The sequence below is a fragment of the Pedobacter sp. MC2016-15 genome (assembly GCF_026239695.1).
In the GTDB taxonomy this organism is placed as follows: domain Bacteria; phylum Bacteroidota; class Bacteroidia; order Sphingobacteriales; family Sphingobacteriaceae; genus Pedobacter.
The window spans coordinates 1-57,671 of the sequence record NZ_JAPIVS010000002.1 but is presented as its reverse complement, the minus strand read 5'-3'; the positions used below and the strand labels follow the sequence as shown (position 1 = coordinate 57,671).

Genomic DNA, 57,671 nt, shown 5'->3' with positions numbered 1-57,671 from the left:
GAAATATGCCATCGCCCTGCATTCGCTTTACAATTTATTCTTCGTGATTGTTGTATTCATGAAGCAGTAAAGATCCCTGCTGATTAGGTTTCGTAAATTGCAGGTGTTAACTTTGAGGGGCAATCATTAAAATAAACAATCAATGAAGAAACTTTTCCTGCTTGATGGTATGGCGCTAATTTACAGGGCGCATTTTGCATTAAGTAAAACTCCGAGATTTACGTCTACCGGTATAAATACCTCGGCCGTAATGGGTTTTGCCAATACCTTAATGGAAGTCCTGAGAAAGGAAAAACCAAGTCATATTGCTGTAGTTTTCGATACGGAAGCACCTACAGAAAGACATACAGATTTTGTGGCCTACAAAGCTCATCGCCAGGCCATGCCGGAAGACCTGGCATCGGCGCTGCCTTACATTTTTAAACTCATCGAAGGATTTAATATTCCGGTGATCACTAAGGATGGTTATGAGGCTGATGATATCATTGGTACGCTGGCTAAAGAAGCGGAGAAAGATGGCTTCAAGGTTTTCTGCATGACACCTGATAAAGATTTTGCACAGCTGGTTTCGGAGAATATCTTCATCTATAAACCTGCCCGCATGGGTAATGAAATGGAGATCATGGGTGTTCCGCAGGTACTGGCGAAATGGGAGATTGAGAATGTTCTGCAGGTGATTGATATCCTGGGTCTCTGGGGGGATGCGGTAGATAATATACCAGGTATTCCCGGCATTGGGGAGAAAACGGCAAAATCACTGATCAAACAGTACGGTTCTATGGAGAATATCATTGCAAATTCTCATGAGCTGAAAGGCAAGCAGCGTGAAAACGTGGAGAACTTTGCTGAGCAGGGACTGATTTCCAAAAAGCTGGCTACGATTATACTGGATGTTCCTGTTGATTTTGATGAGCTTTCTCTAAGACTGGAAGAGCCAAGCAAGGAGTTGCTGGAGCCTCTGTTTGCGGAACTGGAATTCAGAACATTGGGTCGCCGGGTATTTGGCGATGGCTTCAATATCGGGGATGCAAAAGGGACTGGCTCGCAGCAGACAGACTTGTTTGGAAATACCGCAGAGCAGCCGCAGATAAAGAAGTTTGAGCAGCTTCCCAATTTATTTGAACAACCTGCAGCAGGACGCACGATCGCGGATACCAATCCCGATTACCAGCTGATCGATACGCCTGAGAAACGGAAGGAGCTGATTACGCTCTTACTGCAGCAGGCAGATATATCATTTGATACTGAAACCACGGGCACCGATGCCAATACGGCTGAGCTGGTGGGTTTATCCTTTTGTATAGAAGTGGGAAAAGGCTGGTATATTCCGGTTCCTGCAGATCAGCAGGAAGCACAGGCAATAGTAGACGAATTTAGAGCGGTATTGGAAAATGAGAACATCGCCAAGACCGGGCAGAATATTAAATATGATATCCTGGTACTGAAATGGTATAATGTGGAGATCAAAGGCAGGTTGTTTGATACAATGCTGGCACATTACCTGATTGATCCTGATACGCGCCATAATATGGATGTGTTATCCGAGAATTATCTGGGGTATACACCGATTTCCATCACTTCTCTGATTGGTCCTAAGGGTAAAAATCAGGGTACAATGAGAGATGTTCCGGTGGAAAAAGTGGTGGATTATGCAGCAGAAGATGCTGATGTAACGCTGCAGCTGGCAAATGTCTTTAAACCGATTCTTAAAGATCTCAATGCAGAAGAGCTGCTGGCCAACATAGAAAATCCGCTGGTGTATGTGCTGGCAGATATGGAAAAAGAGGGAGTGAGGATTGATATGCCAACGCTGATCAGTTACTCTGCTGAGCTGGAAACTGATATCCGCCGTTTTGAACAAAGTGTTTACGACAAAGCAGGTGTGGTATTTAATCTGGCATCGCCGAAGCAACTGGGAGAGGTCCTTTTTGATAAGCTACAGCTTGATCCCAAGGCCAAGAAAACAAAAACGGGTCAGTATCAGACGGGCGAAGATGTCTTGTCTGCCCTGGCACATAAGAGTGATATTGTGAAAGATATCCTTGATTTCCGCCAGTTGCAGAAGCTGAAGTCTACATATGTCGACGCTCTGCCTCAGCTGGTGAACCCAAAAACAGGACGTGTCCACACCAGTTATAACCAGGCTGTAGCAGCAACCGGCAGGCTGAGTTCCAACAACCCGAACCTGCAGAATATTCCTATCCGCACAGAACGCGGGAGAGAAGTGCGCAAGGCATTTATCCCTAGGGATGAAAATCACGTGCTGCTCTCGGCAGATTACTCGCAGATAGAGCTGCGGATTATAGCCGATATCAGTAAGGAAGAGAATATGTTATTTGCTTTTAATAACGGAATAGACATTCATACGGCTACAGCTGCGAAGGTCTATGGTGTCGGTATTGAAGAGGTGAGTTCAACACAGCGGAGAAATGCCAAGGCAGTGAACTTTGGGATTATCTACGGACAGTCGGCATTTGGTTTGTCGCAGAACCTGGGGATTCCGAGAAAAGAAGCCGCAGAAATGATCGAGCAGTACTTTGCACAGTATCCGGGTATCAAAAGATACATGACGGATACCATGAACTTTGCGCGAGAGAACGGATTTGTGAAGACCATGATGGGTAGAAGAAGATACCTTAGGGATATCAATTCAGCCAACCAGACGGTTCGTGGCTTTGCGGAACGAAATGCGATTAATGCACCTATACAGGGTTCCGCTGCGGATATGATTAAAATTGCGATGATTAATATCCACCAGGATATCAAAGATCAGAAGCTACAGTCTAAGATGACGATGCAGGTGCATGATGAGCTGGTGTTTGATGTGTTGAAAACAGAGGTGGAAGCGATGAAGAAAATCATCAGTCACCGGATGAAGACAGCTATTGAAACAACAGTGCCGATTGAGATTGAGATCGGTGAGGGCGATACCTGGCTGGCAGCGCATTAGGTTGGTTTATTCTTTAAAAAAAGAAAGCTTGTTTTTCAATACTGTATGCTGCTGAAACGCACCATAAGGCATCGAAAGACAAGCTTTCTTTTTTTTACGAGAGTTCTATGGTTTCTCCGATAGCCGGTAAAAACAACTGTTTATTCTCTCTGGCGAACTTTGCCACAGCAGCTTCAGTATCGATAGTGATCTCAGCCATAGTATTATAATGGACGCCAACTATACGGTCCACATTTACAAATTTTGCAGCTATTAGCGCATCATCCGGGTCCATGGTGTAATTACCGCCGATTGGGAGGATGGCATAGTCCAGCTTGTATAATTCAGCCAGCAATTTCATATCCATATTGAGTGATGTATCACCGGCGAAATAGATAGATTTTCCTTCTAATTCCAGTACATAACCTGCGGGATTGCCACCATAGGTGCCGTCGCCCAGGGCGCTGGAGTGGGTAGCCCATACCATGCGTACTTTTCCGAAATCAAATTTATAGGAGCCATAATTCATGGCATGGAGATTTGTTAATCCCTGTTTTCCTGCCCATTGTGCAACTTCAGCCTGAGCGATAACTTTTGCACCTGTTTGGTTTGCCAAAAGCACAAGGTCTCCGGTGTGATCAAAGTGACCGTGACTGATAAAAATATAATCTGCTTCAATTGCCTTTACATCAATTGCCGAAGCCAAAGGGTTCTGCGTGATGAAAGGATCAAAAAGAAACTTTTTGCCATCTGCTTCCAGCAGAAAACTGGAATGTCCGTAATAGGTGAATTTCATTGTTTTATCTGTTTTTAGTTTCCAAACATCCCGCCTAAGCCACCAAGCATATCCTGGGTGGCAGCCTGCATTTCCTGAGCGCTCACGCTCTCTGCCTGCTGTAATACTTTGTTGATTGCAGTCAGAAGAAGCTCTTCAACTTCTTCTTTGTCAGCATCTTTAAAGAATTCTTCGTTGATCTCAATTGCAGTTATCGCTTTGTTTGCTGTTGCAGTAACCTTGATGGCACCACCTTCAACTTCTGCGAACACAGAAACAGTATCCAAACGTTTTTTTATTTCTTCAGCTTTTTGCTGAGCAGCCATTAATTTATCGAACATAATGAGTTAGTTTTAATTGAAAACGAAAGTAAGGGATTTTTGGTTTAAAGAATTATCCTTTTTTTCTTGGTTTAGCCCTTTCATATTGTACAGGCCATGGTGTTTCCTCATCCAGTTCATAGGCGGCATGGAGAGGGAAGTATGGGTCTCTGAGGAGTTCCCTGGCTAAAAAGATGAGGTCAGCTTTGCCCTCCTGCAGAATCTCCTCTGCCTGTCTGGCTTCAGTGATCAGTCCTACAGCACCCGTCAGGACGCCGGTTTCTTTTTTGATCTGCTCCGCAAAAGGCACCTGATAACCTGGGGACAGCGGGATCTTCTGGTACGATACATTGCCACCTGAAGACACGTCGATCAGGTCTACACCTTTATCCCGGAGGATGGCAGAGAGTTTTACCGATTCTTCGGGCGACCATCCACCTTCAGCCCAGTCGGTCGCGGAAATCCTTACAAACAATGGGTTTTCGGCAGGCCATTCTTCCTGTACGGCAGCCACAACTTCCAGCACAAACCGAATCCTGTTTTCGAAACTGCCGCCATACTGATCGCTACGCTCATTGCTGAGGGGAGAGAGGAACTGGTGGAGCAGGTAACCATGAGCGGCATGGATCTCCAGCACTTCATAACCGGCTTCGACAGATCTTCTGGTGGCCGACCTGAAATCTGCCAGGATCTTTTCTATGCCTTCAGCGCTGAGTGCTTCAGGGGCTATGGTACCTTCCTGATGCGGAATCGCACTTGGAGCCACCGTTATCCATCCACCTTCTTCTTCGGTGATTTGCTTACTGCCCTTCCATGGGGTGTCAAAGCTGGCTTTCCTTCCGGCATGTGCCAGCTGAATACCTGCTACAGCGCCGTTTTCTTTAATAAAAGAGGTAATGCGTTTTAAAAAGGAGATATGTTCGTCAGACCAGATTCCGAGATCATACGGAGAGATCCTGCCTTCAGGAGAAACAGAAGTAGCTTCCTGAATGATGAGCGCTGCACCACCTACGGCACGGCTTCCCAGATGCACTAAATGCCAGTCGCTGGCAAAACCGTCTGTCGCAGAATACTGGCACATTGGAGATACGATAATCCTATTTTTCAAATGGACATTTTTGATGTCCAGGGGAGATAATAACTTAGACATGATATTTTTTTAGGTGTACAAATTAAATCATACTAACACAAAAAATTCCCATATGTGTTTTAACTAATAAGTTATGACAGAAATCAGATACTGGGTGCAGAATCTTGCAAAAAATAACATAGAATTAATATTATTTTATGGCATTTTTTTGAAATAAAGCCTACTTTTGTACTGCTGATCAGAAGATAGGCAGGAGTTGACAAAATGTAAAAAAATAAAAAACGCATTGCACAACTCAATATTTATTTAAACCTTTACACCTTCAGTAATTTAAAGCGGGATTTATACAGAAAATGATAAAGCAAACGACACATAAACTTTCGATAGTAACAGCAAAAAATATTGCTGCGAGAAGTTTATATATTGAGCGTTTGCAGCCTGTCATCTATGTAACAACCAGCCGGCAAAATTATACACCCCGTATTTGAGTTAAATCTATACTCAATCGAAGAGGTTTGTCCTCTCCATCCAAAACCAATTAATCAGAATATTTATTTTTTTTCGTTAACTATTAATGAATATAAACGATTTTATAGTGCAGGTTGCACTTCCTGAACATCGTGTTTTTGCAGAAGAGATCTGTGAAGAAATGGCTGAATCTGCAAAAGCAAGAGGTACAGGTATCGCTAAACGTTCCCCGGACTATGTTGCTGGTAAGATGTCTGAGGGGAAATCTGTAATTGCTTTTCATAAAGATGGCTCATGGGCCGGGTTCTGTTATATCGAAACATGGAGTCATGGTCAGTTTGTTGCCAACTCTGGTTTGGTGGTAAGTCCGAAATACAGGAAAGTAGGGCTTGCACACACGATAAAAGAGAAAATATTTGAGTTATCGAGACAGAAGTATCCCAAAGCCAAGATATTTGGTTTAACTACCGGTCTTGCGGTAATGAAGATCAACTCTGACCTGGGCTATGAACCTGTAACTTATTCTGAATTGACACAGGATGAAGATTTCTGGAAAGGCTGCCAGAGTTGTGTGAACTTTGAAATCCTTAAAATGAAGGACCGCAAAAATTGTATGTGTACAGCAATGTTGTATGACCCTGCTACACAGAAACATGATGTGGCCAAGAAATTTGCCGAGGAGCTGCAGCGTAAGCCTAAGTTGTATGAACGCTTTATGCGTATCAAACAAAGGCTGGTGCTTAAGCCTAAATCAGATGATAAAGGAGGAATGAAATCTATTCTCCAGTTATCATCGCTATTTTTTAAATAATTTTACCAGTGATGCTTTGCATCACGTTACCATAATTGATCAATAAAAATATAATCTAATGAAGAAGAAAGTAGTTTTAGCTTTTAGCGGAGGTTTAGATACTTCATTTTGCTGTATTCATCTTGCTCAGGACCGCGGTCTTGAAGTCCATTCAGTAATTGTAAATACAGGTGGTTTTTCTGAAGAAGAATTACAGGAAATCGAAAAAAGAGCTTACGCTTTAGGTGTGGCTTCTCATGCTGTAGTAGACGAAACTGCCAACTATTACGATGGATGTATTAAATATCTGGTGTTTGGTAACGTGCTGAAAAATGCTACCTATCCACTTTCTGTAAGTGCTGAGCGTGTAAGCCAGGCTACTGCCATCGCAAATTATGTGAAAAAAATTGGTGCCGACTATGTGGCACATGGTAGTACCGGTGCAGGAAATGACCAGGTAAGGTTTGATATGATCTTCAACATCATTATCCCTAACGTGGAGATCATTACGCCAATCAGAGATCTGAAATTATCCCGCGAAGCGGAAATAGAATACTTAAATAAACATGGTGTAGAATATACTGCTGAAAAAGCAAGATACTCTATCAATAAAGGTCTGTGGGGAACATCTGTAGGTGGAAAAGAAACGCTTACTTCCAATGAAACTCTTCCCGAAGAAGCATGGCCTACACAGGTTTCGGAAACTGAAAGCCGCAAAATTGAGCTTACATTCGAAAAAGGTGAACTGACAGGTATTGACGGTGAAACGTTAGATCCTGTAAAGGCGATCCAGAAGTTGCAGGCCATGGCGCAGCCTTACGGTATCGGACGTGATATCCATGTAGGTGATACAATCATTGGTATCAAAGGACGTGTAGGCTTTGAAGCTGCTGCCCCAATGGTGATCATCAAGGCACACCATACACTTGAGAAGCATACGTTGACCAAATGGCAGTTGTCATGGAAGGAGCAACTGGCTTCATTCTACGGAAACTGGTTGCATGAAGGTCAGTTCCATGATCCGATCATGCGTAACATCGAAGCCTTCCTAGCAGATACACAACAGACTGTTAGCGGTAAGGTATTCGTAGAACTGCTTCCGTACAGGTTCCAGATCATTGGAATTGAGTCTGATCACGACCTGATGAGCAACAAATTTGGCAGCTACGGTGAGATGAACAATGCATGGAGTGGTGAAGACGTAAAAGGATTCTCTAAAATATTTGGTAACCAGGTAATGATCTGGCATAAAGTGAACAGCAATGAAGATTAGAGCAGGTATAATTGGCAGTGCCGGATATACAGGCGGCGAAATGCTGCGCCTGCTGATCAACCACCCTGATGTGGAGATTGCTTTTGTGCACAGCAACAGTAACGGCGGAAACCTGATTTCTGACGTACATACAGACCTGCTGGGAGATACGGACCTGCGTTTTACGGAGGAGCTTTCACAGGATATCGATGTGTTGTTCCTGTGCGTGGGACATGGTACGGCTAAGAAGTTCCTGGCAGAAAACCCGGTAAAGAAAGGGATTAAAATCATCGATCTGAGCCAGGATTTCAGGTTGACAGAAGCTGCCGGCACAGACTGGGTATACGGTTTGCCGGAGCTGAACAGGGAGCGTATCAAAGGGGCCAGCTTTATTGCTAACCCGGGATGTTTCGCCACCTGCATTCAGCTGGGTTTATTGCCGCTGGCAGCAAAAGGGCTGATCAAAAAGGATGTACATATCAACGCGACTACGGGATCTACGGGTGCAGGACAGGGATTAAGTCCTACTTCGCATTTTAGCTGGCGTAATAACAATCTTTCTGTATATAAGGCATTTGAACACCAGCACCTGAACGAAATAGGGCAGAGCCTGGTTCAGCTGGATGCACAGTTTGATGTACCATTGAACTTTGTGCCTCAGCGCGGAGATTTTACAAGGGGTATCATGGCAGCAATGTACCTGGAAAGTGACCTTACAGCTGAAGAAGCACAGGTGATATTCGAGGAATATTATGCAGGTCATCCTTTTACCCATGTAAGCAAAAATAATATTGATCTTAAACAGGTGGTAAATACGAGTAAAGGCATTGTGCATGTAGAAAAACATGGCAACCAACTTTTAATTATCAGCATCATTGATAACTTGTTAAAAGGAGCCAGCGGACAGGCCGTGCAGAATATGAATTTAATGTTTGGGCTGGATGAGCGGCAGGGACTGCGCTTAAAGGCCAGTGCTTTCTAGTTAAAGCCAGACAGAAAATTCTTATTTTATTCATCATCCCGGAGATGATCCGGGATAAAACCTTTTAAAAATGAACTTATTCGATGTATACCCTCTAAATGATATAGAAATTACTAAAGCCTCAGGCAGCACTGTCTGGGATGCCAATGGCCAGGAATACCTGGATCTTTATGGCGGACATGCGGTGATTTCTATCGGTCATACCCATCCGCATTATGTAAAACGTTTAACAGAGCAGCTGGCTAAAGTAGGCTTCTACTCCAACTCTGTGAAAATTCCCCTGCAGGTTGAACTTGCAGAGAAACTGGGAAAAGTATCAGGAAAGACTGACTATCAGCTCTTCTTATGTAATTCTGGTGCTGAAGCCAATGAAAATGCATTGAAACTTGCTTCTTTCTATAACGGCAGAAAAAAAATCATTGCTTTTAAAGGTGCCTTTCATGGCAGGACTTCCCTGGCCGTAGCTGTTACTGACAACCCTAAAATTATCGCTCCGGTAAATGAAACGGACAATGTTGTATTTCTCCCTCACAATGATGAGCAGGCGCTGAAAGATGCATTTGCGAGCTATGGCAATGAGATCAGTGCTGTAATTATTGAAGGTATCCAGGGTGTAGGCGGTATTAAGGAGGCCTCAAAAAGTTTCCTGCAGCTGATACGTGCCCTGTGTGATGAGCACAATGCGGTATATATCGCGGACAGTGTACAATGCGGATATGGCAGAACGGGTACATTTTATTCTCATGATTATGCGGACGTAAATGCCGATGTATATACCATGGCCAAAGGTATGGGTAACGGCTTCCCTGTGGCAGGGATCTCTATCGCGCCGAAATTCAAACCATGGCACTATATGCTGGGAACTACCTTTGGTGGTAACCACCTTGCCTGCGCTGCTGCACTGGCAGTGCTGGAGGTAATGGAGCAGGACAACCTGATGAAAAATGCTGAGGAAACAGGTAACTATCTGATCACGGAACTGAGAAAGATTGAAGAAATAAAAGAGCTGAGAGGACGTGGTTTAATGATAGGTATAGAACTTCCTGAAGAATTATCGCAGGTTAAAAAGAACTTGTTATTTAAACAACATATCTTTACAGGAGAGGCTAAACCTAATGTGATCAGGTTGCTGCCTGCACTAAACCTGACTAAAGAACAAGCCGATCATTTTTTAGAAAACTTTAAAATTGCCTTAAAAGGATGAACCAATTCACCTCTGTAAAAGATGTTGAAGACATTGACCAATTGGTAAAAGATGCCCTCGCATTGAAAGAAAACCCTTATGCACATCAGCATCTGGGAAAAAACAAAACATTAGGACTTGTTTTTCTAAACCCAAGTCTGCGTACGCGTCTGAGCACTCAAAAAGCTGCAATCAACTTAGGCATGAGTGTGATGGTGATGAACATGGATAAAGAGGGATGGGCGCTGGAAACTGAAGATGGTATTGTCATGAACGGTACCACCGTGGAACATATCCGCGAAGCTGCCGCCGTAATGGGGCAGTACTGCGATATCCTTGGACTGCGCTCTTTTCCAAAGCTGACCAACAGGGATGAGGATTATAATGAGGATTTCTTCAATAAGTTTATTAAATACTGTGGTGTACCGGTAGTAAGTTTAGAAAGTGCTACACGCCATCCGCTGCAAAGTCTGGCAGATCTGGTAACGATCAGGGAAACCTGGAAGGGCGAGGCTAAACCAAAAGTGGTACTGGCATGGGCGCCGCATGTGAAAGCATTGCCGCAGGCAGTACCAAACTCTTTTTCGGAATGGATGTGCGAAGCGCAGCGTCTGGATATGCTTGACTTTACGATCGTTCAGCCGGAAGGATATGAGCTGTCGGAAGACTTTACGCCGGGGGCAAACATCATGTATAACCTCGAAGAAGCACTGAAAGGTGCTGATTATATCTATGTTAAAAACTGGTCGAGCTTTAAAGAATATGGTAAGGTATTGACCTATCCTGACGGATGGATGATGAACAATGAGAAGTTGAAGGATACAAATAATGCGAAAGTAATGCATTGTTTGCCTGTGCGCAGGGACCTGGAGCTGTCATCAGAAATCCTGGACGGACCTAACTCTTTGGTTATTCATGAAGCCGGCAACCGTTTATGGGCCGCACAGGCGGTATTGAAAGACTTATTACAGCGATGAAGCAGCTAACGATCATAAAAATCGGTGGTAATGTAATAGACAGTTCGGAGAAACTGCACCAGTTTCTGCTCGATTTTACTGCATTGCCGGGAGATAAGATATTGGTTCATGGTGGTGGAAAGATCGCGACTGAACTAGGGCATTCGCTGGGTATCGAGCCCAGGATGGTTGAAGGAAGGCGGATAACTGATATTGAAACGCTTCGCATCGTGACGATGGTTTATGCCGGGCTAATCAACAAAAATATGGTTGCGCAACTACAGGCAAAAGGCTGTAATGCGATTGGCCTCAGTGGTGCCGACGGAAATGTGATTAAGGCGGCAAAACGCCCTGTAGTAACGATCGATTATGGCTTCGTGGGTGACCTGGATGAAAGCTCGGTAGCTGTGGATACGCTGGACAGCCTGCTGAAAAGTGGTCTGGTGCCGGTGCTTTGTGCGATTACGCATGACGGTGACAGCCAATTGCTGAATACCAATGCAGATACGATAGCATCAGCTGTTGCTGTTGCGATGTCCTCAGCTTATGACACGCGCTTAGTGTATTGCTTTGAGAAAAAAGGCGTGCTCCGCGATGTGGACGACGACCTTTCACTTGTTACAGAAATCAAACGAAATGAATTTGATCAGCTGAAAGCAGAGGGAGTAGTTTCTGGTGGTATGATCCCTAAGCTGCACAATGCTTTTGAGGCGATCAGGCAAGGGGTTAAGGCTGTCTATATCGGCAAGGCCGACGAGCTGCCACAAATTGATTTGAACGGATTCGGAACCAGATTAATAGATTAAATAATGGGACAATTTACAGGAAATATTGCCATTCTTGGCAGTGGAAACATCGGACTTTCGCTGGCTAAGGGCTTAGTGAAAGCAGATTACGTAAAAGCTGGCCAGATTAGCCTGACCAGAAGGAATATCAGTAAACTCCAGGACTTTGCAGACCAGGGTTTTGCGGTGAGCAAAGATAATGCTGCCGTAGTTGCTGCGGCGGATATTATTGTGCTGGCAGTTTTACCGCAACAGCTGAACCTCCTGATGGAAGAAATTGCACCGGTAATAGATATTAATAAACACGTAGTGATTTCTGTAGCGTCAGGTGTAAGCTGCGCTGATATACGCAGCAAGCTAAAAGATGGTCTTGAAGTAATCCGGGCAATGCCTAACACGGCTATCGCCATCGGACAATCCATGACCTGTGTAGCCTCTGACAATGCCTCTAAAGCGCATATCGATGAAGTAACGAAGATGTTCGAAACTGTCGGATCGGTAGTGAAGATCAATGAAGACCTGATGACATCGGCTACGGCGCTGTGTGCCTGTGGTATTGCTTTCTTTTTACGGGCCATCCGTGCGGCATCGCAGGGTGGGGTAGAAATAGGCTTCCATGCTGATGAGGCACTGAAAATGGCCGTGCAAACTGCTAAAGGGGCAGCAGACTTGCTGCTGCAGATGCAATCGCATCCTGAACAGGAAATCGATAAAGTAACATCGCCAAAGGGGTGTACCATTGCTGGTTTGAATGAAATGGAACACAATGGTTTTAGTTCATCCCTTATTAAAGGCATCAAGCTCTCTGCAGTTAAAGCGGGAGAATTATATACAAAGGGATAAATTATGATAGAAAAACTGCAAAAAGATAGTTTAGAGTTGCTAAAAGAATTGATCAGCATCCAGTCTTTCAGTAAGGAAGAGGATAAAACGGCTGATCTGATCGGGCAATTTTTGCAGGAACGAGGAATACAAATACACCGTAAGCTCAATAACATCTGGGCTTACAACAAATATTTTGATGAGCGCAAGCCTACTGTGCTGCTCAACTCACACCATGATACGGTAAAACCAAACTCCGGCTACACCAGAGATCCCTATGCGCCGGATATTGAAGATGGTAAACTTTTCGGATTGGGAAGTAATGATGCCGGTGGCTGTCTGGTATCCCTGATTGCTACCTTTCTTTATTTCTACGATCAGGAAGGATTATCCTATAATATCTGCCTTGCGGCTACGGCTGAGGAAGAGATCTCGGGACATAACGGACTGGAGTATGTGCTTCCTGACCTTGGTGAACTGGAGTTCGCTATTGTCGGGGAACCTACGGAGATGAACCTGGCAATTGCTGAAAGGGGATTGCTGGTGCTCGACTGTACGGTTACTGGTAAGGCCGGGCATGCCGCACGTGAAGAGGGTGACAACGCCATCTATAAAGCGCTGAAGGATATTGAATGGTTCAGAAACTATAAGTTTGCCAAAGTCTCTGAAGTTTTTGGCCCGCTGAAAATGTCGGTTACGATAATCAACGCCGGGTCACAACATAACGTTGTACCGGCAACATGTACTTTTACTGTGGATGTTCGCGTTACTGATGCGTACAGCAATGAAGAAGTGCTTAAAATCATACGTACGAATGTGGATTGTGATGTAAAACCACGCTCGGTGAGGTTAAAGCCTTCGTCAATTGATAAGGAACATCCACTGGTACAGTCGGGCATAACTTTGGGAAGAACTACCTATGGTTCGCCAACGACCTCAGACCAGGCATTGTTGAGCATTCCTTCAGTGAAGGTTGGGCCGGGTGATTCTGCAAGGTCGCATATGGCTGATGAATATGTATACGTTGATGAGGTTGCTGCCGGCATAGCGTTATATATTGAGATGCTTAAACCTGTGATCAACGGTAAATAATCCGGCTGGTCACCTTAATACTTTAGCTTAAATTAAAAGAATAGATATCTAATGAAGATCTGGCAGAAAAATATTGAAGTAAATAAGGATATTGAAAGTTTCACCGTAGGTAAAGACAGGGAACTGGATCTTGAAATGGCGGCTTTTGATGTTTTAGGCTCATTGGCACATGTGGAAATGCTCGAAAGTATAGGTCTGCTTACTGCGTCTGAACTTACAGAGATCCAGGTGGCCCTGAAAAAGATCTATGCAGAAATTGAAGCCGGAGAATTTAAAATTGAAGATACTGTAGAGGATGTGCATTCACAGGTTGAATGGCTGCTTACCCAGCGTATCGGAGAGGCCGGTAAAAAGATCCATAGCGGACGCTCGCGCAATGATCAGGTACTGGTAGACCTGAAGCTATTCTTCAGGGACAGGATAGAAACGATGGTTGGCAATACTGTCAGCCTGTTTCAGCAGCTGATCACGCTGAGCAACGCACATAAAGATAAATTGGTACCAGGATATACGCATCTCCAGATCGCTATGCCTTCATCATTCGGACTTTGGTTTGGCGCATATGCAGAAAGCCTGGTGGATGATATGGAGGTGATGCTCGCTGCCTGGAAGATCTGTAATAAAAATCCTTTGGGTTCTGCCGCAGGTTACGGATCGTCGTTTCCGCTGAACAGAACCATGACTACTGAACTGCTGGGCTTCGAAAACCTCAATTACAATGTGGTTTATGCACAAATGGGCAGAGGAAAAACAGAACGTATCCTGGCACAGGCGATGTCTTCAGTAGCGGCGACGCTTGCCAAGATGTCTATGGATGTAACGCTGTTTATCAATCAGAACTTTGGTTTTATCAAATTTCCGGATGAGCTGACTACAGGATCGAGCATCATGCCACATAAAAAAAACCCCGATGTTTTTGAACTGATCCGTTCACGCTGCAACAAGATTCAGGCTTTGCCAAACGAAATTGCAATGATGACGACGAACCTGCCATCGGGTTATCACCGTGACCTGCAGTTGCTGAAAGAAAATCTTTTCCCATCTATGGTTTCATTGAATGAATGCCTGGAGATGACAAAATACATGCTGCAGCAAATTGACATTAAAGACGATATCTTAAAGGATAAGAAATACGATTACCTGTTTAGTGTTGAAGTGGTTAACGACCTTGCGCTAAAGGGTATTCCTTTCAGGGAAGCCTACAAGATTGTAGGTGAATCTATCGAAAGTGGTACCTTTGTGCCTGGAGTAGAGGTAAACCATACACATGAAGGCAGTATCGGAAACTTGTGCAATCCTGAAATTGAGCTGATGATGGAGGCTATTCTCGATCAGTTTAATTTCGAAAAAACAAAAACAGCCATAGAGCAGTTGCTGGCTTAAATTCTAACCATAAATAAAAAAATAAAATGAGCGTATCAGTATTAGCAAAGTCACTTATTGGCTCTGAGATCATCAAGATTGGTCAGGAGGTTAATGAACTGAAGAGCAAAGGGGCTAAAATTGCGAATCTTACTATCGGAGACTTTGATCCTTCCATCTTTCCAATTCCATCAGAATTAAAAGACGAGATCGTTAATGCCTATAATGAGCATCACACCAATTATCCTCCTGCGGATGGCGTGCTTTCCCTAAGAAAAACTGTTGCAGGGATTTTAAAAGATCGCTACGAGCTGGACTTCAATACAGATGAAATCCTGGTTTCAGGAGGTTCACGCCCGTTGATTTATGCGACTTACCTGGCGCTGGTAGATCCGGGAGATAAGGTGATTTATCCGGCACCATCGTGGAACAACAACCACTACTGCCACCTTTCTTCTGCTGAAGGTATTGCGGTTGAAACTACTGCTGAAACTAATTTCATGCCTACCGCGGAACTGCTGAGGCCACATATCAAAGGAGCGACCCTATTGGCGCTTTGCTCACCACTTAACCCTACAGGTACGATGTTCAGCAAGGAACAGCTGGAGGAGATCTGTGACATGGTGATTGAGGAGAATAAATCAAGAGCAGCAGGAGAGAAGCCGTTGTATATTATGTATGACCAGATCTATTCACTGCTTACCTTCGGTAAAGAACATATCAACCCGGTGAGTTTACGTCCGGAACTGAGAGATTATGTAGTTTATATCGATGGTATTTCCAAATGCCTTGCTGCAACAGGTGTTCGTGTGGGATGGGGATTTGGACCGGCAGAGGTGGTGTCTAAAATGAAGGCATTGCTGACGCATATCGGTGCCTGGGCGCCTAAGGCGGAGCAGGTAGCTGTAGCAAAATATTTTGCAGATAAAGCCCTGGTTGACCAGTTTATGGATTCATTTAAGGAGCAGATCCAGGAAAGCCTGAATGCACTTTACGTGGGTTTCCAGCAGTTAAAAAGTGAAGGCTTTGCGGTAGATGCGATTGTACCTATGGGAGCGATCTATCTGACCCTGAAAATCGATTATATTGGAAAGACTACTGCATCAGGAGACCTGTTGAAAGACAGCACAGATGTAAACTCTTACCTGATCAATGAAGCACTGGCAGCCTTTGTGCCATTCTCATGTTTCGGTACGGATGAAACGAAGAGCTGGTTCCGTGCTTCGGTGGGCGGATGTTCTCTGGAAGATATCAATGCCATGATCCCGAGGATCAAAGCTGCTTTGAGCAAACTGAAGTAATTTCATCTTATCATAAAAAAAGGGCTGTCCATTTGGGCAGCCCTTTTTTGTTACTTAAATTCTGATGTCTTATGAAATTCGATATCAGGATAATCCCTCTTGGTCATATTGATCATGAAATCATTGTCAGCCAGATAGACAGCATTGCCATCCTTATCCTCGCCAATATGCAATTGTTTACGCTTTACAAATTCTTCCAGTTTCTTTTTATCAGTAGAAGATACCCAGTTTGAGCGGGTGTAGCTCAGCATACGGAAATGTGCTTTTGCACCATATTCATGCTCAAGCCTGAAAGCGATTACTTCAAATTGCAGGTCGCCCACAGCACCAATGATTTTCCTGTTACCTGGCTGCTGGATAAACAACTGCGCAACGCCTTCCTCTGTGAGCTGCTGTATGCCCTTCTCCAGCTGTTTCGTGCGAAGTGGATCTCTGTTCTCTACCTCTTTGAATATTTCAGGAGAGAAGCTAGGAATGCCCTTGAATTGAAGTTTTTCTCCTTCTGTCAACGTGTCGCCGATTTTGAAGTTGCCGCTGTCATACAATCCGACAACATCTCCCGGCCATGCTTCTTCCACAATGCTTTTTTCATTGGCCATGAAATCCATGGGATTTGAAAATTTCAGTTTTTTATCCTGACGGGTATGGTAGTAAAATTTATTCCTTTCGAATTTACCTGAACAGATTCTCAGGAATGCAATCCGGTCGCGGTGCTTGGGATCGAGGTTGGCATGGATCTTAAATACGAAACCTGAGAAGTTTTTCTCCTCTACCATTACTTCTCTTTCTTCAGCTTCCCTGCTTCTCGGGCTGGGTGCGATATTGATGAAAGTATCAAGCAGCTCCTTAATTCCGAAGTTGTTGATCGCACTTCCAAAAAATACCGGTGCCAGCAAACCCTCGGTATACATGCTTTGATCAAGCGAACCATATACACCTTCTACCAGTTCAAGATCTCCTTTTAGTCCTGAGAGTTCTGCCGGTTTAAGGAAGTTATTCAGTTTTTCATCATTCAGATCATTGACTTCAATCACCGGGTCGGCAATCTTGGTTTTATCCGGCTCAAAAAGATTCAGATGCTTATTGTAGATGCTGTATACTCCTTTGAAGGTATGACCCTGTCCGATAGGCCAGGAGAGCGGACAAAGGCTGATATTCAGCTTACTCTCAATTTCATCCAGCAGGTCAAATGCGTCCTTACCTTCACGGTCCATCTTGTTGACAAAGATAATCACAGGGGTATTACGCATGCGGCAAACTGCCATTAGCTTTTCTGTTTGTTCCTCTACACCCTTTACACAGTCTACCACAAGGATAACACTGTCAACAGCGGATAAAGTTCTGTATGTATCTTCTGCGAAATCCTTGTGACCAGGGGTATCCAGAATATTGATTCTTTTGTCTTTGTATTCAAAACCCATTACAGAGGTCGCAACGGAAATACCACGTTGTTTCTCAATCTCCATGAAATCTGAAGTACTGCTTTGGTTGGCCTTGTTACGTTTTACTGCGCCTGCCGTATTTATCGCTCCGCCAAATAACAGAAACTTTTCAGTTAAGGTTGTTTTACCAGCATCGGGGTGACTAATAATGGCGAATGTTTTTCTTTTTTCTATTTCGGGGTGGATCATAAAGGATTAAGCATAATGCTTGAAGGCTGCAAAGATAAAGATAATATATAAAATAAAAACCGGCCAATACTGACCGGTTCTCATGATCATCATTAATTGCCTCTTCCGCCGCGGCCACCTCTTCCCTGTTCTGCAGGTCGGGCTTGTTGTTGCTGCTGCTGCTGTTGTTGGCGTTGCTGTTGCTCCTGTTGGGCACGTTGCTGACGTTGTTGCTGATCCTGTTGCTGACGCTGCTGATCCTGCTGCTGACGTTGTTGTTGCATTTGCTGGCGTTGCTGATCCTGCTGAGCCCGTTGCTGCTGCATTTGCTGCATCTGTTGCTGACGCTGTTGCTCCTGCTGTGCACGTTGCTGCTGATCTTGTTGCGCACGTTGCTGATCTTGCTGCGCACGCTGAGCATCACGTTGCTGCTGGCGCTGTTGCTGGTCCTGCTGTGCACGTTGCTGTCCATCGCGCTGCATTTGCTGCTGCATCTGCTCTGGTCTGTCTATACCGTCTCTTCTGCTCCTTTGAGGACGCTGGCCCTGGTCATTTCCTGTTCTCGGAGTATATGCTTCAGGTCTTACGGCAGCAGGATTGGTTGTTCCCGGCTGTGCAGGACTGACATTACTTCCTCTGCCTCCACGGCCGCTATTACCTCTCCAGGCATCATTTACCGCAGGTTGTCCCGGGTTTGTGTTATTGTCACGCCCCTGGTTATTCCTCGAAGGCTGAGCACTCTGTCCGTTTGAAGGTGTATGTCCTCTTCCCGGGCGACTGCCGCCGGCATTGTCTGGCCTGCCAGAATTTACAGGTGCAGGATTACTGCTACCCCTGCCTCCGGTTACCCTTGGGCGGTAGATATTGATATTATTATTGGTAATGCTATACCTTCCGGGCCTGCGTGCAGTATTCACCCTGTATACAGTAACATCCCTTCTGGTTACTCTCCTGATATCATCTACCCTTGGGCCAGTATAAAATGGACGGCCGCCGCCTCTGTACGTATAACTGATAAAGGCTGTACGGTTATAAAATGCCTGCCCTCTGTTATAGTAAACAGGATAGTTATTGCTGTAAATGTTGATCTGAGGAATAAATGCCCACCAGCTTAAGGGTGCATCATAACCGCCGTATCCGCTGAAATCATTGTACTGAGGACTCAGGGGTGCCCATCCGTAATACCCCTCTCCGCTTCTCCAGCTTACCCATGCTGGTCCCCATTCTGTATCAGGAATCCAGATCCACTGATCGAAACGGTTGGTTACCCAGCGGCCATAATGAAATGGAGCCCAGCCCCACTCATAATCAGAAACCCAGGTATTCCCATACTCAGTCATGGTCCAGTGCCCATCGGTGTAGTATGGCCTGAAATTACGGTCGACATCCGGCTGCCACACATACCCATATTCAGGGTCTTGTGTCCATCTGCCATAAGGCGCCAGCTCCTCATAAAAGGTCTCCAGGCTGATGTCGTCCTCATCCTGGGCCATCGCGTTTTGTGTGAGACCGGTGACCAGGAGCAGTAGCCCCAGGATAACCGCCGGCAATTTGATGATGTGTTTCATTTGTGTGTGAATTAATATACCTAACCTAACCTTATGTCACTATGAGTGTAAACTTGTCCAATAGTTTAATCGGAAAAAAATATCTGCAATGACATTCCTTGATATTCCCAATTAAGTTATATGTTTTACGTAGAATACAGCGTTTATATTTGTTTAAATCAATTTTTCGGGTATAAAATATTATAATTGGATGACAAGAGCGGCGGTTCTATAAATGCTTAAATTTCTATTAATTGCTGCTTATTTTCTCTTTCCAGGTTTTAATTCTTTTCTTTTGCAGGAATAGCCCGAATAATGTGTGGTATCACATAAACAATACCAAAATATTAAACCTTAAATGATCATTAATGAAAAAAGGCGTACTTTATCTGATCCCTGTGCCCCTGGCAGAGAATGCTTCAGCCAAATCCTTCACACCATACCTGATTGATACCATCAATTCACTTGATACCTATATTGTAGAGAATGAAAAAACTGCCCGTAAATTCCTGAAGGAAGCGGGTCTTAAAACTCCACAAAGTGCCCTAATAATCCACGATTATGGTAAACATAAACGTAACGACTCTATGGTTCCCTATTTTAAGGAACTGATGACAGGCAAGGATGTGGGACTGATGAGCGAAGCCGGTTGTCCGGGTATTGCAGATCCGGGGGCTGATGTGGTTTCGGAAGCACATAAAAGAGGAATCCAGGTTGTTCCTCTGGTGGGGCCAAACTCTTTGCTGCTGGCACTGATGGCTTCGGGCTTCAACGGACAGAGTTTTACGTTTCATGGTTACCTGCCGATAGATAAAGTGGAACGAGTAAAGCGTATCAAGGAACTGGAGAAGACAGCTCAAATAAACAAGCAGACCCAGATGTTTATCGAAACGCCATTCCGCAACAACCACCTGTTTGAAGATATTATCAAAAATACCGCAGCACAAACACAGCTTTGTGTAGCCTGTAATATTACAGGGGAAGATGAATATATCAGAACCCAGTCGATAGGGCAGTGGCGCCAGGAAAAGATAGATTTACACAAAAGACCAACAATATTCCTGATCTACCGCTAGATCAGGAATTAGCGGTACATGTTTTTACTGTCCATGAAAGCAATTACATTTTCAGGCACTAAAAACTGGATGTTTTGATTGTTTTTTAAAGCATTCCTGATAAAAGTTGAGGAGATTTCCATCTGGGGAGTCTCCGTAAAAGTTACAGAAGGATGCTCAGCCCATTCCGAAGAATCACAGCCCGGCCTCGGATATACGTAAATGCTGTAATTCTGCAGCAGTATCTCAAAGTTTTTCCATTTCCTGAGGGATACCAGATTATCCTCACCCATGATCAGCACAAACTCCTTTGCAGGATACTTTTCATGAAGATAAGTGAGGGTATCAATTGTGTAGGAGGGCTGCGGAAGGGTAAACTCGATATCGCTGACCTTGATATTGTCTGCAGGTTCTGTAGCCAGCCGCGCCATCTCCAGCCTGTCGTACATGTTTCCAAGGCCTTTTTTGTTCTTTAAAGGATTTTGTGGAGATACGATCAGCCAAACTTCGTCGAGACCGGTATAGTTGGCCATATAACTTGCAATGATCATATGACCCACATGTATCGGGTTAAAAGAACCAAAAAATAATCCTGTTTTTGCCATCCTCGAAGGTAGGGGGATAATTATTTATTGATAAAATCTGCTACCAGCCGCTCCGCTTCCTGACAAGCTGTATGGAGATCGAAGTTCTTCAGAACAACATCAAACTTATCAGCATATTGCAGCTCTTTTTCTGCTTTAATAAATCTCTCCTGAAGCTTTTCCGGGCTATCTGTGCCGCGTCCGCTCAGACGTTCTTTGAGTACCTCCAGTGAAGGTGGCTGTACAAAAATGGCCAGAGCATCGTCTTCGTATTTACGTTTCAGACGTAAACCGCCCTCTACATCGATATCAAAGATCACATGTTTTCCTTCATTCCATATTCTCTCAATTTCAGAACGCAGGGTTCCATAGAAAGTACCATTATAAACTTCTTCAAACTCTACAAACTCCTGATGGGCAACCTTATGGAGGAAAGCCTCTTTAGAGATGAAATAATAATCCTTTTCATGCTGCTCATCTCCGCGGGATTCCCTTGTGGTGGCAGAGATGGAAAAGTTTAGCGCCGGAAATTTTTCCAGTAAATGTTTAACGATCGTAGTTTTTCCTGCACCTGATGGGGCAGAAAATATAATCAGTTTGCCTTGTATCATTGATGCACTTTAAATTACGTTTAACAACTGTTCTTTGATCTTCTCCAATTCCTCTTTCATTCCCACAACCAGTTGCTGAATCTGCGCATCATTGGCTTTTGCACCCATCGTATTGATTTCCCTGCCAATTTCCTGTGAAATAAAGCCCAGTTTCTTACCATTGGCATCTTTACTTTTCAGCGTTTCTATGAAATAATCACAATGACTTTTCAAACGGATTTTTTCTTCGGTGATATCCAGTTTATCAATATAATAGATCAGTTCCTGCTCCAGGCGGTTTTGGTCAACCGTCAGTTTTGCGGCATTTTCTTCAAGAAACTGGTTCAGTCTTGCCCTGATCTGCGGGATTCTAAGCGGTGCAAGAACCTCAATCTGTGCAAAGAAGTCCAGGATATTTTTGATACGAAGCTCCAGGTCCTGTTTCAGTACGGCGCCTTCAGTTTCCCTGAACTGGTTAAAGTTCTTCAGGGCAGCGTTGAATGTACTTTGCAAAACTTCCCATTCACCCTCATTTACCACTTCTTCTGTGTAAGAGATCACGTCAGGGAAGCTTAAAACTGCCTGTAAAAGATTATTTGAATTGGCTCCTAAATCAATATTTATAGCCTCTAGTTGTTTGTAATATTTGCTGAGCAATGCAGCATTGATGGTAGCACCTTTCAGATTTTCTTCACTCCGTTCAATACTGATAGAAACATTTACTTTTCCGCGTTCAATTTCTTTACTGCAGATGTTTCTTAACGGCAGCTCTTTATCAGCATAAGCCCTTGGCAGTTTTAAATTGAGTTCCAAAAACTTGCTGTTTAAGGACTTAATTTCTACAGCAAACTTTGTATTTTGCTGATCTGCAGAGGCCAGGCCATAGCCTGTCATTGATTTTATCATGTGCAAAGATATAATTTATTGTTAAATTGGTTAGGATGTAAAATATTTAATGTTCCGGATTGCCTTCAAAGTATCATTTGATCGTCTTTGATACGTTACATTAAGAAACAATAGTTAGATTTACATCAAATACATCACAGATACATGGTTTGCACTGCCCTAAAAGGTTTATTTATTTCTACACTTTTGCTTGCTTCAGCAACTGTTGTCCATGCACAGGACGACTTTCAGCTTAGTGGTGTAATTATGGTTAAAGGCTCTACAACACGTGTTGCACTGGCAGAAATCACCAACAAAAGGACAAAGTATACTGTTGGCAGCAATGATCTGGGCATATTTCAGATCAGAGCTGTAGTGGGAGATACCCTGCTGGTGATCAAGCGCAGCTTTTCTGACGTAGAGCAGGTAGTGCTATCCAGCAGGGACATGATCATTTATGTGGATATGGGAAATACCCTGAACCAAGTGAACATCCGTGGGCAGTCCAAAAAACAGGAGCTGGATGAGCTGAAGCAGGATTACAGGGACAAGGGGTCATTTTATCAGGGAAAGCCGCCCCTGCTTTCGTACATTTTTGCACCACTGACCGCTTTATATGAACTTTTTGGAAGTACCCCTAAAAAGGCCAGACGATTTAACAAATTCTACAACACAGAATTGGAGCAAACTACTATAGATGGCTTTTTCAATGAATCTTTGATTCAGGCGAACACACAGCTGGAGGGCAAGGAACTGGAGAATTTCATGCTTAACTATCGGCCGGAATACAGTAAGTCGAAAAACTGGACGGAGTATGATGCGGTGAAATATATCAGGGATTCTTATAAACAGTATACCGATACCCTTAAGAAGAAGTAGGAGAATCAGATAGATAATGCTTCACAAGCTTTTTCTGCGGCCTGTTTTTCTGCATTCTTTTTGTTGTAATCACGGCCTATGCCATAGCTTTCTCCCTCGATTACAGCCTGTATGGTAAATAGCTTCGCACTTTCACCTTCACCATTCTGAATCATGTCAAAAGTAATATCTTTTGCATGACGCTGGCACCATTCAATCAGCTTACTTTTGAAATTTGTCTCCGTAAGTTCGAGGGTATGAATATCGATATAGGGCTTAACAATACGTTTTAGTAATAATTCTTTTGTGAAATTATAGCCTTTATCGAGATAGACTGCACCGATCAGCGCCTCAAAGGCATCGCCCAGCATCGAATGATGTTTAGTTTGTGCATTGACCATTTTATGATCGAAAACAATCAGCTGATCAAATCCCATTTTGCGGGCAAGCTGGTTAAGGTTTGCCCTGTTAACGATCTTTGAACGCATTTCTGTCAGAAAGCCCTCTTCCTTGTAAGGATAGTGTTTGAAGAGGAGCTCAGCGATTACGGCACCCAGAATAGCATCGCCCAAAAATTCCAGTCGTTCGTTACTGCTGCGGCTGCCATTTTTTAGAACTTTAGCCACAGACCGGTGCCTGAACGCCATTTTATACAAAATGGTATTTCCAGGCACAAAGCCTAACATATTCCGAAGCTTTTTTATAAACTCTTTATCGGGAGATAAATAGAGTTTATACAGGTCAAATAAGGGCATTAAATTCTATAAATCGATGTAACGTTTACTCTTCGTACTTCTTGAAAATGACCGACGCATTATGTCCACCAAAACCAAAAGTATTACTCAATGCCGCACGTACTACACGTTTCTGTGAAGAATTGAATGTGAAATTCAACTTTGGATCGAAACCAGGATCATCTGTGAAGTGGTTAATCGTAGGAGGCACGATGTCATTTTTTACAGCCAGAATAGAAGCAATGGCCTCAACAGCACCGGCAGCACCCAGAAGGTGGCCTGTCATTGATTTCGTTGAGCTAATATTCAGATTATAAGCATCTTCACCGAACAGATCTACGATAGCTTTTGTTTCACTGATATCCCCAAGAGGAGTAGAAGTACCATGAACATTGATATAATCAATGTCTGCCGTACTTAACCCTGCATCTTTAAGTGCATTGGTCATCACCATCCTGGCACCTAATCCCTGAGGATGCGGTGCAGTGATATGATTGGCATCTGCGCTCATTCCACCACCAACTAATTCAGCATAGATTTTAGCGCCACGTGCTTTTGCATGCTCTAATTCTTCGAGGATAATCGTTCCAGCACCTTCTCCTGCAACAAATCCATCTCTGTCTTTGTCGAAAGGACGCGAAGCCGTTGAAGGATCATCGTTACGCGTAGAAAGCGCATGCATGGCATTAAAACCTCCGATACCGGCTTCATTGATAATGGCTTCTGATCCTCCGCTGATAATCATATCGGCCATGTTGAGGCGGATATAATTGTAAGCGTCAATCATCGCATTAGTGGATGAAGCACATGCAGAGACCGTGGCGAAATTAGGGCCGCGGAGACCATATTTTATGGAAATATGACCTGTGACAATGTCAATAATCATCTTCGGGATGAAGAAAGGATTAATGCGGGGAGTTCCATCACCGGCATAAAAGTTCCTCATTTCATCCAAAAACGTTTTTATACCACCAATACCAGAACCCCAGATGACACCGATACGGTTAGTGTCCAGCTCAGAGAAATTAACCCCTGAATCTTTAACTGCTTCATCTGTTGATACCATGGCATACTGCACAAATGGATCTAATTTGCGTGCTTCTTTTTTATCAAGAAAGTCTTCAGGATTGAAGTTTTTGAGTTCACATGCAAATTTTGTTTTGAACTTTTCTGTATCAAAACCTGTAATAGGCGCAGCGCCGCTCACCCCATTTAACAAATTATCCCAGAATTCTGGGATAGTATTGCCAATTGGAGTGAGCGCACCTAAACCTGTAACTACTACTCTTTTTAATTCCATTTATACGGATTATACGGAGACCGTATGTTCTACTTTACGTTTTTCTCTAGATAAGCAATTGCTTGACCAACTGTACCGATAGTCTCAGCTTGATCATCAGGAATTGCTACATTGAATTCTTTTTCGAATTCCATGATAAGTTCTACAGTATCCAAAGAATCCGCACCTAGGTCATTAGTGAAAGAAGCTTCTGGGGTAACCTCGCTCTCATCCACACCTAATTTTTCAACGATAATAGCCTTAACTCTTGAAGCAATATCAGACATAATGTTATAATTTAATGGGTTAAATAATTCAGTGCAAAGAAAAATAAATTCTGACACATTTCAAATGTTTTTATTTCTCTGTCAATTTTAATGTTTTTATTCCAAACTGAAAAACAAAATTAGTTTTATAATTTCGTATCCTAAAATCTTATTCGTCTACTTTGAACAAAACCTACTTAAAACTTTCGCTGGATCTCGATTTTGTGCTGATCGCCATCACCGCACCATTGAAGGATTATATGTTCTGTCACCAGATCAATACGAGGCTAAATTTAAACTTTGAGAAGGCCGATGACCATGAGGTTTATTTCAATGTAGACGAACCACCGGTCGCTTTTTCCAAATATTATTTCTACGTAGAGCAGGGTGATAACGAATATTTTATCCTGAGCAACCGCAATAGTGAGGGATTTCTGATCCCGGAGATGAGTAAGGTTGATTATTTTATGATCATCCATACTTACATTGATAAAGAAGATCTCAATTATATTCTGACAGGACTCAACAAACTGCCTGATATTCAGGTCGCTGCACAGATTGATCCGTTAAAACTCAAATCAAAAGAGAATTTGATAATGTAAATTTTATATACAAGGTGTATTAAATACACTATATTTGAAGCTTACATTATTAGTTAAATAACATAAATAACCAGACTAACATTGGTTTTTTCATATAAAACCCCCATTTTGTTGGTCAGTAACAAATAAAAGTAATTCAAATGAAACCCTTTCATTCCAGAACAAAAATTGTAGCCACGCTAGGTCCTGCCTCAGCAAAACCAGACGTTTTATATAGCATGTTCAATGCCGGATTAGATGTTTGCAGACTTAACTTTTCTCATGGTTCACAAGCCGATCACCAGGAAGTCCTGGACACTATCCGTTCGATCAACGAAAAATATAATTATAACGTTGGTATTCTGGCAGATCTTCAGGGTCCTAAAATCAGGATCGGAAAAGTTCAGGATGGTGGAATACAATTAGTTAATGGAGCTCGTACTACGATCACCACGCACGAATGTATTGGTAATGAAGAGCGTATTTATATCACTTATCCTACATTCCCTAAAGATGTAAAAGCGGGTGAAATTATCCTTTTGGATGATGGAAAACTGCAAATGAGAGTGATCGAAACTAACCTTGAAGATGAGGTTGTTTGTGAGGTTGTTCACGGTGGTATCCTGACTTCAAGAAAAGGTGTAAACTTACCAAATACCAAAGTTTCTATCCCTTCTTTAACGGAAGAAGACCGTTATAACCTTGACTTTGTACTGGAAAATAATGTAGACTGGATCGGTCTTTCATTTGTTCGTAATGCAGCAGATATCGTTGAATTAAAGGATATTATCAAAGAAAGAGGCAAACATGCAAGGGTAATCGCTAAAATCGAAAAACCTGAAGCTATTGCAAATATCGATGAAATCATTGCCGTTTCTGACGGTATCATGGTTGCCCGTGGAGATCTTGGTGTTGAAATGCCAATGGAAGAAGTTCCTTTGCTTCAGAAAATGATTGTTCAGAAATGTATTGCAGCTTCTAAGCCGGTTATTATCGCTACACAAATGCTGGAAAGCATGATCACTACACCTAGGCCAACACGTGCAGAGGTGAATGACGTAGCCAACTCTGTATTAGACGGTGCTGATGCAGTGATGCTGAGCGGTGAGACATCTGTTGGTGAGTTTCCATTGATCGTTATTGAAACGATGCAAAAAATCATTCAGAACATTGAAACAAATAACTATCCGTTTAACGTTGATAAGTATTTGAAGCCTAAATCTGAGTCGTTCCTGAGCGATGCAGTGTGTGATTCAGCTACTTTCCTTGCTAAACAAACAAATGCGGTAGGTATTGTTTCTATGACTGTTAGCGGTTATACTGCCTTCGAAATCTCTAGTCACAGACCAAAAGCATTAACTTATATCTTTACTAACAATAAGCAACTGATCAATACTTTAGCTTTAGTATGGGGTGTTCAGGCCTTCTATTATGATAAGTTTGAAAGTACTGATGCAACTGTTCTGGATGTAAATGATCAGTTAGTGAAAATGAAACTAGTTAAAAAAGGAGATATCGTGATCAATACTGCTGCTGTACCTATGGAAAGCAAAGGCAGAACGAACATGGTAAAAGTTACCGTTATTGATTAATTTGTTTTAGAAATCAAAAAAAATACTACTTTTGCAACCCCGTAATGGAGAGGTGTCCGAGTGGTTGAAGGAGCACGCCTGGAAAGTGTGTATACCTCAAAAGGGTATCGAGGGTTCGAATCCCTCTCTCTCCGCGAGTTAGCAAAGTAAAATATAAAGCGCTTTAAACGTATGTTTAAGGCGCTTTTTGCTGTAAAGACATTTGGTCATTGTCCTTCAGTTCAACTCCGGAAAGTTTCCGATGGAAAGCTTCCCGTATCAGGTATAAGATTTTATTGGCCGCGGCTTCAAAACCTAGTCCCTCCGGCCTGATATTAGACACGCAATTACGGGATTCATCAGTAAGTCCCGGTTTGGGACTGTAGGTCAGATATGCTCCAATGCTGTCTGCTGCACTTAAGCCCGGTCTTTCGCCAATCAGCATCAGCGATAGTTTAGCCCCCAGCGTGCCAGCGACGTGATCAGACAACGCTACACGTGCCTGTGATGCCATGCACAGAGGAGTCAGCCTGTAGTTCATCCCCCTTAAAAATGGCAACAAGCATTTTAAGAGAGGAATTATATTGTTATTTATCGCAGTTGCTGACAGCCCATCAGCTAAAATCAGACAAATATCAAATTCAGCGGCATGTTCCTGAAGTAGGCTGACAGAGCTTGCAGATGGCAGCCTTCCCAGGTCGGGCCGCTGCAGGTACTGACTGCGGCTCACTGCCATGCTCTGAATTTCCAGTAAGGGAAGTCCGAAATCTGTCAGCCCCATCAGCAATGCTGTACGGTCCAGCTCAGAATAAACCGCATCTCTTGCATGCGCATGTGCAAGTTTAAACTCCAGCGAGGCCGTCAGCGGAATACTGTCGCCAACTCTGCCGAGGGCGATGCGGGCAGCAGTATATTCCCTGAGTGACTCCCATGAGTCAGTGATCTTTACCGGAGTGTTTTCCATAAGTTATCTTAAAACAGATGTGCTATTAGTTTACCTGTAAGCTGCGTATGTGTAATGTTGCCCTGATTATCGGTAATCCCCTGTCGGATCAGCCAGTCTTCAAATTCAGGTGCAGGCTTTAAACCAAGCGCTTTGCGGAGATATAGCGCATCGTGGAAGGAGGTCGACTGGTAGTTGAGCATGATATCATCAGAGCCAGGGATACCCATTACGAAATTGCAGCCGGCCACCCCCAGCAGGGTGAGCAGGTTGTCCATGTCGTCCTGGTCTGCCTCGGCATGATTGGTATAACAGACATCAACACCCATGGGCAAACCCAATAGCTTTCCGCAAAAATGGTCTTCCAGGGCTGCACGGATAATCTGTTTACCATCATACAAGTATTCCGGCCCGATAAAGCCGACCACGGTATTTACCAGCAGCGGATGATATTTGCGGGCTACTGCATAGGCTCTTGCTTCGCAGGTTTGCTGATCCAGCCCATGATGTGCGTTGGCAGAAAGCGCACTGCCCTGGCCGGTTTCAAAATACATCACGTTCTGGCCAATTGTTCCACGCTTTAGTGAAAGTGTGGCCTCATATGCTTCATCGAGCACAGACAGGTTAATGCCGAAACTGGAATTGGCCTGTTGTGTACCTGCGATGGATTGGAAGCACAGGTCTACCGGGGCGCCAGCATTGATCAGACCGATGGTAGTCGTGATATGGCTCAATACACATGATTGTGCCGGGATATCAAACTGCTGACGAATCCTGTCTATCAGATCCAGCAAGTTGTAGACCCCTGCCGGGCTATCTGTTGCCGGGTTGATACCTATTACGGCATCCCCACTGCCATAGAGCAATCCGTCGATGATGCTTGCCGCAATCCCTTTTGGGTCATCGGTAGGATGGTTCGGTTGCAGACGTGTAGAAAATCTCCCTTTCAGCCCAATCGTATTCCGGAAGCGGGTAATGATCTCACATTTTCTGGCAACCCCAATCAGGTCCTGGTTTCTCATCAGCTTAGACACTGCCGCCACCATCTCGGGTGTCAGGCCCATTTTAAGCTGCTTTATCTCCGCTGTACCGGCATGATCGGTCAGCAGCCAATCTCGGAGCTCACCTACGGTAAAATGCGCGATCATCGCAAAGGCTTCCTGATCATGATCATCCATAATCAAACGTGTCACTTCATCGTCCTCGTAAGGAATAACGGCTTCATTGAGAAATGTTTTCAAAGGTACATTTGCAAGTGCGATCTGTGCTGCAACACGTTCTTCGTAACCTGTAGCGGCGATGCCTGCAAGCGTGTCCCCGCTTCTCATGGGAGATGCCTTTGCCAGCAGGTCTTTGAGGTCCCTGAATTTGTAAACGTGCTGATGTATAGTATGTTGGTAGCCCATAATTATTCTGCTGCTGTTATCACAGCCCTTTCGAGCAGTATGTCGTTATCAATTTTCTCCTTATGTTTACCGCTGAGTACAAAAAGCAGGGCAGCGATCAACATCCCCGCCAGGAATATGCCACTGAGCATTACATTATAATAGACGATCGCAATCAAACAGAGCAGACATAACAACAATGCAACAGCAGGGAATACCGGGTAAAATGGCGAGCGGAAAGGACGGTTGAGCAGAGGTTCTTTCCTGCGCAGCATAAAAAGACTGACCATGCTCATCATATACATCACTATTGCGCCCAGCACAGACAGGATAATCACCTGGCTGGTTGTGCCACTGAACAGCGCAGCAAAGCTGACCAGGCCACTTGCTGCTACCGACCAGTGCGGGGTTTTAAACCTGTGGTTGATCCTGGCCAGTCCCTGTGGCAGATAGCCACTTCTTGCCATCGCAAAGATCTGCCTTGAAGAGGCAAGGATCGTTCCGTGGAAGGAGGCGATCAGCCCAAACAGACCTATGCTCGCAAATATCTGCGTCAGGCTATTGTTTTTCCCCAGTACGATGGATATGGCTTCGGGGAGCGGGTAGTCTATCGTACTTAGTTTACGCCAGTCGGTAATGCCCCCGCTCAGGATCATTACCCCCAGGGCAAGAAACATCAGCGTTGCCAGTCCGGAAATATACCCTTTAGGAATATTCTTTTCAGGATCTTTAACCTCTTCTGCTACCATGGCTACACCTTCTATCGCCAGATAAAACCATACTGCGTATGGCAATGCGGCAAATACACCCTGCCAGCCAAAAGGCATAGCGTTACTCAGGAAGTTTACTGTCTTGAAATGAGGAGCGATAATTCCCATGAACAGTAAGAGTTCTCCAACCGCAAGCGCAGTAATGAAGATAGAGAATGCCGCAGACTCTTTGATGCCCGAGATATTGATTAAGATAAAGAGCACATTAAACACCAGGGCCGATTGCAATACGGGGAGGGCGGGATACAAAAAATGGAGATAGCTGCCCAATGCAAATGCAATGGCAGGCGTAGCGAGTAAAAAATCTACGAGTGTAGCATAACCGGCAATGAGTCCCCCAAAGGGACCCATAGCGCGATAACTATACGCAAAGGCGCCTCCCGCGTGCGGAATAGCGGTGGTTAGTTCTGTATAGCTAAAGATGAAAGTAACATACATCACAGTCACGATTAGCGTTGCGATCAAAAAGCCAATAGTGCCTGCAACTCCCCAGCCGTAGTTCCATCCGAAATATTCTCCGGAGATGACCAGTCCAACAGCGATGCCCCAGAGGTGAATGGGTTTTAAGGTTCTTTTTAAGGTCTCGGTAGTGGATTTCGTCATAAAGAGCCGGATTGGTTGTCTGGTAAAGAGAACTGAAATATAGTGAATTTCTGGCAGAGTAAAGAGCTAATTACCAGTCATAAACAACGAAGGGCCTGCCAAGTAAATGACAAGCCCTTCTTCAATAGGTAGCGGATGACAGCTGTTATTTCATCCAGTAGAATTTGGTAGCTTCGTTTTCTACGCCGCCCAGGAATGCTGCAACTGCTGCATTATAGGCATTCTGACTTGAGGTCACCACACTTGTAGGATACGTCAGACGTTTGATGAACGTTCCCAGTGGAAGTGCAGGGTTTTGCGGCGACATGATAGAGTATTGTTTAGGATATCCTGTCCGTCTGAACTCAGACCAGCCTTCAGTACCTTCAGGGAATACAGCAATCCATTTCTGGGTGATGATCTTCTCCAGTTTGGTCTCAAAGTCGGCACCTTCATTCCATCGTACCACATTCGTAGTTAGTGCCGGGCTTGCATAATCAGGGCGTTTTGGATCAACATAAGCCAGCTGAGTAGAAGTGCTCTGCAGGTAAGTGTCAGCTCCGGCCACGCCATTTGCAGCGATAGATGCCCTTACACCTGCTTCATAAAATGATTGTGCTGAGCCTGTCCCCATGTTCCAGCCTCTGAGTACCCCTTCGGCTTTCAGGAAGTAGCTTTCTGCTACGTCAACTACCTTCATCGGCGCTGCCTGGGCAACATTATATCTTGAATAGTTTTCGTAAACAGATTTTGTAGGTCTTTCCACCCCAGGTCTGATTCCTCTGTAAGAGCCATTCAGCGCCGGGTCCAATGCAGGAAGCACATAAGCAGGTAAGCGTGGATCACCGAATCCCTGCATGTAGGTAACTACTGCCGCAGAGATACGTGTATCTGACCATGCATTGGTCATGGTGTAGTGAGGGTTGGTGCCACTTGGAGGCGATACCGAGAATGATCCTGTAGTTGCATCAAGTACACCACCGCTTGCTGCTAAAACAGCTTTCTCTGCCTGCAGTTTACCGTTTGTAGGATCTACTACAGAAATTCTCATACCCATACGCAGACGGAGTGTGTTCGCCAGTTTGATCCAGTTGGTGTATTCACCCAGCAAAGTAGATCTGTCCCATTTTTTGAAACGGGTCTGATCGGCGTTCGGGTCAGCTGCTTCTGCAGCGAGCAGATCAGTTACAGCTTTGTCCAGGTCGACAAACATTGCGGCATAAGCTGCCGCTGGTGAGTCGAAGGCCGGTTCAGCACTGTCGCCGTATTTTGAGTAAGGGAAAGGGCCGAATGTATCCACCAACCTTTGTCCTGCAGCCACCTTCATGATCAGCGCGATAGCATACAAATCCGGGTATTTGGTGTCAAACCCTTTTCTTTTCATCGTCAGCCAGTTGTTCATTACACCGTTCACGGAGATGGTGTAAGAGCCATCCCAGATACCGCGTGTTACATAGGTAGTGGTGTTGACATTACCCAGGAAGTTACTTGGTGCTTCCAGGTAACCTGCATAAGATTCTGCCTGCAGGTTTTGCTGAGTTTGCTCATTTGGACTTGTGCTGATAATGTTGTTCATCATTACCGGAAGCAGGAAGGCTGCCTCGGCACCATCTTTTTGCAGATCCAGGTCTGAAATATCACCTTTATCTACGTTGAGGCCTTCGAAATCTTTTGTACATGATGAGACTGCAAAGATTAACATGCAGAGAAAGAACAACTTGTAGTTCATCTTATATGTATATTTTTTCATTTCTGTAATTTTTATGGATTAGAAATTTACCCTTACTGTTGCACCTATAGATCTTGCTGATGGCAACTGGAATGATTCAAAGCCCAGGCTGTTGTTTTCTGTGGTTAAAGCCAATTCAGGATCGAAAGGTGCTTTTTTGTAGAAGAACAATACGTTACGTCCAACCAGTGAAATGTTCACACTTTTGATCACTTTGCTGAATTTCGGAAGTGTATAGCCGATTGCAATTTCACGTAACCTGATGTTGGTCGATTTATATGTATACTCCGTTGCTGCTGCACCTGCATCTGCACTTGCTGAAATAAAGTTGTAATAAGTCTGTGCGTCAATCAATCTGCCGTTAAGCATTACACCGCCAGCGTCACGAGCTTCTGCAGTTCTTGGAGATAAACCTTTGTAATCAAGCCATTGTTGCGTAGATGATGATACCAGACCACCGAACCTTCCGTCAACAAGGAAAGAGAAGCTGAAATTTTTATAGTTAAACTGGTTGTTCATGTTTAACAGGAAGTCAGGATTTGAGTTTCCAATATACTGGTCTGCCTGTACAGATAGAACAGGTAAGCCTGTTGCTGCATCAAACTGTTGGGAGCCGTCAGCATTGTACTGGTAAGTTTTACCAAACAAGTCGCCATAAGAACCGTATTTTCTGCCGTTCAGCAATTCGCTACCCGGACGAAGCAGGTATAGGTTAGTTAACCTGTTTCCGCTCTGCAATACAAAACGGTCAGATGTAAGCAGGTCGCTTAAAGATTTGATCCTGTTTTTGTTTTTTGTGAAGTTGATACCAGGGGTCCAGTTTACATTACCAAGTTTAGCATTGTAGCTTACTGTAGCCTCGATACCTCTGTTCTGGATAGTTCCTCCGTTGATATAGAATTCTGTGGCGCCCGCACCTGTTGGTGCCGTGATCCTGAATACCTGATCTCTTGTTGTAGCATCGTAATAAGATACGTTTACGTTTAACTTGTCCTGGAAGAAGCGCAACTCAGCACCCACCTCATACGATTTTGTACGCTCAGGTTTGAGGTTAATCGTGTCCAGGCCACTGAAAAATGGTAGTGTTTCCCTTCCGTTCACACTTTCATCAGCATTTACGGTATAGTTTGAGTTTCTTGCTGCTGCACCGAAAGGTAAAGCATTACCTACCTCAGCATAGGTGGCTCTCAGTTTTGCAAATGAAAGCACATCATTTGGCGCGGATTGTTTAGCTACATAAGCCAGACCAACAGATGGATAGAAGAAAGAATTGTCCGTTGTTGAAGACCACTCATTTCTTCCGCTGACATCAAGAAACAGTCTGTCTTTCCAGCCAAGCGTCGCAGTAGCAAGCACAGATCTGTTGATTCTTTTTGTTTTTTCAGTTTCCGAAATGTAGTTGCCGGTAAGACCCTGCAAAGCAAAATAATCTGCATAATACAGTGTGTTGTCTGCACCATTGGTACGGTTACCGATCGCCTGATACGTCAGGATGGTATTGGTAAAACCTGCAGTTGCGTTCAGTGTGAGGTCTTTTGACAAAGCTTTGTTGGCTTGCAATAAGATATCAGTGTAGAGATCCTGACCGATATTCACGTCTTTTCTGTAAGATCCGTTTACACCGATAGAAGTAGGGTCTCCACTGGCGCCATAACGCTGATCATTATCATAGCTATACTTGTTGATGGTAGTCCTGCCGGTTAAGTTTAACCAGTCGGTGATATTGTATCTCACGGAACCGTTTACGTTTGTACGGTTATCCAGCTCATCGCGGTTGATGTGGTTCAGGATCCAGTAAGGGTTCTGGTTAGAGCTGTGCTCATTTTTAATATATGGCCAGTTCTGAACATTAAATCCTCTGGTTGAACTGTAAACTGTTCCGCCGTTTGCTGCATATGGTGTGATATCTACGCCCATCGGGAATAAATACAAACCGAACATTGGGCTGTTATACCATGATGATTCGTTTCTGTTGGTAGTTTTAGTCTGGATATAGTTGATTCCTCCTTCAACAACAATTTTATTGTCGAACAATTGAGTACTTCCGCGTACTGTCACGTTATTTCTTCCAAATTTATATCCCGGTAGCATCGCTTTTGACGCAGTGTTTGCGTAAGAGAAGTAAAGTTTAGAAGTCTCAGTTCCACTACTAATAGATACACTGTTGATGTAATTCTGACCGGTCTGGAAGAAATCTTTGATGTAACTGTCAGAGCCGTTAGTGATCTTTGGTCCCCAGCTATCGTTAATTGGTGTCGTTGGGGCTACTCCACGAAGACCATTTCCGTATGATGTTTGCAGTTCTGGCAAACCCACCGGGTTGTCAAACATTGCAGTTGAACTAAAACTAACAGCTGGTGCGCCCAGTTTACCTTTTTTTGTAGTAATGAGGATTACACCGTTGGCTGCCTGACTACCATATAGTGCGGCAGCTGAAGCGCCTTGCAGCACCTGTAAGTTCTCAATATCTTCAGGGTTATAATCTGCGAAACCTCCAATTGGTACACCGTCTACAACATATAAAGGTGTGTTGGTTCCTGAGATGGATTTGTTACCACGAAGAACAACTTTTGGTGCGCTACCCGGACCGCCGGCACCCTGGGTAACAAAAACACCGGCAGCTTTACCTGCCAGTGAATTTAATACACTTGGGCCTTTAACCTGGTTGAGTTCATCCGCCGTTACGGTTGTAGTACTATAGGTAAGACTTTTCTTTGCGCGACTGATACCCAGGGCCGTTACAACGACGCCATCAAGGGATTTTGCATCGTCAACGAGTGTTACATTAATCGTTTTACGTCCGTTAACGGTTAAAGTCTGGCTAACATAGCCAACAGAGCTAAAAGTAATTGAGGCATTGGATGCAGCACTGATGGTAAATTTTCCGCTGGCATCAGTCTGGGTTCCTGTAGAAGCACCACTAACCTTTACACTTACGGCAGGAACCGGGGCGTTTGTTGCGTCTACCACTGTTCCTGTAATTGTGATGTTCTGAGCAGCTGCACAGAACCAGCAGAGTTGAAATAATGCAAAAAGCATGTAAAATCTTTTCATAAAACTGGTTGTCTAGGGTTTAAGTTTTTGTTTGTTTTTGGATTAAAATTTTGAGATCGGGAGGAGGGTCTTTATGGTTCTTGTAAAATCCTCCGGATTTGAATGTTCGTCGGTTTTTAATTCATTTAAATATTATTTTTTAGTTCAACTTGGACAATTTGGGGTGTTGTGGGTCATTTAAAACGTTTTATCGCTTTAAAAAATGGTCTTTATTCAGAAATGATAAAAAATAACAGCGCTATTGTGGTTTTTTATTCACGATTTTTAATAAAACCGCAAATTAGAGAGATGAGCGTTTAGTTAGTTTAGCAGTAAATCGTTTTAAATCAAAAACAATAATCTAAAATAACTTTTTTTTATTAATTTGTGTAAACTTTTTAAGAAAATTAGAAAGATTATTCATTTTCCCCCAAAAATTCTAGCCAAGAAATAAATTAAACCTATGACGACTCTCAATAAAACAAAAGTACTAGTGTCAAATAATGAAACGATTAAATGTTTATATTATAACAAGCTGTTAACCAGTGCAGATGTAAGTAATTACATCGGAAAGAGCATTCCTTACGCCATAAAAGTCTTAACTGAACTTAAAACCGTGGGTTTTGTTGAAGAAATGGGGCTCGCCAATTCCAGCGGCGGACGTAAACCATTAAATTATTCACTGATTTCCAATTCATATTATTTGGTGTCTGTGGCGATGGACCAATTTTCTGCGCGTATGGTTGTTGTTGATATGAACAATAATTTCGTCACTGATATTATAAGGTATGAATTTGATATTTTTACACTCAAGCCTGATCAGCTGATTTCTTATATCAATCAGTTTATTGAAGGCAGTCAAATATCAAAATCATCTGTTTTAGGAATCGGTATCACTATGCCTGGTTTTATTGATACAGAAATAGGGGTCAATTATACCTATTTAACTACGAGCGGACAACCACTCACGGCGTATCTGCAACAACAGCTTTCCATACCCGTTTTTCTGGATAATGATTCTACAGCAATTGCGCTGGCAGAACAGAAGTTTGGCGTAGCGGCAGGCATGAAAAATGTGATGGTACTTAATTTAGGCTGGGGTATTGGCCTTGGGATGATCCTGAACAATAAGATCTTCAGGGGCAATAATGGGCTGGCGGGAGAATTCAGTCATATTCCCCTCTTTAAAAACGGTAAATTGTGCAATTGTGGTAAACGCGGCTGCCTGGAAACAGAGGCATCTCTGATTGCTGTGGCGGGTATTGCAAAAGAAGGTATCAGCAAGGGACAGATTACCAGCTTATCAAATTATGCGGATGTGGATGCGGATGCTGTGATCAATGAAGCCATCAGAGGTGATGTGTTTTCTGTAAAGCTGTTATCTGAGGCTGCCTATCATGTGGGGGAGGGACTGGCGATCCTGATTCACCTGATGAATCCCGGTGCCATCGTACTCAGTGGAAAAGGTAGTGTAGTAGGCAAGTTATGGCTTTCCCCAATTCAGCAGGCCATCAATGAACATTGTATCCCTTTGCTAACCAATTTCACAGAAATCAAAATCTCTGATCTGAATAACAAGGCACAGCTGATCGGAGGTGCTGCGTTAGTGGTGGAGAATTTTGGAAAAGCACTGGCTGATAAACTGAATGCCATAGAGCTGGGCGCTCTGAACAAAGCCAGTTAACAGAATTGCCTATGTGTTGGGCAGACCCAGCGCCCGCTGCCGGTAGGCTGTGGGTGTAATCCCTGTTTTTTCTTTAAATAACTTTGAAAAATAAAAGCTGGATTCAAATTTCAGGGTGTAGGCAATCTCTTTTACAGAAAGGTTTGGGTCTGATAACATTGTCCTTGCCTTTTCTATCTTCAGCTGTATACAGTATTGTCCCGGTGAGAGGCCGGTATAATTTTTAAATACTTTTCTAAACCATGAATAGCCCACCTGCAGCTCCTCAGCAGCCTGCTCAGGAGAAAAGGCCTTATCTATGTTGGAGCGAAACAGCAGCCTGGCTTTGTTCACCAGGATTTCCCTCTCCTCATGTTCTGCAGAATTTTGCTTTAAGGCAGCATGTAAACTACCCATCAGGTGTAATGCCGCACCTGATACCAGTGGCTGGTAGCCGCTCGTTTCGGTTTTTGTTTTCTCAATAATGGTATCAAAAAGATTAAATATCTGTTCATTGAAACCGATATACAGGCATGGTGATTCGGGTTTAAAAAATCCGTTATGTACCAGGTTATCTATGATCTCTCCTTTTAGCCCGATCCAGTATTCGTCCCAGCCGGTTTCTTCACTGGGTTTATACCTGTGGCGTTCGCCGGGGAAAAGAACGAGTACTGTCCCTGCTTTCACTGCCTGATATTTGCAGCTGTCAGATTCAAAGATGCCTGTACCTTTGGTAATATAAAGGAATTGATATTCATCCAGTATCCTGCCGGTGTTCCAGTCAAAATAATAATCTGCCGGATGTGTAAGGATAGGATAGTTTGCTGCAGCTGCGGTGCTGATACATCCTGCATTTAAAATATGCAGTCCCCACTTCTTATCTTCAGTACTTAAAGGCAGATATTTATAATAATTGGTCATCAGTTTTATAATTGGTTCGCTGGCAGAAATTGGAAATAAATCTACTAAGAATTTATGAATCCACACTTATTGTCAAAATATACAGTTTAAATATCAAATCATACAGGGATACCAGAGTCAATAATGATAATTTAGCTATAGCAAACAGCAAGATGCTGTGTGCAGAGCAGGACAGTTAAGTACAGTTAAGCCAATTTCATACTTTATACTTGTCCTAATTTTCTAACCAGATATTAAAACACACTATGCAAATTATTTTTGGAGTCATATTCCACTTCATCGGCGGCTTCGCCTCCGGAAGCTTCTACATCCCCTACAAAAAAGTGAAAGGCTGGGCCTGGGAAAGTTACTGGATTGTGGGAGGTATCTTCTCCTGGCTCATTGTTCCGCCCTTAGCTGCATACCTTACTATTCCTGGTTTCAGTGAAATCATCAGACATACCAGTGGTTCCATCTTAAGCTTAACCTATTTCTTTGGTCTTCTCTGGGGAATCGGAGGACTCACTTATGGACTTGGAGTACGATATCTGGGAGTTTCTCTTGGCAGCTCTATTATTTTGGGACTCAGCTCTGTATTCGGGGCCTTGCTTCCTTCAATTTATTACGACTTTAACCCTAAAGACGGAAAAGACAGCTTCACACATATTCTGAGTAATCCCTGGGGACAGTGGGTGCTGGCCGGTCTGCTGGTTTGCGTACTCGGTATCATTTTATGCGGCCGCGCAGGTATGATGAAAGAAAAGGATCTTTCCAAACAGCAGGAGACTAAAGAAAATGCAGAGTTCAGGATTGGACTGGGACTTGCAGTTGCCATAGTTTCAGGTATTTTCAGTGCCTGTTTTGCCTTTGGTATCGACGCCGGAAAGGACATGGCCGACGAAGCAAATACTCTATGGAAGGCTCTTCACCCCGGACAGGGTGAGTTTCTGTACCAGAACAACGTTACTTATGTGATCATCCTCTGGGGCGGCTTAACCACCAATCTGTTCTGGTGTATGGTACTCAACGCACGCAACAGGACTTTTAAAGATTATACCAATAAAAAAACGCCGCTGCTGGCCAATTATATTTTCTCTGCACTGGCAGGTACAACCTGGTTTCTGCAGTTTTTCTTCTATGGTATGGGAGAAAGCAAGCTGGGCAACGGTGCCAGCTCATGGATTCTCCATATGGCGTTTATCATTCTGGTTGCCAATGTATGGGGACTTATCTTAAAAGAATGGTCGGGCGTAAGCAAAAAAACATTAGTCACCATTCTTACAGGTATTCTGTTCATTATCATTTCCATCATGGTTGTTGGATATGGAAACTCAATTAAATAGTAACATTTATAAACATTTAATCATATGTCTGACGAAAAAGACCGTTTTAAGCACGTAAGTTATTTATGGGACGAGACTGAAGCAGCCAAGCTCGCAGGAGACGAGGTTGCCCTGTTACTTTATCGTTCTAATCTCCTGGGAGCAGATCTGCGGCTGACCAATTATGGCGGCGGAAATACTTCCTGCAAAGCCGATGCAATCGACCCGCTGACGGGCGATACTATAGAAGTAATGTGGATTAAAGGTTCGGGCGGCGATATTGGAACCCTGAAACGCAATGGACTCGCCGCTTTATATGTGGAGCGTCTCAGAAGCCTGAAGAATATCTACAAGGGAATTGAAATGGAAGATGAAATGGTAGAACTGTTTAACCATTGCATTTACGACCTCAACTCTAAAGCGCCTTCTATTGATACGCCATTACACGGTTTTCTGCCTTTTAAACATATCGACCATTTACACCCTGATGCTGCAATTGCAATTGCAGCAGCGAAAGATGGAAAGCAGATCACACATGACCTCTTTGATGGTAAAATAGGATGGGTAGAGTGGCAGAAACCAGGGTTTGACCTGGGACTGCAGCTGAAAGCCTGTCTGGATGAAAACCCGGGGATCATCGGTATCATGCTGGGTTCCCATGGATTGTTTACCTGGGGTGATACAGCTTATGAAAGTTATATCAATACCCTGGAGGTAATTGAGAAATGTGCGATCTACCTTGAAGAAAATTACGGTAAAAAAGGGCCTGTATTTGGTGGCCAGAAAATCAGCAGCCCCGAAAAAACACAACGGGAGGCACAGGCAGCGTTATTGGCTCCAATCCTCCGAGGCTTCTGCTCAAGTGAGAGACATATGGTGGGGCATTTTACTGACGATGCCCGGGTACTGGAGTTTATCAATTCTAAGGACCTCGACAGGCTGGCTCCGCTGGGAACGAGCTGTCCCGATCACTTTCTGAGAACCAAGATCAGTCCGCTGGTACTGGACTTAAGTCCTGATGAAGATCTTTCTGATCCTGCAGCACTTAAAGAAAAACTGGCGCCTGCGTTTGTTGCTTACCGTAAGATGTATGCAGATTATTATGAAACCTGTAAACATCCAAACAGTCCCGCTATCCGCGATGCCAATCCGGTAATCATTTTATATCCGGGAATAGGGATGTTCTCTTTCTCAAAAGATAAACAGACAACACGTGTAGCTGCAGAATTTTATACCAATGCCATCAACGTGATGAAAGGTGCCGAAGCGATCTCTGAATATACTTCATTGCCGCGCCAGGAAGCTTTCAACATTGAATACTGGTTGCTCGAAGAAGCCAAACTGCAGCGGATGCCAAAACCAAAAGCCCTCTCCGGAAAAATTGCTTTGGTGACAGGCAGTGCGGGGGGTATCGGTAAAGCGATAGCCAAGAAGTTTGTAGATGAAGGTGCTGTAGTTGTGATCAATGACAATGATGCAGGTCGCCTCGAAAAGGCAGATGCCGAATTCCTGGCACAATATGGTAAAGATGCCTACACCACTGCTTTACTGGATGTAACCAGCGGCGACGATATTACCAACGCTTTTCATGTAGCTGCACTGGCTTTTGGCGGAGCAGATATCGTGGTTAACTGCGCCGGGTTATCGATCTCCAAACCGATTGAAGAACATACTGATAAAGACTGGGACTTACTGTACGATGTGCTGGTAAAAGGGCAGTTCAAGGTAACACAGGCTGCCGTTGGCGTGATGCGCAAGCAGTCGATAGGTGGGGATATCTTAAATATCGTGAGTAAAAATGCACTCGTTTCAGGACCAAATAATGCCGGTTACGGATCGGCAAAGGCAGCGCAGTTACACCTGAGCAGGTTAAATGCAGCAGAACTCGGTGCAGACAAGATCCGTGTAAATGTGGTAAACCCTGATGCGGTAATCTCAGACAGTAAGATCTGGGAGGGCGATTGGGCTGCGGGTCGTGCCAAGGCCTATGGCGTAAAAGTAGAGGAGTTGCCGGCATTTTATGCTAAGCGTACGCTACTGGATAAAATCATCCTGCCTGAAGATATTGCCAATGCCTGTTTGGTATTTGTAGGTGGACAATTGAGTAAATCTACAGGTAATGTGTTGAATGTAGATGGCGGGGTAGCCATGGCATTTGTAAGATAATTAGGTTTTTTATACAATAATAACAAGACAATGGAAATAGAGAAATATCAGATTGATGCCCATAATGAGAAGTCAGAAGCTGCTCACAAGCAAAGATTTAATTTCGCTGCATCAGAAAATGCAAAGGTAGAAGAGGTGATCAGTAAACTGATCAAATTTCAGATCGCTATTCCAAGCTGGGCTTTGGGTACAGGTGGTACACGTTTTGGCAGATTCTCAGGCGGTGGTGAGCCACGCAGCCTGGAAGAGAAGATTGAAGACATCGGTTTACTGCACAAGCTGAACCAATCCAGCGGAGCTATCTCCCTGCACATTCCATGGGATATCCCAACGGATTATGATGCCATCAAATCATTGGCAGCACATCACAACCTGCGCTTTGATGCGATGAATTCCAATACCTTCCAGGATCAGGCAGACCAGAAACTGAGCTATAAGTTTGGTTCACTCCAGCATGTTGATAAAGGTGTGCGTCAACAGGCAATCGACCATAATATCGAGGTGATCCGCCAGGGTGTAGCCCTGGGATCAGATGCGCTCACCGTATGGCTGGCTGACGGATCCTGCTTCCCGGGGCAGCTCAACTTCAGAAAAGCTTTTCAAAATACACTGGAAAGCCTTGAAGAGATCTATGCCGCATTGCCGGAGGCCTGGAAAGTCTTCGTTGAGTATAAAGCTTTTGAACCAAATTTTTACTCTACTACAGTTGGCGACTGGGGGCAGTCTTTATTATATGCCAGCAAATTAGGCCCCAAAGCTTTTACACTGGTCGATTTAGGGCACCATTTGCCAAATGCAAATATTGAGCAGATCGTATCCCTGCTGCTGATGGAGGGTAAACTTGGAGGTTTCCACTTCAACGACTCCAAGTATGGTGATGATGATCTTACTGCAGGCAGCATGAAACCTTACCAGCTGTTCCTGATCTTTAATGAACTGGTTGAAGGTATGGATGCTAAAGGAATGGATCATGCTACAGGTCTGGGCTGGATGATTGATGCATCACACAATGTGAAAGACCCTCTGGAGGATTTACTGCAATCTGTAGAGGCGATTATGATTTCTTATACACAAGCTTTACTGGTAGACAGGGAAGCCCTTAAAACCGCGCAGCAGGAAAATGATGTTGTGCGCTGCCAGGAGATCCTGCAGGATGCATTCCGTACCGATGTAAGAGCCATCGTACAGGAAGCGCGACTGAGATCGGGCGGAGCAGCGCAGCCGGTGCAACTGTACCGCGAGCTGAAAGTCAGGGAAAACCTGATCAGTAACAGAGGGTTGAAAACTGTAGCCACAGGATTGTAATGAGTGCGGTGCCGGTAGTTGTAGTTTTCGACGTCGGGAAGACCAATAAAAAGATCTTCCTGTTCGACGAGAATTATAAGATCGTTTTTGAACGGTCTGCCCGCTTCATAGAAACCTATGATGAGGATGGAGACCCCTGTGAAAACCTGGAAAGCCTCAGGCTTTCAGTGTACGACTCCTTGCGTGAAGTACTGCGCAGGAAGGAGTTTGAGATCAGGGCGATCAACTTCTCAACTTATGGCGCCAGTTTCGTCTATATTGACGAATACGGGAAACCACTGGCACCACTTTATAATTATTTAAAGGCTTATCCTGAGGATCTCAAGAAGGAGTTTTATCAGAAGTATGGTGGAGAAACGGCTATATCTGCCGCTACTGCCTCACCGGTGCTGGACAGCCTGAACTCGGGAATGCAGCTGTATCGCCTGAAAAAGGAACAGCCGGCGGTGTTTAAAAAGTTGAAGTATGCCCTGCATCTGCCGCAATACCTGAGTTATTTGGTGTCAGGTGCAGAATACTCGGACCTGACCAGCATTGGTTGCCATACACAGTTGTGGGATTTTACAAAAGATGATTACCATGATTGGGTAAAAAAAGAGGGGCTGGATAAAAAGCTGGCCCCAATTGTAAACGGCGATGAGGTGTTTCCTTCAGAGTTTCCCGGAAACCAGTATAAGGTGGGCGTGGGTCTGCACGACAGCTCAGCAGCGCTGATCCCTTATCTGATCAATTTCCATGAACCCTTTGCACTGATCTCTACAGGTACCTGGTGTATTACGCTTAATCCTTTTAACTCTTCAGCGCTGAAAGCCGAAGAGCTGGAGCAGGACTGCCTGTCTTATATGCAGTACAAGGGCAAGCCTGTCAAAGCTTCCCGGATTTTTGCAGGATATGAACATGAGCAGCAGCTCAAAAGGATTTGCGCACATTTTAGCCAGAGTCCGGCACGGTATAGAAACATGAAATACGATGCAGGAATTATTTACGACCTGCTGCGTGAGATGGAAGGCCGCAATGAACCTGCCGTACCGGTATGGAGCAAGGACTCTGCCTTCGTGAAGCGTGACTTGTCGTCCTTTGCATCAGATAAGGTAGCTTATCACCAGTTTATCCTGGATATTGCGCGGCAGCAGCTGGCGTCCACAAAACTGGTGATAGGAGACAGCAAGGTGAAGCGGATTTTTGTTGATGGTGGATTCAGTAAAAATGCCATCTACATGAATCTGCTGGCGATGATGTTCCCGGAGATGGAGGTCTTTGCCGCTTCAATGGCACAGGCTACCGCAATCGGAACTGCACTGGCGATACACAAATGCTGGAATACCAAACCAATGCCCAACGATATCATAGAACTGAAGTATTATGCTTCCAATAATGATCTGGCGATCTGAAAGCCAGGCATAAAAAAAGCCGCTGGAATTTTCCAGCGGCTTTTTTTATGAGAATGTTATAGGCTATTCACCGCGTTTGCGCTGATTGTCCTTGTTTGATGTCTGGTCAGAGCGTTGTCCGCCACCATTAGTGATGCCGTTCTGTTTTTTATCGTTTTTAACGTCATGATATGCGCGGTCTGATGTTGGGTTTCCCTGTTCTTTCTGACCTTGTCTTAAATCCTGATTTTTCATAACAATATAATTTAGTTTAAAAATGATAAGTCTTTAATAAGCTTTACCGTGTTAATCTGAATATATAACAGGCAAACCAATGGTTTGTTTCAATTCAATCAGATTGATTAGAATTTGATACCAACACCCAGTGAGTAAACCTGGTTTCTGTATTCCGGAGTATACTGCGTTCCATTTTCATTATTTTTCTGGAAGTCCAGTGCATAACGGGCATGAATATCAAATTTATCATTTACATCATACCTGAAACCGATTACACCACCCACAAGACTTTTCTTGAATCTGTCAGAATCATCCTCAACAAAGGTTTCCTCTACTGTTCCAAATCCGTTTTCGAACTTGTTTTTAGTGGATAACAGGAAGGATACCTGCGGACCGGCAACGATATTGAAACTGCTTCCTAATCTGAATGCGAATAGAATTGGTACATCAATAAAGTTTGTAGTTTGCTTGAATGTTCCGTATGAGTATGTGTTTTTGTAGCCTTTTTGTGCATATAATACTTCTGGAGTAAATTGTAATCCTGCAATCAGGGGAATCTCTACGGTTACACCCGCATTAAAACCGGGTTTCGATTCTGTATCAAAGTTATTATTACCATCACCTTTGATAATATTAGAATAGTTTAGTCCGCCTTTAATCCCAAATTTAATTCTATCCTGTGCGCTTGCTGCCGTAGCAACAAATAGGCCTATAGCCAAAATAAAGATCTTTTTCATGTTTGTGTTTTTTGGTTGTTTGGCTGGACCTATGAAAGGATTGTGCCATTTTAAGCGGGAAGGATTTTAGATGGTATACAATGAATCTTTAATTATTGATATACAGTAAATTACAAAATAGTTTGCTTGTGGCTGGTTATTAGATGCGATTTTAAAACTGCCCAAAATAATTGTATCAAATTTGATACAATAGCTGAGACGTTTGTGTTTAACAATCCTAAATACCGGGTCATCTGACCCAGCTTAGTTCATTTTCATTAACTTTGGTAGATATACACACCACCATTCATGATGAAAAGGCAATTCTTAAGTATTAGCATTTTACTGTTCTCCATTATACCTGTTGCGCAGGCACAGAACCCGGATGTACCGTCAGTTCAGTCTGCAAACAAATCATATATTCAAATGCTTGATGAGCCCAATCAATGGGTAGACTCGGTTTTTCATCACATGAAAAAACGTCATAAGATCGCCCAGCTGTTCTTTGTACGTGCCCATACCAATCTTGGAAAGGCTTACGAAGATTCTGTAGGGATGGTGATCAAAAAAGAAAAAATTGGCGGACTGGTCTTTTTCCAGGGAGGTCCGGGCAGGCAGGCCATACTGACCAATAAATACCAGGCACTGGCAAAAACACCTTTGCTGATTGCGTCCGACGGGGAGTGGGGACTGGGCATGCGTCTGGACAGTACAATCTCTTATCCTTATCAAATGGCATTAGGGGCGATTCAAAATACGGATCTGATCTACCAGATGGGTCTGCAGGTTGCAAAAGATTTTAAAAGAATCGGAATGCAGATGAACTTTGGCCCCGATGTAGATATCAACAACAACCCTAAAAACCCGATCATCAATTACAGGTCTTTCGGGGAGAACAAATATAACGTAGCCAGCAAAGCTGCTGCCTATGTGCGCGGAATGCAGGATGGTGGTTTGCTGGTCAGCATTAAACACTTTCCTGGTCACGGGGATACTGATGTAGATTCACATTACGACCTGCCACAGCTGAATTTCAGCAGGGCACGTCTGGATAGCCTGGAAATGTATCCCTTCAGGGAGCTGATCAAGGATGGTGCTACCGGTGTGATGGTTGCCCATATGAATATTCCTTCCCTGGATAAAACTCCAAACCTGCCTTCTACTTTGTCTAAGCCGATTGTAACGGGTATCCTGAAAGAGCAGCTTGGTTTCAAAGGCTTGGTGATCTCGGATGCGATGGAGATGAAAGGTGTGGTTAAAAACTTTAAAGAAGGTACTGCCGATGTGATGGGCGTGATTGCCGGAAATGATATCCTTGAACTTTCAGAAAATAGCAGAAGAGCCGTAAAGCTGGTGCGCAAAGCTGTTCGTGAAGAGAAGATCAGCATGGCGCGTATCGACTCCAGCGTTAAAAAAATCCTGATGGCAAAGTATTGGGCCGGACTCAGCAAAAAAGATACAGTTGATGAGTTTAACGTGCAGGCAGGAGTGAACAGACTGGAAAGCAAAATTCTCCTGCAGCAGCTTGCCGATGCCTCAATGACATTGCTCAATGGTTCAGGCGCCATCAAAGCGCTCTCTCCTGAGCAGCATACGATGATCATCAGCATCGGTTCTATTGCTACCACAACCTTTCAGGAGGAACTCCGTAAATTCTATAAAAACTCTGATTTGCTGAATCTTCCTGCCAACGCAGATATCAATATGATCAACAGGCTGATTGGCAATTTTGCATCTACAGATCAGGTGATCATCGGGATTCATGACAGTCGCGCCAGACCGGGGAACGGGATGCCACTGAGTAATGACGTAAAATCTTTTATCAGCAATATGTCTTTTAAAAACGCAGTTTTCGCTCTTTTTGCCAATCCTTATAACCTGGCCACAATTCCGGGGATAGAGAAAAGCAAAGCACTTGTTGTGGCCTACCAGAAGGAAGACTTTATGCAGAAAGCTGCTGCTTCGGTATTTAAGAACCAGCTGGCACCAACAGGAAAATTGCCGGTATCGGTTAATCCTTTCTTTAAATATGGGGACGGTATTAACACTACCGTTGTAAATACTTTATAAACCTTCGCATGCTTCAGCCACTCAAAATTTTACAGGCTTCTGCGGGATCAGGTAAGACGTTTAGCCTTACCGCTCATTATCTGACACTGTTATTGTCGGGCGAAACCAAGTACAGGGAGATCCTGGCCGTAACCTTCACCAACAAGGCAACGGAAGAGATGAAGTCGCGCATTATGGAAGTGCTGAAGGGTTTTGCCCAGGGTGATGAGGGGGTTAAAGATTACCGGGAGCTGGTACTAAAAGCGCATCCTGATTTAAATGAAGGTACCCTGCAGGAAAGATCTGAACGCATCTATAAAAGGATACTCCATGATTACAGCCGCTTTTCGGTAAGCACCATCGATGGCTTTGTTCAGAAGGTAATCCGTGGTTTTGCCTTTGAGCTGGGCCTGGATTCGGGCTATGCCCTGGAAATGAACTTTGACAAGGTGAAGAATGACCTGGCAGACAGGCTCGACCAGCAACTCGACAACAATCCGAACCTGCTATCCTGGATTATCGACCTGGCCCTGGACAGGATCAGCAATAATATCAGCTGGAACTACCGGACAGAGCTTACAGACCTTGCCGGGGAAATCTTTAAGGAACGTTATCAGCCTTTCGACAATGCGATCCAGGAGCTCGTTCAGCATACAGATCTCAACGAATTATTTAAAAACTACGGTAAGGAAACCAAAAAACATATTACCTCTTTCGAGGAAATGGTGAGCGAGCTTTCCGCAAAGGCAACGGAGCTGTTTGATTCTTCAGGTGTCAACCCTGATCATCTCAAAGGTAAGTCGCGTTCGCCACTCAATAACCTGAAGCGTATTGCTGCGGGGGAGCTGGAAAAGATGGATAGCCTCAGCAGGTTAATTGATGAGCCCGACGAATGGTTTAAACCCGGGTCGGATATGTCGCTCTATGATTCCCTCAACCCGATCATCCGGGAACTGAACACCGGTTATCTGGAACGACTGCCGGAGTATATCCTTGCACAGGCTTTCAACAAAAACCTGTATTACCTGCGATTGATGCAGGAAATGGCGGTGTTGCTAAAAGCTTACCGTGAGGAGAGTGGTAACCTGCTGATCAGCGACGCCCAGAATCTGCTCAAAGGAATCACCGGCGACGATGATGATAACCCTGCATTTATCTGGGAAAAGACCGGGAGCCGCTACAAGCATTTTTTATTTGATGAATTTCAGGATACGTCTGCAAACCAGTGGAGCAACTTTAAGCCACTGCTAAAAAATGCAATGGCAGAAGCCAACGGCAAGCTCATCGACCACCTGATTGTAGGGGACGTGAAGCAGTCGATCTACCGCTGGCGCAATGGCGACTGGAATATCCTGCACCAGCAGGCCAAGCAGGATATCGGCGTTAGCTATGTGACTGATGCCAGTCTGGAAGAGAATTACCGCAGTACAAAAAACATCATCCAGTTTAACAATATCCTGTTCCAGGCTTTGCCTCTCCTGATGCAGCACAATATCAACGCTACCATTGCTGCCCAAAGTGCGATCCCTGAACTTCATCCCTGGTGGGAAAAAAAGGGCTTCGACAGGATTATGACTGGTGTATACGCCGAAGCCAGACAAAAAATCAATGACCGTACACCTGAAGGGGGAACGATTGATTTCAACGTCCTTAAAACTGATGCTGATGGTGCAGCACTGAAAAGTACAGGCTTTAAAGCCGAAGCACTGCGTAAAATGGTGGAAACGCTGCAACGGTTGCTGCTAGTGGAAAAACGTTATCAGCCCGGAGATGCCTGCGTGCTGGTGCGCTCCAATGCAGAAGCTATCGCGGTAGTAGATGCCCTTATGGAGAACCAGATCAGTGTGATCTCGGGCGAAGCCTTACTGATTGAAAATAATATCGCAGTTACACTGCTGATCGACACACTGAAGGTAATGGCGGGCCTGACAGAAAATACGGCCCTGTATAAAGCGAATTGTATCAGCTTGTACGCACAGGTGCAGGAAAGGGTGCTGAATCCGGTAGCGCTCTTTAATCTGAAAGACAAAACACTGGAAGAACTTGAAGATGTACTTCCAGCAGATCTTTGCCGTCACTGGCGCAGCTGGATGCAGCAGCCGCTGCCGGAACTGCTGGAAAAACTGATGGCAGCATACGGACTACATACGGCTGAGCTTCATCTGCCCTATTTATTTGCCCTGAGGGATCTTACCGGCAATATCGGAAGACAGGGGGAAAAGGGGATTACTTCATTCCTGAAATACTGGGAAGAGGAGGGCAGCAGGAAAACTTTGCCTTCATCTGAAAGCACCGATGCGGTACAGGTGATCACGATCCATAAATCCAAAGGTCTGGCCTTTAAGGTGGTGATGATTCCTTTCTGTAACTGGGATATCAACGGAAAGACAAATACGATCTTCTGGGTGCCGGCAGCCAATACACCATATCACCAGCTGGAACGCATCCCCTTGAAATACAATTCCAGTCTGGGGCAATCCTCAGTAGCTATTCCATATTATGAAGAGCTGCTATACAACCAGATGGATGCCCTGAATATGTTATATGTGGCTACAACACGAACCAAAGAATATTTATATATCAGTACCCTCGGCAAGAAAACCGAAGGGATTAGTACCATAGGCGACTTACTCATCAAGGTATTTGAGGACAGTATCGCTGAAGATGGCAGGTTCCTGGAAGAGGAGCCGGTGGTTAAAAAAGCGAGTGCATCCCTCGGAGAAATCCTGAAACCTGAAAGGATCAACCTGCAGGAATATCCTGTTTCGGACAGGCTGACTGCCGTGTTTAACACTGACCTAAAACGCCGGGAGCTTGATATGCTGGGTGCCCCATCTCCCGGAAGGGAAGGCAGCATTCTTCATGAGGTTTTGGCACGCGCGGCCGATCCCGAAGATATTAGTGTGGTGCTGGCGGAAATGCTCAATGAAGGCTTTTTCAGAGAAGAGGAGCTGAGTTCGCTGGAACAACAGGCTACCACGGTTTTAGCACATGCCGAACTACAGCAGTTGTTAAACAGCAGCACTGAAACGGTCAGCGAAAAGAGTATCATCGACCGTGATGGGAAAAGCTACCGCCCTGATAAGGTGCTGATATCTGATAATGAAGTGATTGTGATCGATTATAAATTTACGCAGAAAGAGAGTCCTGCACATATCAAACAGGTACATGGCTACCGGGCGCTCCTGCAGGAGATGGGTTATGCCTCAGTAAGTACATATTTATTTTATGCCAATAGCGGCGAATTGAAACTGGTTTAAAGCATGGTGTCATTTTTAAAAGAAGTTGCAGAAGATCTGGTGGCAAGGACAGGAAAAGAACTGCAGCACGCCGCGGTGATATTTAATAACAAGAGGCCGGTGGCCTACCTGCAGCACCATCTGGCACAAACTATTGGTAAACCTTTCTGGAGTCCTTCGTTTTTTACGGTACAGGAATTTTTTGCCCTGTCTACCGACCTTCAGGTGGCAGATGGCTTTACGCAATTTTTTACGCTCTACCAGCAGTATAACGAATTACTAAAAAAAGAAGGGACAAAAGCCATCAGCCCTGATGTGTTTTACCCTGTTGCCAGAATTATACTCAGTGATTTTGCACAGATTGATAACGACCTGGTCAATGCCAATCAGCTCTTCGAAGAACTGAAGGATATTGCGGTTATTGAAAAAAACTTCCAGCACCTTACAACGGAGCAGCAGGCTTTCCTGGAACAATTCTGGACCTCCTTTTCTTCGGGAAAACAGAAAAACCATCAGGAACAGTTCATCCGGATGTGGCGCAGGATGCCGGCTTTGTACGCAGGTTTCCATGATGCTCTTGCGGCAAAGGGGCTGACCACCATGGCGCATATTTACCGCAAACTTGCGCTGGGACAGGAAGAAAAGCCTGGCTTCATAGATGAGTTTGAAAGGGGTAAGCTGATATTTGCGGGATTTAATGCCCTCAGCAATGCTGAAGCAATGATCTTCAAACGCTGGAACCAGGATGAGAAAGCACTTTTCTATTTTGATACGGATAATTATTACCTGCAGGACGAGACCCAGGAAGCGGGGCTTTTCCTCCGGAAAAATATACAGAAACTGGGATTGCCCAATGCCCTTGGTGAGAGCCGCGACCTGATCAGGTCGGTACAAAAAGAAGTCAGGGTGTATAAAACACAAGGACAAACTGCACAGGCAAAGATCCTTCAGCATGAGCTGGAACAGGATTACCCCATGCTGGATGCGCTGGATAATGCCGGAAAGATCGCATTGATCCTCGCTGATGAGAGCTTACTGCTACCGGTACTGCAAACTATCCCTACCCATTATCCGGGTGAAACAGGGGTTACAGCTCCGGTGAACCTGAACGTCACTATGGGGTATCCGCTAATGGCGACTTCTATTTTCGGCCTTGCCGCTATCTGGCTCTCCGTACAAACACAACTGGCCGGAGGCAAAAAAAATACCGTGCACTACCGGGAGGTAGAAGCATTTTTGTCGCACCCGCTGATTGAACTTCCCGAAGGCTTGCGCAACGAGCTGCAGAAACAGATTCTGGATGGGATTTTTGTAGAAATCGAGATGGATGTGCTGAAAACTGCAGGGGAACTTTCTGAGCTTTTCTTCAAAAGAAGGAACACCGGATTGGCAGCCATTTCTGGTTTACTGGAAGTGCTCACGCTGATCCTGCGACAGCAGATTGCCGAAAAAACGCTTAAACAAACGGAAGCGGATCTGTTTATTGCTACAATTAAAGAGCTGAACAGGCTGCACGATACTCTGGCGGAGTATACCAATGAACTTCCCCTGCCATTCGTGCTGTCTCTGATGCAAAAGGCTGTTCAGGGTATTGCCGTGCCCTTGAGTGGCGAGCCGCTGGAAGGCGTACAGGTGATGGGATTACTGGAAAGCAGGAGCCTGGATTTTGATCATGTATATATCCTCGGGGTAAACGAGGGGATTTTGCCACAGGTAAGTGTATCGCCCAGCTTTATTCCTGACAGTATCCGCCGGGCTTACGGATTACCAGTGATAGAGAATCAGGATGCGATTTCGGCCTATATGTTTTATCGCCTGCTGCAGCGATCGCGCAAGGTAAGCCTGGTATATAACGGGCAGGGGGATGAAAATAATACCGGCGAACCCAGCCGTTTTTTACGCCAGCTGGAGTTTGAAAGTGGTTATACCTTCCGCTATTTTGATCAGTCGCAAGCCATTTCAGTCAGCCATCACGAGAAAAAAGCTATCAAAAAAGAAGGGGATATACTTAAACGCTTAAACTTATATCTCGATCAGCAGGAACCTCAGCTGCGTATCTCTGCTACTGCGCTTACTACCTATATGAATTGTCCTGTGCAGTTTTTTTATAAATATATCGCCAAAATTGAAGAACCAAAGGAGCTGACAGAGAATCTCGAGGCCAATAATATCGGTTCGATGCTGCACTTTGTGATGGAGCGTTTTTACGAGGAACTCAAAGCAGATGGGCCATACATCACGAGGGAAAAAATAGCGGAACACAGGAAGCAGCTCGACCGGCTGGGCAGAATCGCCTTTGCAAAAATCATGGCTGATGATGAGGAAAAACAGGTAAACCATAACGGGATGCAGCAGGTGGTACTGGCCATCGTGGCAGAATATGCAAACGTGATTTTAAATTACGATGAAATGCAGGCTCCTTTTTCTATCCTGGATCTGGAAAGTAAAGACCAGATCAGTTTTAATATCGATGTAAATGGGGTGTCGAAATCGCTCATTTTGCATGGTATAATTGACAGGGTGGACTTAAAAAATGGGGTGACCAGGGTTGTGGATTATAAAACCGGCAGGGATGAGTTGTCATATTCCTCGCTGGCAGATCTCTTTGATGCTGACAGTGGCAAACAAAATAAGGCGCTGATACAAACGCTTTTCTATACCTATGTGTACGAACAGGCCAAAGGTATTGCCGGTATGGAACCCAATTTGTACCTGATCAGGAAGATGAGAAAAGAGGGCACACTTTTTTATTCCGGCGGCTTTAGCAAGGGGCTTAAATTACAGGTGGAACATTTGGCCAGTCAGAAGGCGGAATTTATTGTGCTTTTAAAGTCAAAACTCGAAGAATTATTTAACCCGGAACTTCCGTTTGTACATACTACACAGGCAGATAACTGCAAGTATTGTCCGTATTTATCTTTATGCGGCAAATAAAATCTTTGTTTAAGGCATTTTGCCGATATTTTCCGGCGATTTTGGGTCCCGAAGGATTGTATTCAAAACAAACTTTATTATTAAGTTACAATAGTTATATTTGCGGCAGTTAACATTTGAATATACAATGAGAGAGATTCAATTTAGAGAAGCTTTGCGTGAAGCTTTGAGCGAAGAAATGCGTAAGAACGAAAATGTTTTTATGATGGGCGAAGAAGTTGCGCAATACAATGGTGCATATAAGGTAAGTCAGGGTATGCTTGATGAGTTTGGCGACAAACGTATCATTGATACACCAATTGCTGAGCTTGGTTTTACCGGAATCGGGATTGGTGCTGCAATGAACGGTTTGGTTCCAATCATAGAGTTTATGACTTTTAACTTCTCCCTTGTTGCAATCGATCAGATCATCAATGGCGCTGCGAAGATCTTGTCTATGAGCGGTGGTCAGTTTTCTATCCCTGCTGTATTCCGTGGTCCTACAGGAAATGCGGGCCAGTTAGGTGCACAACACTCTCAGAACTTTGAAAACTGGTATGCAAACTGCCCTGGTTTAAAAGTTGTAGTGCCTTCTACTCCTTATGAGGCAAAAGGACTATTAAAACAATCAATTATCGATCCTGATCCGGTTATCTTCATGGAATCTGAAGTAATGTACGGTGATAAAGGTGAAGTTCCTGAAGAGGAATATTATATCGAGCTTGGTAAAGCAAGAGTTGCCAAAGAAGGTACTGATGTGACTATCGTTACTTTTGGTAAAATGCTTACCCGCGTAGTAAACCCTGCAGTTGAAGAATTAACAAAAGAGGGTATCAATGCTGAAGTAATCGATTTACGTACTGTACGTCCTATCGACTATGCAACGATCATCGAGTCTGTGAAGAAAACAAACCGTTTGGTAATTGTTGAAGAAGCATGGCCTTTAGCGTCAATCTCTTCTGAAATTGCTTTCCACGTACAAAGAAATGCTTTTGATCATTTAGATGCTCCGGTATTGCGTATCACTTGCGCTGACGTACCGCTTCCATATGCACCTACTTTGATCGCTGCCAGCTTGCCTAACGCAGAACGCGTAATCAAAGCGGTAAAAGAAGTAATGTACGTAGCAAAATAAGTTATTTATTCATACAGTATATAGGATCCCGTCGGTTAATACCTGCGGGATTTTTTTTTAAACATTTTTTCAATATGAGTACTCACTCAAAGATCATTGCTGCGGAACTGGCAGTAGCAGAAAAACAGGTTTTAGCTACCATTGAATTATTGGACGAAGGGGCAACAGTACCTTTTATTTCGCGTTACCGTAAAGAACTTACGGGCAGCCTTGACGAAGTACAGGTGGCTGCGGTGCGCGACCGTTTCCAGCAGTTGCGGGAGCTGGACAAAAGGCGTGAGGCCATCTTAAAGGCCCTGGAGGCACTGGGGAAACTTGATGCAGCACTCGAAGCGCAGATCAATGCGGCAGAAAACATCAATATCCTGGAAGATATTTACCTTCCCTACAAACCAAAAAGAAAGACCCGCGCTTCTGAAGCACGCAGGAAAGGACTGGAGTCACTGGCACTGGCGATTTTTGCGCAGGGAAAACTGAGTGTGAAAGAGGAAGCCTCAAAATATATCAATACGGAGCTTGGAGTATCTTCTGAAGAGGAGGCACTGGCAGGAGCAAGGGATATTATTGCAGAGATGATCAGTGAAAATGCTGAGGTAAGAACCGATATGAGGAAGTATTTTCAGCAAAAAGCGGTGATCAAATCTACCGTAGTTAAAGGTAAAGAGGAAGAAGGGATCAAATACAAAGATTATTTTGAATGGGAGGAGCCGGTAAAATCTTCACCTTCACACCGTATTCTGGCCATGAGGCGTGGCGAAAATGAAGGAGTTCTTAAGCTGGAAGCCATACCTGAAGCTGAAGGGGCCATAGCGATCCTGGAAAAACACTTTATCCAGGGCAGCAATGAAAGCTCCGGACAGGTGGAGCTTGCCGTACATGACAGTTACAAAAGGCTGCTCGGTCCCTCAATGGAAACAGAATTGCGTTTATTGTCCAAGCAAAAAGCGGATGAGGAAGCGATCCGTGTGTTTGCCGAAAATGCCAGACAACTGCTGCTTGCTGCTCCTATGGGGCAGAAGAATGTGCTGGCAATTGATCCGGGATTTCGTACGGGCTGCAAAGTGGTATGTCTGGACAGACAGGGAAAATTATTGGAAAACACAACGATTTATCCGCATACAGGACAAGGGAATGTCAAGAATGCCGCGGATACGATCCAAAAGTTATGCGCCAAATATGAAGTAGAAGCAATTGCCATCGGTAATGGAACGGCAGGAAGGGAGACTGAGGTATTTGTGAGAGGTCTTGGCCTTGCAGGTGTGCTGGTGGTGATGGTAAACGAAAATGGGGCTTCTATTTACTCCGCTTCTGAAGTGGCCAGGGAAGAATTTCCTACACAGGATATTACGGTGCGTGGTGCCGTTTCTATCGGTCGCAGGTTGATGGACCCCCTGGCAGAACTGGTGAAGATTGATCCTAAATCTATCGGCGTGGGGCAGTACCAGCATGATGTGGATCAGACTAAACTGCAGGCTTCACTGGATGATACGGTGATGAGTTGTGTGAATGCTGTAGGTGTAGAGTTGAATACAGCATCTAAACAGGTGCTGGCTTATGTTTCAGGTCTTGGTCCTCAGCTGGCACAAAACATCGTGACTTACAGAAATGAACATGGGGCATTCAAAAACCGTGAGAGTTTAAAAAAGGTGCCACGACTTGGAGGTAAGGCTTTTGAACAGGCCGCGGGCTTCCTGAGAATCAGGGATGCGGCACATGCGCTGGATGCAAGTGGTGTTCACCCTGAACGGTATGCGCTGGTCAACCAGATGGCAAAAGATTTGGGGCATACGGTGGATGAACTGCTTAAAGATGTTCAGCTGCAAAAGCAGATTAAGTTACAGCAATATGTAAGTGATAGTGTTGGTTTGCCAACTTTGAATGATATTATGGCCGAGCTGGCTAAACCGGGACGTGATCCCAGGGAGCAGTTTGAAGCCTTTAGTTTTGCTGAAGGCGTCAATGAGATTGCTGACCTTAAAGTGGGGATGAAGTTGTCAGGTATAGTGACGAATATTACGAACTTCGGTGCTTTTGTTGATATCGGGGTACATCAGGATGGTTTAGTACATACCAGCCAGCTGGCAGATAAGTTTGTGGCAAATCCGAATGATGTGGTAAAGGTGAGTCAGCGAGTTGAGGTTACCGTCAAAGAGGTAGATATTGTCCGCAAGCGGATTTCCCTGTCTATGAAGAGTGAAAACGCACCGAAGCAGGGCTTTTCTAAAAAGCAACCACAGCAAAAGCCGCAGAAACCTGCGAAGGCAGAGCCTGAAGGTGATTTACAGTTAAAGCTTGCTGCACTGAAGAATAAGTTTAAGTAATACTGTTCATATTTTGGTCGTGTTTTGTTCGTGTATTGGTATGTATTGCCATATCCTCTGCTTATCATTGTTGTATAGTTGGTATATCAAATGGATATATCAACCATATACCAACCATATCGCAACCATATCCCAACCATATGGCAACTACGAACGAAATACGAACCATATACGAACAATATACGATGCGTACCAAATCTTTCCTGCTGAAAACCATGTCTTTAGC

General features: G+C 44.3%; 45 protein-coding genes and 1 tRNA gene (1 of these 46 running past the window's edge). 27 read left to right on the top strand and 19 right to left on the bottom strand.

Going from position 1 to position 57,671, the window contains the following annotated elements; genetic code table 11:
- Together OQY15_RS04945 and polA are read left to right on the top strand one after the other, a co-directional pair.
- Positions 1 to 70, top strand: the end of a protein-coding gene (locus tag OQY15_RS04945) for a CPBP family glutamic-type intramembrane protease (RefSeq protein WP_265788479.1). 626 nt of this gene lie to the left of the window's left edge; the window shows 70 of its 696 coding nt (coding positions 627–696); its start codon lies off the left edge, out of view; it ends in the stop codon at positions 68 to 70.
- 72 nt (positions 71 to 142) lie between these two features.
- On the top strand, positions 143 to 2,950 hold the full coding sequence (gene polA, locus OQY15_RS04940) for a DNA polymerase I (RefSeq protein ID WP_265788476.1): 2,808 nt from the start codon (positions 143 to 145) through the stop codon (positions 2,948 to 2,950).
- 94 nt (positions 2,951 to 3,044) lie between these two features.
- Here the strand turns inward: polA and OQY15_RS04935 are convergent, their stop codons facing one another.
- Genes OQY15_RS04935 through OQY15_RS04925 form a run of 3 tightly spaced genes read right to left on the bottom strand, consistent with a single transcriptional unit; the run spans position 3,045 to position 5,174 of the window.
- Complete coding sequence (locus tag OQY15_RS04935; RefSeq protein ID WP_265788474.1) at positions 3,045 to 3,725, bottom strand: metal-dependent hydrolase; 681 nt, start codon at positions 3,723 to 3,725, stop codon at positions 3,045 to 3,047.
- Between the two features lie 14 nt (positions 3,726 to 3,739).
- A complete protein-coding gene (locus tag OQY15_RS04930) occupies positions 3,740 to 4,045 on the bottom strand; it encodes a YbaB/EbfC family nucleoid-associated protein (RefSeq protein ID WP_265788472.1) in 306 nt (101 codons plus the stop codon).
- Positions 4,046 to 4,097: 52 nt separating this feature from the next.
- Positions 4,098 to 5,174: an NADH:flavin oxidoreductase/NADH oxidase gene (locus tag OQY15_RS04925; RefSeq protein WP_265788470.1), complete on the bottom strand. Its 1,077-nt coding sequence runs from the start codon at positions 5,172 to 5,174 to the stop codon at positions 4,098 to 4,100.
- 514 nt (positions 5,175 to 5,688) lie between these two features.
- On the opposite strand from OQY15_RS04925, the gene OQY15_RS04920 reads away from it, so the two are divergent.
- From OQY15_RS04920 to OQY15_RS04875, 10 genes are all read left to right on the top strand, one after another.
- Complete coding sequence (locus tag OQY15_RS04920; protein ID WP_265788468.1) at positions 5,689 to 6,393, top strand: GNAT family N-acetyltransferase; 705 nt, start codon at positions 5,689 to 5,691, stop codon at positions 6,391 to 6,393.
- A gap of 58 nt (positions 6,394 to 6,451) precedes the next feature.
- Positions 6,452 to 7,645 carry an argininosuccinate synthase gene (gene argG, locus OQY15_RS04915; protein ID WP_265788466.1) on the top strand — a complete coding sequence of 398 codons (1,194 nt, stop codon included), beginning with the start codon at positions 6,452 to 6,454 and terminating at the stop codon, positions 7,643 to 7,645.
- Positions 7,635 to 8,606, top strand: coding sequence for an N-acetyl-gamma-glutamyl-phosphate reductase (gene argC / locus OQY15_RS04910; protein WP_265788464.1), 972 nt, complete (start codon positions 7,635 to 7,637; stop codon positions 8,604 to 8,606). The genes argG and argC overlap by 11 nt, the downstream gene beginning before the upstream one ends.
- A 70-nt stretch (positions 8,607 to 8,676) precedes the next feature.
- Positions 8,677 to 9,810 (top strand): aminotransferase class III-fold pyridoxal phosphate-dependent enzyme, encoded by a 1,134-nt coding sequence (locus OQY15_RS04905; protein ID WP_265788462.1) that lies wholly within the window; start codon positions 8,677 to 8,679, stop codon positions 9,808 to 9,810.
- The gene (locus tag OQY15_RS04900) at positions 9,807 to 10,766 is read left to right on the top strand and encodes an acetylornithine carbamoyltransferase (protein ID WP_265788460.1); all 960 of its coding nucleotides are present in this window, start codon (positions 9,807 to 9,809) and stop codon (positions 10,764 to 10,766) included. The genes OQY15_RS04905 and OQY15_RS04900 overlap by 4 nt, the downstream gene beginning before the upstream one ends.
- Positions 10,763 to 11,551, top strand: coding sequence for an acetylglutamate kinase (argB, locus tag OQY15_RS04895; RefSeq protein WP_265788458.1), 789 nt, complete (start codon positions 10,763 to 10,765; stop codon positions 11,549 to 11,551). Before OQY15_RS04900 ends, argB begins: the two co-directional genes overlap by 4 nt.
- 3 nt (positions 11,552 to 11,554) lie before the next feature.
- Positions 11,555 to 12,373, top strand: a complete 819-nt coding sequence (gene proC, locus OQY15_RS04890) for a pyrroline-5-carboxylate reductase (RefSeq protein ID WP_265788456.1) — start codon at positions 11,555 to 11,557, stop codon at positions 12,371 to 12,373.
- A 3-nt stretch (positions 12,374 to 12,376) separates the two neighbouring features.
- Complete coding sequence (locus OQY15_RS04885; RefSeq protein WP_265788454.1) at positions 12,377 to 13,444, top strand: M20 family metallo-hydrolase; 1,068 nt, start codon at positions 12,377 to 12,379, stop codon at positions 13,442 to 13,444.
- A 51-nt stretch (positions 13,445 to 13,495) separates the two neighbouring features.
- Entirely contained in the window at positions 13,496 to 14,827 is a 1,332-nt protein-coding gene (argH, locus tag OQY15_RS04880; protein ID WP_265788452.1) for an argininosuccinate lyase, read from the top strand.
- A 26-nt stretch (positions 14,828 to 14,853) separates the two neighbouring features.
- A complete protein-coding gene (locus OQY15_RS04875; protein ID WP_265788450.1) occupies positions 14,854 to 16,107 on the top strand; it encodes an aminotransferase class I/II-fold pyridoxal phosphate-dependent enzyme in 1,254 nt (417 codons plus the stop codon).
- 50 nt (positions 16,108 to 16,157) lie between these two features.
- Here the strand turns inward: OQY15_RS04875 and OQY15_RS04870 are convergent, their stop codons facing one another.
- Together OQY15_RS04870 and OQY15_RS04865 are read right to left on the bottom strand one after the other, a co-directional pair.
- Positions 16,158 to 17,738, bottom strand: coding sequence for a peptide chain release factor 3 (locus OQY15_RS04870; RefSeq protein WP_265788448.1), 1,581 nt, complete (start codon positions 17,736 to 17,738; stop codon positions 16,158 to 16,160).
- Between the two features lie 92 nt (positions 17,739 to 17,830).
- Positions 17,831 to 19,285, bottom strand: a complete 1,455-nt coding sequence (locus OQY15_RS04865) for a DUF6600 domain-containing protein (RefSeq protein ID WP_265788446.1) — start codon at positions 19,283 to 19,285, stop codon at positions 17,831 to 17,833.
- 347 nt (positions 19,286 to 19,632) lie between these two features.
- Here OQY15_RS04865 and OQY15_RS04860 point away from each other — a divergent pair, with 347 nt between their 5' ends.
- The gene (locus OQY15_RS04860) at positions 19,633 to 20,340 is read left to right on the top strand and encodes an SAM-dependent methyltransferase (protein WP_265788443.1); all 708 of its coding nucleotides are present in this window, start codon (positions 19,633 to 19,635) and stop codon (positions 20,338 to 20,340) included.
- An 8-nt stretch (positions 20,341 to 20,348) separates the two neighbouring features.
- On the opposite strand, the gene nadD is transcribed toward OQY15_RS04860, so the two are convergent.
- From nadD to OQY15_RS04845, 3 genes are read right to left on the bottom strand one after another with little or no spacing between them, the layout of a single operon-like run.
- A complete protein-coding gene (gene nadD / locus OQY15_RS04855) occupies positions 20,349 to 20,924 on the bottom strand; it encodes a nicotinate (nicotinamide) nucleotide adenylyltransferase (protein WP_265788441.1) in 576 nt (191 codons plus the stop codon).
- 20 nt (positions 20,925 to 20,944) lie between these two features.
- On the bottom strand, positions 20,945 to 21,514 hold the full coding sequence (gene gmk / locus OQY15_RS04850) for a guanylate kinase (protein ID WP_265788439.1): 570 nt from the start codon (positions 21,512 to 21,514) through the stop codon (positions 20,945 to 20,947).
- Between the two features lie 9 nt (positions 21,515 to 21,523).
- Entirely contained in the window at positions 21,524 to 22,387 is an 864-nt protein-coding gene (locus tag OQY15_RS04845; protein ID WP_265790428.1) for a YicC/YloC family endoribonuclease, read from the bottom strand.
- A 156-nt stretch (positions 22,388 to 22,543) separates the two neighbouring features.
- Here OQY15_RS04845 and OQY15_RS04840 point away from each other — a divergent pair, with 156 nt between their 5' ends.
- Complete coding sequence (locus tag OQY15_RS04840) at positions 22,544 to 23,257, top strand: hypothetical protein (RefSeq protein ID WP_265788437.1); 714 nt, start codon at positions 22,544 to 22,546, stop codon at positions 23,255 to 23,257.
- Between the two features lie 5 nt (positions 23,258 to 23,262).
- Here OQY15_RS04840 and rnc read toward each other — a convergent pair whose 3' ends face one another.
- The 3 genes from rnc to OQY15_RS04825 are packed head-to-tail and all read right to left on the bottom strand — an operon-like array spanning position 23,263 to position 25,536.
- The gene (gene rnc, locus OQY15_RS04835; RefSeq protein ID WP_265788434.1) at positions 23,263 to 23,991 is read right to left on the bottom strand and encodes a ribonuclease III; all 729 of its coding nucleotides are present in this window, start codon (positions 23,989 to 23,991) and stop codon (positions 23,263 to 23,265) included.
- Between the two features lie 25 nt (positions 23,992 to 24,016).
- On the bottom strand, positions 24,017 to 25,270 hold the full coding sequence (fabF, locus tag OQY15_RS04830) for a beta-ketoacyl-ACP synthase II (RefSeq protein ID WP_265788432.1): 1,254 nt from the start codon (positions 25,268 to 25,270) through the stop codon (positions 24,017 to 24,019).
- Between the two features lie 29 nt (positions 25,271 to 25,299).
- Positions 25,300 to 25,536, bottom strand: coding sequence for an acyl carrier protein (locus OQY15_RS04825; protein WP_008508386.1), 237 nt, complete (start codon positions 25,534 to 25,536; stop codon positions 25,300 to 25,302).
- A gap of 161 nt (positions 25,537 to 25,697) precedes the next feature.
- Between OQY15_RS04825 and OQY15_RS04820 the strand changes: the two genes are divergently transcribed.
- The 3 genes from OQY15_RS04820 to OQY15_RS04810 all read left to right on the top strand — a co-directional run bounded on the left by OQY15_RS04820 (position 25,698) and on the right by OQY15_RS04810 (position 27,822).
- On the top strand, positions 25,698 to 26,117 hold the full coding sequence (locus OQY15_RS04820; protein WP_265788430.1) for an IPExxxVDY family protein: 420 nt from the start codon (positions 25,698 to 25,700) through the stop codon (positions 26,115 to 26,117).
- A gap of 140 nt (positions 26,118 to 26,257) precedes the next feature.
- Complete coding sequence (gene pyk, locus OQY15_RS04815) at positions 26,258 to 27,688, top strand: pyruvate kinase (RefSeq protein WP_265788428.1); 1,431 nt, start codon at positions 26,258 to 26,260, stop codon at positions 27,686 to 27,688.
- A 46-nt stretch (positions 27,689 to 27,734) separates the two neighbouring features.
- Positions 27,735 to 27,822, top strand: a tRNA-Ser gene (locus tag OQY15_RS04810).
- A 41-nt stretch (positions 27,823 to 27,863) separates the two neighbouring features.
- Here the strand turns inward: OQY15_RS04810 and eutC are convergent.
- The 5 genes from eutC to OQY15_RS04785 form a co-directional block, all read right to left on the bottom strand.
- On the bottom strand, positions 27,864 to 28,631 hold the full coding sequence (eutC, locus tag OQY15_RS04805) for an ethanolamine ammonia-lyase subunit EutC (RefSeq protein WP_265788425.1): 768 nt from the start codon (positions 28,629 to 28,631) through the stop codon (positions 27,864 to 27,866).
- Positions 28,632 to 28,639: 8 nt separating this feature from the next.
- Complete coding sequence (locus OQY15_RS04800) at positions 28,640 to 30,016, bottom strand: ethanolamine ammonia-lyase subunit EutB (RefSeq protein WP_265788423.1); 1,377 nt, start codon at positions 30,014 to 30,016, stop codon at positions 28,640 to 28,642.
- Between the two features lie 2 nt (positions 30,017 to 30,018).
- Positions 30,019 to 31,368, bottom strand: coding sequence for an ethanolamine permease (eat, locus tag OQY15_RS04795; RefSeq protein ID WP_265788421.1), 1,350 nt, complete (start codon positions 31,366 to 31,368; stop codon positions 30,019 to 30,021).
- A 145-nt stretch (positions 31,369 to 31,513) separates the two neighbouring features.
- Entirely contained in the window at positions 31,514 to 33,097 is a 1,584-nt protein-coding gene (locus tag OQY15_RS04790) for a SusD/RagB family nutrient-binding outer membrane lipoprotein (protein ID WP_265788419.1), read from the bottom strand.
- An 18-nt stretch (positions 33,098 to 33,115) separates the two neighbouring features.
- Positions 33,116 to 36,130, bottom strand: coding sequence for a SusC/RagA family TonB-linked outer membrane protein (locus OQY15_RS04785; protein ID WP_265788417.1), 3,015 nt, complete (start codon positions 36,128 to 36,130; stop codon positions 33,116 to 33,118).
- Between the two features lie 442 nt (positions 36,131 to 36,572).
- On the opposite strand from OQY15_RS04785, the gene OQY15_RS04780 reads away from it, so the two are divergent.
- Positions 36,573 to 37,793 carry an ROK family protein gene (locus OQY15_RS04780; protein ID WP_265788414.1) on the top strand — a complete coding sequence of 407 codons (1,221 nt, stop codon included), beginning with the start codon at positions 36,573 to 36,575 and terminating at the stop codon, positions 37,791 to 37,793.
- A gap of 9 nt (positions 37,794 to 37,802) precedes the next feature.
- On the opposite strand, the gene OQY15_RS04775 is transcribed toward OQY15_RS04780, so the two are convergent.
- Positions 37,803 to 38,693, bottom strand: a complete 891-nt coding sequence (locus OQY15_RS04775) for an AraC family transcriptional regulator (RefSeq protein ID WP_265788409.1) — start codon at positions 38,691 to 38,693, stop codon at positions 37,803 to 37,805.
- 245 nt (positions 38,694 to 38,938) lie between these two features.
- On the opposite strand from OQY15_RS04775, the gene rhaT reads away from it, so the two are divergent.
- The 4 genes from rhaT to OQY15_RS04755 are packed head-to-tail and all read left to right on the top strand — an operon-like array spanning position 38,939 to position 44,856.
- Complete coding sequence (rhaT, locus tag OQY15_RS04770) at positions 38,939 to 40,015, top strand: L-rhamnose/proton symporter RhaT (protein WP_265788407.1); 1,077 nt, start codon at positions 38,939 to 38,941, stop codon at positions 40,013 to 40,015.
- A gap of 24 nt (positions 40,016 to 40,039) precedes the next feature.
- The gene (locus OQY15_RS04765; RefSeq protein WP_265788405.1) at positions 40,040 to 42,160 is read left to right on the top strand and encodes a bifunctional aldolase/short-chain dehydrogenase; all 2,121 of its coding nucleotides are present in this window, start codon (positions 40,040 to 40,042) and stop codon (positions 42,158 to 42,160) included.
- 30 nt (positions 42,161 to 42,190) lie between these two features.
- Complete coding sequence (locus OQY15_RS04760) at positions 42,191 to 43,465, top strand: TIM barrel protein (RefSeq protein ID WP_265788403.1); 1,275 nt, start codon at positions 42,191 to 42,193, stop codon at positions 43,463 to 43,465.
- Positions 43,465 to 44,856 carry an FGGY family carbohydrate kinase gene (locus tag OQY15_RS04755; RefSeq protein WP_265788401.1) on the top strand — a complete coding sequence of 464 codons (1,392 nt, stop codon included), beginning with the start codon at positions 43,465 to 43,467 and terminating at the stop codon, positions 44,854 to 44,856. The genes OQY15_RS04760 and OQY15_RS04755 overlap by 1 nt, the downstream gene beginning before the upstream one ends.
- Before the next feature lie 63 nt (positions 44,857 to 44,919).
- On the opposite strand, the gene OQY15_RS04750 is transcribed toward OQY15_RS04755, so the two are convergent.
- Complete coding sequence (locus tag OQY15_RS04750; protein ID WP_265788399.1) at positions 44,920 to 45,090, bottom strand: hypothetical protein; 171 nt, start codon at positions 45,088 to 45,090, stop codon at positions 44,920 to 44,922.
- A 107-nt stretch (positions 45,091 to 45,197) separates the two neighbouring features.
- Positions 45,198 to 45,809 (bottom strand): porin family protein, encoded by a 612-nt coding sequence (locus OQY15_RS04745; protein WP_265788397.1) that lies wholly within the window; start codon positions 45,807 to 45,809, stop codon positions 45,198 to 45,200.
- A gap of 288 nt (positions 45,810 to 46,097) precedes the next feature.
- Here OQY15_RS04745 and OQY15_RS04740 point away from each other — a divergent pair, with 288 nt between their 5' ends.
- From OQY15_RS04740 to OQY15_RS04720, 5 genes are all read left to right on the top strand, one after another.
- A complete protein-coding gene (locus OQY15_RS04740; RefSeq protein WP_322973289.1) occupies positions 46,098 to 47,858 on the top strand; it encodes a glycoside hydrolase family 3 N-terminal domain-containing protein in 1,761 nt (586 codons plus the stop codon).
- Positions 47,859 to 47,866: 8 nt separating this feature from the next.
- Entirely contained in the window at positions 47,867 to 51,097 is a 3,231-nt protein-coding gene (locus OQY15_RS04735) for a UvrD-helicase domain-containing protein (RefSeq protein ID WP_265788394.1), read from the top strand.
- A gap of 3 nt (positions 51,098 to 51,100) precedes the next feature.
- Complete coding sequence (locus OQY15_RS04730) at positions 51,101 to 54,010, top strand: PD-(D/E)XK nuclease family protein (protein WP_265788392.1); 2,910 nt, start codon at positions 51,101 to 51,103, stop codon at positions 54,008 to 54,010.
- Between the two features lie 127 nt (positions 54,011 to 54,137).
- Positions 54,138 to 55,124, top strand: a complete 987-nt coding sequence (locus OQY15_RS04725; RefSeq protein ID WP_265788390.1) for a pyruvate dehydrogenase complex E1 component subunit beta — start codon at positions 54,138 to 54,140, stop codon at positions 55,122 to 55,124.
- A 74-nt stretch (positions 55,125 to 55,198) separates the two neighbouring features.
- Positions 55,199 to 57,445, top strand: coding sequence for a Tex family protein (locus OQY15_RS04720; RefSeq protein WP_265788388.1), 2,247 nt, complete (start codon positions 55,199 to 55,201; stop codon positions 57,443 to 57,445).
- Positions 57,446 to 57,671 lie beyond the last annotated feature (226 nt).

What these genes read in the sequence shown, in the direction of transcription:
- polA (WP_265788476.1), top strand. Translation starts at nt 143, where the DNA reads ATGAAGAAACTTTTCCTGCTTGATGGTATGGCGCTAATTTACAGGGCG.
- OQY15_RS04935 (WP_265788474.1), bottom strand. Translation starts at nt 3,725, where the DNA reads ATGAAATTCACCTATTACGGACATTCCAGTTTTCTGCTGGAAGCAGAT.
- OQY15_RS04930 (WP_265788472.1), bottom strand. Translation starts at nt 4,045, where the DNA reads ATGTTCGATAAATTAATGGCTGCTCAGCAAAAAGCTGAAGAAATAAAA.
- OQY15_RS04925 (WP_265788470.1), bottom strand. Translation starts at nt 5,174, where the DNA reads ATGTCTAAGTTATTATCTCCCCTGGACATCAAAAATGTCCATTTGAAA.
- OQY15_RS04920 (WP_265788468.1), top strand. Translation starts at nt 5,689, where the DNA reads ATGAATATAAACGATTTTATAGTGCAGGTTGCACTTCCTGAACATCGT.
- argG (WP_265788466.1), top strand. Translation starts at nt 6,452, where the DNA reads ATGAAGAAGAAAGTAGTTTTAGCTTTTAGCGGAGGTTTAGATACTTCA.
- argC (WP_265788464.1), top strand. Translation starts at nt 7,635, where the DNA reads ATGAAGATTAGAGCAGGTATAATTGGCAGTGCCGGATATACAGGCGGC.
- OQY15_RS04905 (WP_265788462.1), top strand. Translation starts at nt 8,677, where the DNA reads ATGAACTTATTCGATGTATACCCTCTAAATGATATAGAAATTACTAAA.
- OQY15_RS04900 (WP_265788460.1), top strand. Translation starts at nt 9,807, where the DNA reads ATGAACCAATTCACCTCTGTAAAAGATGTTGAAGACATTGACCAATTG.
- argB (WP_265788458.1), top strand. Translation starts at nt 10,763, where the DNA reads ATGAAGCAGCTAACGATCATAAAAATCGGTGGTAATGTAATAGACAGT.
- proC (WP_265788456.1), top strand. Translation starts at nt 11,555, where the DNA reads ATGGGACAATTTACAGGAAATATTGCCATTCTTGGCAGTGGAAACATC.
- OQY15_RS04885 (WP_265788454.1), top strand. Translation starts at nt 12,377, where the DNA reads ATGATAGAAAAACTGCAAAAAGATAGTTTAGAGTTGCTAAAAGAATTG.
- argH (WP_265788452.1), top strand. Translation starts at nt 13,496, where the DNA reads ATGAAGATCTGGCAGAAAAATATTGAAGTAAATAAGGATATTGAAAGT.
- OQY15_RS04875 (WP_265788450.1), top strand. Translation starts at nt 14,854, where the DNA reads ATGAGCGTATCAGTATTAGCAAAGTCACTTATTGGCTCTGAGATCATC.
- OQY15_RS04870 (WP_265788448.1), bottom strand. Translation starts at nt 17,738, where the DNA reads ATGATCCACCCCGAAATAGAAAAAAGAAAAACATTCGCCATTATTAGT.
- OQY15_RS04865 (WP_265788446.1), bottom strand. Translation starts at nt 19,285, where the DNA reads ATGAAACACATCATCAAATTGCCGGCGGTTATCCTGGGGCTACTGCTC.
- OQY15_RS04860 (WP_265788443.1), top strand. Translation starts at nt 19,633, where the DNA reads ATGAAAAAAGGCGTACTTTATCTGATCCCTGTGCCCCTGGCAGAGAAT.
- nadD (WP_265788441.1), bottom strand. Translation starts at nt 20,924, where the DNA reads ATGGCAAAAACAGGATTATTTTTTGGTTCTTTTAACCCGATACATGTG.
- gmk (WP_265788439.1), bottom strand. Translation starts at nt 21,514, where the DNA reads ATGATACAAGGCAAACTGATTATATTTTCTGCCCCATCAGGTGCAGGA.
- OQY15_RS04845 (WP_265790428.1), bottom strand. Translation starts at nt 22,387, where the DNA reads ATGACAGGCTATGGCCTGGCCTCTGCAGATCAGCAAAATACAAAGTTT.
- OQY15_RS04840 (WP_265788437.1), top strand. Translation starts at nt 22,544, where the DNA reads ATGGTTTGCACTGCCCTAAAAGGTTTATTTATTTCTACACTTTTGCTT.
- rnc (WP_265788434.1), bottom strand. Translation starts at nt 23,991, where the DNA reads ATGCCCTTATTTGACCTGTATAAACTCTATTTATCTCCCGATAAAGAG.
- fabF (WP_265788432.1), bottom strand. Translation starts at nt 25,270, where the DNA reads ATGGAATTAAAAAGAGTAGTAGTTACAGGTTTAGGTGCGCTCACTCCA.
- OQY15_RS04825 (WP_008508386.1), bottom strand. Translation starts at nt 25,536, where the DNA reads ATGTCTGATATTGCTTCAAGAGTTAAGGCTATTATCGTTGAAAAATTA.
- pyk (WP_265788428.1), top strand. Translation starts at nt 26,258, where the DNA reads ATGAAACCCTTTCATTCCAGAACAAAAATTGTAGCCACGCTAGGTCCT.
- eutC (WP_265788425.1), bottom strand. Translation starts at nt 28,631, where the DNA reads ATGGAAAACACTCCGGTAAAGATCACTGACTCATGGGAGTCACTCAGG.
- OQY15_RS04800 (WP_265788423.1), bottom strand. Translation starts at nt 30,016, where the DNA reads ATGGGCTACCAACATACTATACATCAGCACGTTTACAAATTCAGGGAC.
- eat (WP_265788421.1), bottom strand. Translation starts at nt 31,368, where the DNA reads ATGACGAAATCCACTACCGAGACCTTAAAAAGAACCTTAAAACCCATT.
- OQY15_RS04790 (WP_265788419.1), bottom strand. Translation starts at nt 33,097, where the DNA reads ATGAAAAAATATACATATAAGATGAACTACAAGTTGTTCTTTCTCTGC.
- OQY15_RS04785 (WP_265788417.1), bottom strand. Translation starts at nt 36,130, where the DNA reads ATGAAAAGATTTTACATGCTTTTTGCATTATTTCAACTCTGCTGGTTC.
- OQY15_RS04780 (WP_265788414.1), top strand. Translation starts at nt 36,573, where the DNA reads ATGACGACTCTCAATAAAACAAAAGTACTAGTGTCAAATAATGAAACG.
- OQY15_RS04775 (WP_265788409.1), bottom strand. Translation starts at nt 38,693, where the DNA reads ATGACCAATTATTATAAATATCTGCCTTTAAGTACTGAAGATAAGAAG.
- rhaT (WP_265788407.1), top strand. Translation starts at nt 38,939, where the DNA reads ATGCAAATTATTTTTGGAGTCATATTCCACTTCATCGGCGGCTTCGCC.
- OQY15_RS04765 (WP_265788405.1), top strand. Translation starts at nt 40,040, where the DNA reads ATGTCTGACGAAAAAGACCGTTTTAAGCACGTAAGTTATTTATGGGAC.
- OQY15_RS04760 (WP_265788403.1), top strand. Translation starts at nt 42,191, where the DNA reads ATGGAAATAGAGAAATATCAGATTGATGCCCATAATGAGAAGTCAGAA.
- OQY15_RS04755 (WP_265788401.1), top strand. Translation starts at nt 43,465, where the DNA reads ATGAGTGCGGTGCCGGTAGTTGTAGTTTTCGACGTCGGGAAGACCAAT.
- OQY15_RS04750 (WP_265788399.1), bottom strand. Translation starts at nt 45,090, where the DNA reads ATGAAAAATCAGGATTTAAGACAAGGTCAGAAAGAACAGGGAAACCCA.
- OQY15_RS04745 (WP_265788397.1), bottom strand. Translation starts at nt 45,809, where the DNA reads ATGAAAAAGATCTTTATTTTGGCTATAGGCCTATTTGTTGCTACGGCA.
- OQY15_RS04740 (WP_322973289.1), top strand. Translation starts at nt 46,098, where the DNA reads ATGATGAAAAGGCAATTCTTAAGTATTAGCATTTTACTGTTCTCCATT.
- OQY15_RS04735 (WP_265788394.1), top strand. Translation starts at nt 47,867, where the DNA reads ATGCTTCAGCCACTCAAAATTTTACAGGCTTCTGCGGGATCAGGTAAG.
- OQY15_RS04730 (WP_265788392.1), top strand. Translation starts at nt 51,101, where the DNA reads ATGGTGTCATTTTTAAAAGAAGTTGCAGAAGATCTGGTGGCAAGGACA.
- OQY15_RS04725 (WP_265788390.1), top strand. Translation starts at nt 54,138, where the DNA reads ATGAGAGAGATTCAATTTAGAGAAGCTTTGCGTGAAGCTTTGAGCGAA.
- OQY15_RS04720 (WP_265788388.1), top strand. Translation starts at nt 55,199, where the DNA reads ATGAGTACTCACTCAAAGATCATTGCTGCGGAACTGGCAGTAGCAGAA.